54 protein-coding genes and 2 tRNA genes (1 of these 56 running past the window's edge) are annotated in these 57,671 nt (G+C 40.0%); 16 read left to right on the top strand and 40 right to left on the bottom strand.

Annotation, left to right across the window (positions count from 1 at the left end):
• A partial coding sequence (locus OQ5_RS20110; RefSeq protein WP_044107416.1) for a hypothetical protein occupies nt 1-1,478 on the top strand: 1,478 nt, incomplete at its 5' end.
• Nucleotides 1,447-3,624, top strand: coding sequence for an ATP-binding protein (locus OQ5_RS0103235; RefSeq protein WP_016776122.1), 2,178 nt, complete (start codon nt 1,447-1,449; stop codon nt 3,622-3,624). The genes OQ5_RS20110 and OQ5_RS0103235, both read left to right, overlap by 32 nt.
• A 206-nt stretch (nt 3,625-3,830) precedes the next feature.
• Here OQ5_RS0103235 and OQ5_RS20115 read toward each other — a convergent pair whose 3' ends face one another.
• From OQ5_RS20115 to OQ5_RS0103270, 6 genes are all read right to left on the bottom strand, one after another.
• Nucleotides 3,831-4,130 (bottom strand): type II toxin-antitoxin system RelE/ParE family toxin, encoded by a 300-nt coding sequence (locus tag OQ5_RS20115; RefSeq protein WP_016776123.1) that lies wholly within the window; start codon nt 4,128-4,130, stop codon nt 3,831-3,833.
• Complete coding sequence (locus OQ5_RS0103245) at nt 4,121-4,354, bottom strand: hypothetical protein (RefSeq protein WP_016776124.1); 234 nt, start codon at nt 4,352-4,354, stop codon at nt 4,121-4,123. Before OQ5_RS0103245 ends, OQ5_RS20115 begins: the two co-directional genes overlap by 10 nt.
• A gap of 140 nt (nt 4,355-4,494) precedes the next feature.
• A complete protein-coding gene (locus OQ5_RS24165) occupies nt 4,495-4,620 on the bottom strand; it encodes a hypothetical protein (protein ID WP_016776125.1) in 126 nt (41 codons plus the stop codon).
• Entirely contained in the window at nt 4,611-4,835 is a 225-nt protein-coding gene (locus tag OQ5_RS0103255) for a hypothetical protein (RefSeq protein ID WP_016776126.1), read from the bottom strand. Before OQ5_RS0103255 ends, OQ5_RS24165 begins: the two co-directional genes overlap by 10 nt.
• 389 nt (nt 4,836-5,224) lie before the next feature.
• A complete protein-coding gene (locus OQ5_RS0103265; RefSeq protein WP_016776127.1) occupies nt 5,225-5,671 on the bottom strand; it encodes a hypothetical protein in 447 nt (148 codons plus the stop codon).
• Nucleotides 5,668-6,540 (bottom strand): RHS repeat-associated core domain-containing protein, encoded by an 873-nt coding sequence (locus OQ5_RS0103270; protein WP_255297359.1) that lies wholly within the window; start codon nt 6,538-6,540, stop codon nt 5,668-5,670. The genes OQ5_RS0103265 and OQ5_RS0103270 overlap by 4 nt, the downstream gene beginning before the upstream one ends.
• Before the next feature lie 210 nt (nt 6,541-6,750).
• Between OQ5_RS0103270 and OQ5_RS20120 the strand changes: the two genes are divergently transcribed.
• The 5 genes from OQ5_RS20120 (at nt 6,751) to OQ5_RS0103295 (ending at nt 9,897) form a co-directional block, all read left to right on the top strand.
• Nucleotides 6,751-7,947 (top strand): Mu transposase domain-containing protein, encoded by a 1,197-nt coding sequence (locus tag OQ5_RS20120; RefSeq protein WP_082179468.1) that lies wholly within the window; start codon nt 6,751-6,753, stop codon nt 7,945-7,947.
• Nucleotides 7,934-8,653, top strand: a complete 720-nt coding sequence (gene istB / locus OQ5_RS0103280) for an IS21-like element helper ATPase IstB (RefSeq protein ID WP_016776130.1) — start codon at nt 7,934-7,936, stop codon at nt 8,651-8,653. Before OQ5_RS20120 ends, istB begins: the two co-directional genes overlap by 14 nt.
• 329 nt (nt 8,654-8,982) lie before the next feature.
• A complete protein-coding gene (locus OQ5_RS0103285; protein WP_016776131.1) occupies nt 8,983-9,330 on the top strand; it encodes a helix-turn-helix domain-containing protein in 348 nt (115 codons plus the stop codon).
• 6 nt (nt 9,331-9,336) lie between these two features.
• Nucleotides 9,337-9,555, top strand: a complete 219-nt coding sequence (locus tag OQ5_RS0103290) for a hypothetical protein (protein WP_016776132.1) — start codon at nt 9,337-9,339, stop codon at nt 9,553-9,555.
• Between the two features lie 3 nt (nt 9,556-9,558).
• Complete coding sequence (locus OQ5_RS0103295; RefSeq protein WP_016776133.1) at nt 9,559-9,897, top strand: type II toxin-antitoxin system PemK/MazF family toxin; 339 nt, start codon at nt 9,559-9,561, stop codon at nt 9,895-9,897.
• 346 nt (nt 9,898-10,243) lie between these two features.
• Here the strand turns inward: OQ5_RS0103295 and OQ5_RS0103300 are convergent, their stop codons facing one another.
• The 16 genes from OQ5_RS0103300 to OQ5_RS0103365 all read right to left on the bottom strand — a co-directional run bounded on the left by OQ5_RS0103300 (nt 10,244) and on the right by OQ5_RS0103365 (nt 27,184).
• The gene (locus tag OQ5_RS0103300; protein WP_016776134.1) at nt 10,244-10,762 is read right to left on the bottom strand and encodes a hypothetical protein; all 519 of its coding nucleotides are present in this window, start codon (nt 10,760-10,762) and stop codon (nt 10,244-10,246) included.
• Between the two features lie 486 nt (nt 10,763-11,248).
• Complete coding sequence (locus OQ5_RS0103310; protein WP_016776136.1) at nt 11,249-11,638, bottom strand: hypothetical protein; 390 nt, start codon at nt 11,636-11,638, stop codon at nt 11,249-11,251.
• The gene (locus OQ5_RS0103315; RefSeq protein WP_016776137.1) at nt 11,622-12,155 is read right to left on the bottom strand and encodes an RHS repeat domain-containing protein; all 534 of its coding nucleotides are present in this window, start codon (nt 12,153-12,155) and stop codon (nt 11,622-11,624) included. The genes OQ5_RS0103310 and OQ5_RS0103315 overlap by 17 nt, the downstream gene beginning before the upstream one ends.
• 353 nt (nt 12,156-12,508) lie before the next feature.
• On the bottom strand, nt 12,509-12,733 hold the full coding sequence (locus tag OQ5_RS0103320) for a hypothetical protein (RefSeq protein ID WP_016776138.1): 225 nt from the start codon (nt 12,731-12,733) through the stop codon (nt 12,509-12,511).
• A 342-nt stretch (nt 12,734-13,075) separates the two neighbouring features.
• Nucleotides 13,076-14,305 carry an isocitrate dehydrogenase (NADP(+)) gene (locus OQ5_RS0103325; protein ID WP_016776139.1) on the bottom strand — a complete coding sequence of 410 codons (1,230 nt, stop codon included), beginning with the start codon at nt 14,303-14,305 and terminating at the stop codon, nt 13,076-13,078.
• A 236-nt stretch (nt 14,306-14,541) separates the two neighbouring features.
• Nucleotides 14,542-14,823, bottom strand: coding sequence for a hypothetical protein (locus OQ5_RS0103330; RefSeq protein ID WP_016776140.1), 282 nt, complete (start codon nt 14,821-14,823; stop codon nt 14,542-14,544).
• Nucleotides 14,824-15,156: 333 nt separating this feature from the next.
• Nucleotides 15,157-16,260, bottom strand: coding sequence for a DNA polymerase III subunit gamma/tau (locus OQ5_RS0103335; protein WP_016776141.1), 1,104 nt, complete (start codon nt 16,258-16,260; stop codon nt 15,157-15,159).
• A 207-nt stretch (nt 16,261-16,467) separates the two neighbouring features.
• Complete coding sequence (gene rlmB, locus OQ5_RS0103340; protein ID WP_016776142.1) at nt 16,468-17,199, bottom strand: 23S rRNA (guanosine(2251)-2'-O)-methyltransferase RlmB; 732 nt, start codon at nt 17,197-17,199, stop codon at nt 16,468-16,470.
• Between the two features lie 166 nt (nt 17,200-17,365).
• Complete coding sequence (locus OQ5_RS0103345) at nt 17,366-19,339, bottom strand: ABC-F family ATP-binding cassette domain-containing protein (protein WP_016776143.1); 1,974 nt, start codon at nt 19,337-19,339, stop codon at nt 17,366-17,368.
• A 288-nt stretch (nt 19,340-19,627) separates the two neighbouring features.
• On the bottom strand, nt 19,628-20,851 hold the full coding sequence (locus OQ5_RS24170; protein WP_255297360.1) for an ABC transporter substrate-binding protein: 1,224 nt from the start codon (nt 20,849-20,851) through the stop codon (nt 19,628-19,630).
• Nucleotides 20,841-22,073 carry a muramidase family protein gene (locus OQ5_RS24175; RefSeq protein ID WP_016776145.1) on the bottom strand — a complete coding sequence of 411 codons (1,233 nt, stop codon included), beginning with the start codon at nt 22,071-22,073 and terminating at the stop codon, nt 20,841-20,843. Before OQ5_RS24175 ends, OQ5_RS24170 begins: the two co-directional genes overlap by 11 nt.
• A 579-nt stretch (nt 22,074-22,652) precedes the next feature.
• Nucleotides 22,653-23,060, bottom strand: coding sequence for a helix-turn-helix domain-containing protein (locus OQ5_RS24180; protein ID WP_255297361.1), 408 nt, complete (start codon nt 23,058-23,060; stop codon nt 22,653-22,655).
• A gap of 61 nt (nt 23,061-23,121) precedes the next feature.
• Nucleotides 23,122-24,105, bottom strand: a complete 984-nt coding sequence (locus OQ5_RS20130) for a chromosomal replication initiator protein DnaA (RefSeq protein ID WP_255297362.1) — start codon at nt 24,103-24,105, stop codon at nt 23,122-23,124.
• Nucleotides 24,106-24,409: 304 nt separating this feature from the next.
• A complete protein-coding gene (locus OQ5_RS20135) occupies nt 24,410-25,501 on the bottom strand; it encodes an MlaD family protein (RefSeq protein ID WP_255297363.1) in 1,092 nt (363 codons plus the stop codon).
• A complete protein-coding gene (locus OQ5_RS24185) occupies nt 25,419-25,676 on the bottom strand; it encodes an MlaD family protein (RefSeq protein WP_255297364.1) in 258 nt (85 codons plus the stop codon). The genes OQ5_RS20135 and OQ5_RS24185 overlap by 83 nt, the downstream gene beginning before the upstream one ends.
• A 395-nt stretch (nt 25,677-26,071) precedes the next feature.
• Nucleotides 26,072-27,184 (bottom strand): N-acetylmuramoyl-L-alanine amidase family protein, encoded by a 1,113-nt coding sequence (locus OQ5_RS0103365; RefSeq protein WP_016776146.1) that lies wholly within the window; start codon nt 27,182-27,184, stop codon nt 26,072-26,074.
• Between the two features lie 322 nt (nt 27,185-27,506).
• Between OQ5_RS0103365 and OQ5_RS0103375 the strand changes: the two genes are divergently transcribed.
• Nucleotides 27,507-30,179, top strand: a complete 2,673-nt coding sequence (locus OQ5_RS0103375; RefSeq protein WP_016776148.1) for a putative LPS assembly protein LptD — start codon at nt 27,507-27,509, stop codon at nt 30,177-30,179.
• A 92-nt stretch (nt 30,180-30,271) separates the two neighbouring features.
• Here OQ5_RS0103375 and OQ5_RS0103380 read toward each other — a convergent pair.
• Together OQ5_RS0103380 and OQ5_RS0103385 are read right to left on the bottom strand one after the other, a co-directional pair.
• A tRNA-Ser gene (locus tag OQ5_RS0103380) sits at nt 30,272-30,359 on the bottom strand.
• Between the two features lie 14 nt (nt 30,360-30,373).
• Nucleotides 30,374-30,446, bottom strand: a tRNA-Trp gene (locus tag OQ5_RS0103385).
• A 377-nt stretch (nt 30,447-30,823) separates the two neighbouring features.
• Between OQ5_RS0103385 and OQ5_RS0103390 the strand changes: the two genes are divergently transcribed.
• A complete protein-coding gene (locus OQ5_RS0103390) occupies nt 30,824-31,714 on the top strand; it encodes a tetratricopeptide repeat protein (RefSeq protein WP_016776149.1) in 891 nt (296 codons plus the stop codon).
• Nucleotides 31,715-32,312: 598 nt separating this feature from the next.
• On the opposite strand, the gene OQ5_RS0103400 is transcribed toward OQ5_RS0103390, so the two are convergent.
• The 7 genes from OQ5_RS0103400 to nikR form a co-directional block, all read right to left on the bottom strand.
• On the bottom strand, nt 32,313-33,779 hold the full coding sequence (locus OQ5_RS0103400) for a sensor histidine kinase (RefSeq protein WP_016776150.1): 1,467 nt from the start codon (nt 33,777-33,779) through the stop codon (nt 32,313-32,315).
• A gap of 77 nt (nt 33,780-33,856) precedes the next feature.
• On the bottom strand, nt 33,857-34,945 hold the full coding sequence (locus OQ5_RS0103405) for a TrmO family methyltransferase domain-containing protein (protein ID WP_016776151.1): 1,089 nt from the start codon (nt 34,943-34,945) through the stop codon (nt 33,857-33,859).
• A gap of 6 nt (nt 34,946-34,951) precedes the next feature.
• Nucleotides 34,952-35,710 (bottom strand): ABC transporter ATP-binding protein, encoded by a 759-nt coding sequence (locus tag OQ5_RS0103410; RefSeq protein WP_016776152.1) that lies wholly within the window; start codon nt 35,708-35,710, stop codon nt 34,952-34,954.
• A gap of 4 nt (nt 35,711-35,714) precedes the next feature.
• Nucleotides 35,715-36,374: a FecCD family ABC transporter permease gene (locus OQ5_RS21875; protein WP_082179470.1), complete on the bottom strand. Its 660-nt coding sequence runs from the start codon at nt 36,372-36,374 to the stop codon at nt 35,715-35,717.
• Nucleotides 36,277-36,789, bottom strand: coding sequence for an iron chelate uptake ABC transporter family permease subunit (locus OQ5_RS21880; RefSeq protein WP_052308285.1), 513 nt, complete (start codon nt 36,787-36,789; stop codon nt 36,277-36,279). The genes OQ5_RS21875 and OQ5_RS21880 overlap by 98 nt, the downstream gene beginning before the upstream one ends.
• Nucleotides 36,770-37,849 (bottom strand): ABC transporter substrate-binding protein, encoded by a 1,080-nt coding sequence (locus tag OQ5_RS0103420; protein WP_016776154.1) that lies wholly within the window; start codon nt 37,847-37,849, stop codon nt 36,770-36,772. Before OQ5_RS0103420 ends, OQ5_RS21880 begins: the two co-directional genes overlap by 20 nt.
• A gap of 56 nt (nt 37,850-37,905) precedes the next feature.
• Nucleotides 37,906-38,310: a nickel-responsive transcriptional regulator NikR gene (gene nikR / locus OQ5_RS0103425; protein WP_016776155.1), complete on the bottom strand. Its 405-nt coding sequence runs from the start codon at nt 38,308-38,310 to the stop codon at nt 37,906-37,908.
• Between the two features lie 234 nt (nt 38,311-38,544).
• Between nikR and OQ5_RS0103435 the strand changes: the two genes are divergently transcribed.
• The 4 genes from OQ5_RS0103435 (at nt 38,545) to OQ5_RS0103450 (ending at nt 44,790) form a co-directional block, all read left to right on the top strand.
• Nucleotides 38,545-39,594 (top strand): hypothetical protein, encoded by a 1,050-nt coding sequence (locus OQ5_RS0103435; protein WP_016776157.1) that lies wholly within the window; start codon nt 38,545-38,547, stop codon nt 39,592-39,594.
• A 13-nt stretch (nt 39,595-39,607) separates the two neighbouring features.
• Nucleotides 39,608-41,389 carry an aminopeptidase P family protein gene (locus OQ5_RS0103440; RefSeq protein ID WP_016776158.1) on the top strand — a complete coding sequence of 594 codons (1,782 nt, stop codon included), beginning with the start codon at nt 39,608-39,610 and terminating at the stop codon, nt 41,387-41,389.
• A gap of 549 nt (nt 41,390-41,938) precedes the next feature.
• The gene (locus OQ5_RS0103445; RefSeq protein WP_016776159.1) at nt 41,939-43,381 is read left to right on the top strand and encodes a thioredoxin-like domain-containing protein; all 1,443 of its coding nucleotides are present in this window, start codon (nt 41,939-41,941) and stop codon (nt 43,379-43,381) included.
• A gap of 209 nt (nt 43,382-43,590) precedes the next feature.
• Nucleotides 43,591-44,790: a DUF4465 domain-containing protein gene (locus OQ5_RS0103450; RefSeq protein WP_016776160.1), complete on the top strand. Its 1,200-nt coding sequence runs from the start codon at nt 43,591-43,593 to the stop codon at nt 44,788-44,790.
• A gap of 22 nt (nt 44,791-44,812) precedes the next feature.
• Here OQ5_RS0103450 and OQ5_RS24190 read toward each other — a convergent pair whose 3' ends face one another.
• The 7 genes from OQ5_RS24190 to pta all read right to left on the bottom strand — a co-directional run bounded on the left by OQ5_RS24190 (nt 44,813) and on the right by pta (nt 53,419).
• Nucleotides 44,813-45,235 (bottom strand): T9SS type A sorting domain-containing protein, encoded by a 423-nt coding sequence (locus OQ5_RS24190; RefSeq protein WP_255297365.1) that lies wholly within the window; start codon nt 45,233-45,235, stop codon nt 44,813-44,815.
• Nucleotides 45,236-45,249: 14 nt separating this feature from the next.
• Nucleotides 45,250-46,995, bottom strand: a complete 1,746-nt coding sequence (locus OQ5_RS20145) for a trypsin-like serine peptidase (RefSeq protein WP_016776162.1) — start codon at nt 46,993-46,995, stop codon at nt 45,250-45,252.
• 462 nt (nt 46,996-47,457) lie between these two features.
• Entirely contained in the window at nt 47,458-48,534 is a 1,077-nt protein-coding gene (gene buk / locus OQ5_RS0103460) for a butyrate kinase (protein WP_016776163.1), read from the bottom strand.
• Nucleotides 48,535-48,640: 106 nt separating this feature from the next.
• Complete coding sequence (locus OQ5_RS0103465; RefSeq protein ID WP_016776164.1) at nt 48,641-49,537, bottom strand: bifunctional enoyl-CoA hydratase/phosphate acetyltransferase; 897 nt, start codon at nt 49,535-49,537, stop codon at nt 48,641-48,643.
• Between the two features lie 151 nt (nt 49,538-49,688).
• Entirely contained in the window at nt 49,689-50,906 is a 1,218-nt protein-coding gene (locus OQ5_RS0103470) for an acetate/propionate family kinase (protein ID WP_016776165.1), read from the bottom strand.
• An 11-nt stretch (nt 50,907-50,917) separates the two neighbouring features.
• The gene (locus tag OQ5_RS0103475; protein ID WP_016776166.1) at nt 50,918-51,877 is read right to left on the bottom strand and encodes a 3-hydroxyacyl-CoA dehydrogenase family protein; all 960 of its coding nucleotides are present in this window, start codon (nt 51,875-51,877) and stop codon (nt 50,918-50,920) included.
• A gap of 540 nt (nt 51,878-52,417) precedes the next feature.
• Nucleotides 52,418-53,419, bottom strand: coding sequence for a phosphate acetyltransferase (gene pta / locus OQ5_RS0103480; RefSeq protein WP_016776167.1), 1,002 nt, complete (start codon nt 53,417-53,419; stop codon nt 52,418-52,420).
• Nucleotides 53,420-53,663: 244 nt separating this feature from the next.
• Between pta and OQ5_RS0103485 the strand changes: the two genes are divergently transcribed.
• The 3 genes from OQ5_RS0103485 to kdsA all read left to right on the top strand — a co-directional run bounded on the left by OQ5_RS0103485 (nt 53,664) and on the right by kdsA (nt 56,495).
• Nucleotides 53,664-54,941: a replication-associated recombination protein A gene (locus OQ5_RS0103485; RefSeq protein WP_016776168.1), complete on the top strand. Its 1,278-nt coding sequence runs from the start codon at nt 53,664-53,666 to the stop codon at nt 54,939-54,941.
• 35 nt (nt 54,942-54,976) lie between these two features.
• Nucleotides 54,977-55,183, top strand: coding sequence for a hypothetical protein (locus OQ5_RS23370; protein WP_016776169.1), 207 nt, complete (start codon nt 54,977-54,979; stop codon nt 55,181-55,183).
• A 532-nt stretch (nt 55,184-55,715) separates the two neighbouring features.
• Complete coding sequence (gene kdsA / locus OQ5_RS20155) at nt 55,716-56,495, top strand: 3-deoxy-8-phosphooctulonate synthase (RefSeq protein WP_255297366.1); 780 nt, start codon at nt 55,716-55,718, stop codon at nt 56,493-56,495.
• Here the strand turns inward: kdsA and OQ5_RS0103500 are convergent.
• Nucleotides 56,452-57,258, bottom strand: coding sequence for a M48 family metallopeptidase (locus OQ5_RS0103500; RefSeq protein ID WP_016776171.1), 807 nt, complete (start codon nt 57,256-57,258; stop codon nt 56,452-56,454). The two genes, kdsA and OQ5_RS0103500, sit on opposite strands and share 44 nt — an antisense overlap.
• A gap of 339 nt (nt 57,259-57,597) precedes the next feature.
• Nucleotides 57,598-57,671, bottom strand: the end of a protein-coding gene (locus tag OQ5_RS0103515) for a YihY/virulence factor BrkB family protein (protein WP_082179475.1). It continues 1,234 nt past the right edge of the window; only the last 74 of its 1,308 coding nucleotides appear in the window; its start codon lies off the right edge, out of view; the stop codon is at nt 57,598-57,600.

A 57,671-nucleotide genomic window follows, 5' to 3' on the forward strand; every position in this document is an offset into this window, starting at 1 on the left:
TAATTCACCCCGTCTATCAAAATTTAAGATGGGACGACCGAACAATAAATGTTGATGACCAAAACCGGGAAAAAGGAAATACTGAATCAGTGCAAACGACTGCTGGGCGAACTATTAAACCAAAAAGCCTGAAAATGAATAAACTCCCATATATAATTAAAAGACTCAATATTCGAAAAATGCCGGGATTTCCCGGTGGATTACGACAATTTGATGACCTGGCACCTAACATAAATATTGTATCGGGCCCCAATGCTTCGGGCAAGAGTTCCACCGCCCGGCTCATACAACAACTCATCTGGCATAAGCAAACAATGGGACTGGATGCCAATGCTTCCATACTTCTCGATAATCAGGAATGGGACATAAAAATAGATTACGGCAAAATACAGGTACTGCACGACGGCCGCGAAGAATCGATAACAGGACTCCCGCCAGCAGAAGGAAGTCACCGCTATTTTCTGGCTCTGCAGGACATGGTGGCCGAAGAAGACAAAAATGCCGCCGAAACCATCGCCCGCGAATCCATCGGGGGCTACAATCTTGACCTGGCAAAAGAAAAACTTGGTTATTCCGATGCCATATCTACCAAAAACATAGGCGAATTTAAGGCACTCGACAAAGCCATTCAGAAATATCATGCAACACTGAGCAACCAGGAAAAGATAAAACGCGAAGAGAGCAGCCTGGATAAACTATACAGGGAAAAAGAAGAAGCTGAGCTTGACAGACAAAGAAGCAGCTTTTTTAAAACCTTAGCCGAATTTCTGAATGCCCGCAATGCTTACAACCAAATTAACGCCGAACTGGAACAATTTCATCCTTCGATGGACAAGCTGATCGGTAACGAGCCGGAACAGATTGAAAAGTTGGAGCATCAAATTCACCACTCGAAAAACATCATTGAACAGTCCAATTCAGATATAGAAGAAACTAAAACAGAACTCGGACAACTCACCATCCCCAAAAACGGAATCGCGCCTGCAGTTATTGAAGAATTGGAAAATCGCGCAGAGAATATCAAAGAACTGTCGCGAACAATAAACCATAACGAAGAAAAAATTAAAACTCTGAAAATCCGGTCGCAGGAAGCTTTAAAAAATATTGACGCAAATATTGATCCCGAAGAATGGAACGGGCTTGACCTGAACGATGTTGGCCAACTCGACCGTTTCCTGCAAAAAGCCCACAATGTGTTGGGAAGGAAGACATTTCTGAACAATCAGATGGAGCTTCTGTCGCAAGAATTCGCCAATTTAGGAGATTCAGAATACGATGGTGAAAAAATCAGCTCGGGCATTAACATTCTCAACAACTGGCTCACCGAACAACAAGTCAGCAAAGAAACACCCAAGTGGTTTGTGCCGCTGCTTATTGTGCTGGGGGCAGTTACCGGCATTGCTACGTTCTTTTTTTGGCTGGCCGGGCCTTTCAGGCATTATACTGATGGCAGTGGCATGGATTCTTTCCAACCTTAAAACATCGAAACAGGACACTTTGCAGATCAGGGAACAGGATTATCGTAAAACAGGACTGAAACAGCCTGGTCAATGGCATCCCGACGATGTTGTTAATCTCCTGAATGAGCTTGTAAAAGACCTTCAAAAAGCTCATCAACAAGATGACATCATCAGAAAACAAAAAGATATTGAAAAGCAACTCAGCAATGCCAATAACGAATTAAAACAGTTGGAAGAAATAAGAAACCAACTGATAGAAAAAATAAAAACAGCTCCGCACATCCCTGATATCTCTGAAAACGATTACACCAGTCTGGTCTGGTTTATCGAAAACCTAAAAAATTGGCAGAATTCCCATCTGGAATTATTAACAATTCAATCAAAAACACAACATCTAAAGTCGGAACTTCAAGCAGAACTGGGAAAGTGCAATGAAATATTTTCAGAGACCGGTTTTTCTGCAGCTGATGATATTCCACAAATCAAAGCCACTTTATCGGAACTAAAAAAGCAGGAAAACGAGCGACGCGAACTTCTGCGGCAAATACAACAGTCCGAAAAAGAGATTGAGAATCAGAATAAACGATTAAAAGATGCCGAAAAAGAGCTGTCAGAAATATATTCACGTCTTAATATTACCGAAGGCGACAAGACCACCATACGCCAAATGACAGAACAGCTGGAGAATTACAAAGATCTGAAAAACAAGTTTATAGCCACAAAAGCAACCTATCAGGGAAAAGAGCATCTTTTAAATGATCACCCGTTATACCCTGATTATAAACAGGAAACAGAACATTTAACCGCTGAAGAAGCCATCACCAAATCTGAAGAATTTGCCCGCAATGCAGAAAACTGGGAAACCATCATTGAGCAGATTAAGGAAATAGAAAATGCCGTCAGACAAATAAAAAACGGACATGAACTGGAAGATGTTCTGGCCCAAAAAGAAAATGCATTAAACGACCTTGAAGATGTTTACCACAACAACATTTCCGGCTTCACAGGACATCTCATCGTTGAAGAGCTGAAAACACAAACCCGCGATCAGAACCGCCCGCAGGTTTTCAAAGCTGCCGGCGAACTATTTAACCGGATTACTGCAGGTCGTTATGAACTGCGTCTCGACAATAAAGAACAGGCCGTATTTACAGCTTACGATACAGTATTGAAGCTGGAACAACCGCTATCGGAGCTATCAACAGGAACCAGAGTACAGCTCTTGCTGGCAGTACGTCTGGCATTTATTGAAAAGCAGGAAGACACAATAAAACTTCCCTTGCTGGCAGATGAGCTTCTGGCTAATAGCGACGATGAGAGAGCAACCGCAATTATTCAGGCCCTGATTGAAATCAGTCGTGAAGGCCGGCAAATTTTCTATTTCACCGCTCAGGACGACGAAGTGAAAAAATGGTATTCGTTCCTGAAATCAGAAAGCGATATACATTTCACCCACATAGCCCTGACTGGAAATTCAGGTGGATCTTCATCAAACAATATCAGCGAAATATCGTCGGATGACATTAAATTTTCGTATTCTGCTCCCCAACCCGAAGGGAAAAGTCACGCAAAATACGGCGAAGCGTTGGCCGTCCCCTCTTTTTCCCTCCTCACCGACGACATCACTTCACTTCATCTGTGGTACCTGATCGACGATGTTAACCTGCTTTACAAGTGTCTGCAAAAAGGCATCCGCCAATGGGGGCAGTTGCAGAGTTTTGTTCAAAACAACGGTCGTATTTCCGGTTTGGATGATGACACCTGGCAAATCATCTGCAGCAAAGCAGAACTGTTGACGCGATTTAAAGAACTCTATTCCATTGGCCGTCCAAAACCAGTTGGCCGTGATGTTTTGAAACAATCCGGACTTATCTCCGATACATTTATCGATGCCGTGGCAGAAAAAGCAGCCGAACTCAACGGCAATCCCGAACAATTACTACTGGCGCTAAGAAATGGTGAAGTCTCAAGATTCTATAGAACCAAAACCGAAGAGCTGGCAGACTTTTTCATCGCCAACAATTTCATCGACGAAAATGAGCCGATGTCCATGGATGATATCCTGATAAAACTGCAGGCTTTTATCTCAGAAACGGTTATAGATGCTAAAGATGCAGAGGAATTTTTGCACACGGTTATTGGTAATAGATCGGAAGATGGTTAGATTATTAGAAACCTGCCTGACGATAGGCAAGCCTGCCGTCAGGCAGGTTTCTGAAAATCTAACCATCTATTGAGTTAAATGTGGTAGTTAAAAAAAACTATTTCTGTGCGACATTGTCGAGCGGCCGCTTTGTTTGCCAGGAATGGCAGTTACAAACTGCCGGTTAAGATTCGAAGAAATTACAAATTACGGCGAGCGGGGGCTGATTAATGTTTGAGTTTCTTAGGGTTTTGCCGGTTGTCCCAAAATGTATAGAGTTCTATAATTTTATCAGCTTCATTCACAAAATAGAACAAACTGCTATGCTTTGTAATTAAAGCCTTACGTATTTCCCGGAACCGGGAAGCTTTGAACTGGTAAGGGTTCTTTTCAATTTGCCCTATGACCTTGTGAGCCTTTCGAACAAAGTTTTGTATTTCTCTTTCCGTCCAGTTGTCTTCTAAATATTCTATTATCTCATCAAAAGTATCTTCGGCCTCTTTAGACCACCTTGCTACTAAAGCCATCTATCATATTTTTTCATTACCTCAGGATGGAATCTCGACTCGCCCTTTTTGGCTTGTTCCATGCCTCGTTTTACAGACTCCTGAACACTTAATGGCAATTCGTCCCAAAAATCTTCTTCTCTTACTTCCTTGCTTAAAATAGCTCGAATGGCATTTAAAATAGTAGTATCCTCTACCTTGTCGATTAGGCTGTGCAAATCCGATTTTAATTCAACAGTATTCATAGCTTCCTTTGTTTTTATCCTATATAAAGTTAACGACAAAATGGGTCACATAGTTTTCCTTTTAACAAGATAAAGATAATATTTTCCCCGCGCTTTTTGAAATATTTCCATGTTTATCTACTGATCCTATTCTTTAGTTCTCATCTATTTGTATCCTGGCTTCCGTTATTGTATTTTTTTACCAGTTTTTGCCCGTTGCCCAGATACCGTATTATTTTATCGTATCCGTTTTCTGCTCGTTTGGACCAGACTATTTTTACAGCCATTTCCTGTACTTTGATAAGACTTCTTCAGTTGTCTTTGTCTCGCCTTTATCTGCCTGAGATATCCCCTCTTTTATTTCAGCCTTTTCCTCTTCACTAATCAAATCCCACCAATCTTGCTTTTGAGATTGAAGTTGCTCAATTCTGGAGAGTACAGCTTCATCCTGAAGATGAGACACCCAGTTAATAATATTCAATTTTCTGGTTTCAATATTCATAATTATCAAGTTTTCCTACAAATTAAAAGATAAATACCCATTTTTGTCACCATGAAGTGAGAAATATTTGTACGATGGCAGTTGCAAACTGCCTGTTAAAATTCGACGTAATTACAAATTACGCCGAGCGGGGTAGAAATTGCCCGTAAAATGGCAAAGACTCTTGGTGTGTCACTGGATTACCTGGTAGGCAATACCGAGTTTCTGCTTGATACCGATGTAATCAAAAAAATTTAGGAGATTCAAAAACTACCGCAGGAAGATAGGAACCACCTTTTCTATGTGGTAGACAATATTTTGCAATATGTGAAGGCGAAACAGGCTTTTGCGGGGTAAGAAAAAACCCGGACTATGTCGGGTTTTTGCTGGGGACATTTTTGGCAACTAAACTATTTAAATCGAACCATTAAAGTTATTTGACTTATATCCTTAACTGACGATTCCTTACGCCTCTTTATGCTAACAGTTTTAACAAAATCTTCAAAAAAAGGCAAGTATTCACTCACTTTAGGCGGGTAACACCACTTCAAAGATAAACTATCCATTCCATAATAGTAATCAATAACAGTGTCCTGCTTGGAAGTAAACAATTGCAACTTCATTATTTTTACGTTCTCAATTTTCAAATTATCATTAATTATCCCTTTAATAGCGGCTAATCCATTATATTTTCCACCACCCAAACTATCTGGCAATACTACATGCGGATCATATTCAACTTCATACGGGGAAGGCACGATAGGATCAACAACAACTTCTTTACTTCCCTGTGAATGGCTTTTACAGCCAATAATCAGTAAAAATACGCTGAATAATACAAAAAATAGAGGTTTCATCGTAATAAAGGGAATAGTTTTTTAATCAATGGGTTTTTTAGTGCTGTATCGATTTTATAGTTTCTATAAGGTCCTTGCCCTGCCACGCCGTTCTTACCCACATTCACAGAGCTACCTAGTTTAAAATTGCTTACAGCTGTATTATATTGATTACTATTAAAAGTCGGAGCATAAATGAGAGATTCCATGGCTTGTTCGTAAGCATATCCTGCATTTGTATTGTTACCCCAACCTAACATTCCATTTCCTGAAGATAACGTCACAGCTCTGCCAAAGAGATATGCTCCAACCTCATTATTTATTGTTTTCATGCTTCCATTTAGTGTTTGTCCATTATCGTATTGGTAACCATGAAATAGTTCATGAGCTGTAGATTCAAGCTTTTGTCCATCGGGTATACTTTCCATTAATGCTCCAGCATGTATTTCTCCTCCCCCTTTTTTATCTTTGGCAAAAGCAAGTGCATCTTTTACATCATTCCCTTTTTTATCTTTGGCAAAAGTATTGGTAAAATTAAACTGACTTTTTGAATCTACTAAATCACTTAAAACAGCACCTCCAATCTGAACATTGTCCATTTGATTCAAAGAACCTACAGTAGTTGCAACAAAATCATTATTCCCTTTATATTTCATCCCTTGTTTATATTGCAACTTCTGTTCATTTCCATCATCATCAGTGTAATATATCCATATTTCTTCTCCATTTGGATCTATAAATAAAAGAGGATTATTAGCTCCATAAACAAACGGTGAGAATGAATAGTATTTTTCAGCTTTCGGGTCCACCACATGCCACCTCCCCAAACTTGGGTCGTACATTCTCGCCCCGTAATCATACCAACTTACGCGGTTTTTTTGCGTTTCCACTGGTTCCCTACCTGCTCCAAAATAGGTGTTCAAAGAACGTCTACTACCCTCAAAAATAGCATCTTTTTTCTTTTAATTGAACCTTTTAGCTGAAAAATTCATTTCTGATGGCTTCAGTTATTCTCAGTTAAAAGAAAAAATAACAACATTATTTTTTTAAAAGAAAACCGAAAAAAAGAAAGCCACTGCGTCAAGGAAGGACTTAAAGGGATGTCAAGGCTTTGGGCAAAAATACTACCCGAGTGTGCGAGGGTGGAGATTTTTGCCCAAACCCGAAGTGAACGGGGCAAGATTAAACCGTCCATTGAAACCGGAGAGGTTGTTACATGTCAGGTTTTCGTGGCTTGCCTTCCTTTCTCCGATTATGCTTTTGTTATAGCCGTAAGAAGTCAATGCGTGGAAGACTTTATTTACGCTCTTAGATGCTGTTTAGAGGCCTTTGGCGGCGTTACTGAAATGTTGGTACCCGATAATCTTAAATCGGCCATAGTAAAGGCTAATCTGTATGAGCCTGGCGTAAACCAGGTCTTAGAAGATTTTGCCAACCATTACCAAACAGCTGTTGTGCCTACGCGTGTATGCAGCCCTCAGGACAAAGCATTGGTGGAAAATCAGGTAAAGATGATTTACACACGCGTTTTTGCCCGCTTGCGAAAGGTGCAATTCTTTGACATTCACTCATTGAATGCAGCCATCAGGGATAAGACCAGGGATCACAATCAAACACGGATGCAACAAAAGAAGTATTGCCGTGAGGAACAATTTTTATCTAAGGAGAAGCCTTTATTACGTGCCTTACCGGATGAGCCTTTTGAGATTAAATATTACCGAAAGTTGACAGTTGCCAAGAATAACCATGTTCTTCTTCAGCAGGACAAGCATCATTATAGCGTTCCATATCAACATATTGGTTCAAAGGTTAAAGTCATCTATACGCGTTCAATGGTCTATTTTTATATCAAAGGAGAACTAGTTGCAGTTCATCCCAGGGTATATCATCCAGGCTACTCAACTACCCCCGATCACTTGTGCTCCACACACAGGCATTACCTGGATCGCAGTCCTGAATATTATCTACAAAAGGCCTTGAACATCAGTCCTGAATTGCATGAGCTCTTTCGTTTGATGTTTGCACAAAAAAGGCATCCTGAGCAGGTATATCGTTCTTGCCAGGGGGTGTTGAGTTTGCAAAGAAAAACCCCCGAAGCAACTTTTAAAAAAGCCTGTGCTATGGCCATGGAAGTTGAGCAATACAGTTATGGATTTATCCAGAATATCATTAAAAATAAGATGACGGAAATCCCTGAAGTCTCTAAAAAAGAAACTTTACCGGAACACGAAAATATCCGCGGAAAAGCCTATTACAAACAATCAACATTAAATTTTGATAACAATGAAACAACTTGAACAACAAATGACCAGCTTGCGTTTACACGGCATGGAGCGCAGCTGGAAAGCACTGGTGGAAACCAGAAGACAGCATGAGCTAACCTTAAATGAGGGACTTGAAGTGTTGCTACAAGCCGAACTGCAGGATCGTGAAAACAAGCGATTTGAACGGCTTCGTAAATCGGCACGTTTTCGTTATCAGGCCTCTATTGAAGAGTTACACATTGATTCATCCAGAGGGCTCGATAAAGGGCTTATATCCAATCTTGCTACCGGTGATTTCCTTACAAAAGGAGAATCAATACTCATAACGGGAGCATCGGGTTGTGGCAAAAGTTATTTAGCTTCAGCTCTGGGGCATCAGGCTTGTGTTCACGGATATAAGGTGGCATATTTTAATGCCCAAAAGCTCTTTCTCAAAACAAAATTATCCAGGGTTGAAGGAACCATAATCAATTTTTTAGAGAAATTGGCAAAAACAAACCTTCTGATACTTGATGATTTTGGTCTTGCCCATTTAGAGCACCAACAACGAATGGATTTTCTGGAAATAATTGAAGATCGTCATGGGAAAGCTTCAACCATTATAGCCAGTCAATTACCCGTTGAAAATTGGTACGATATCATTGGAGAAGAGACGGTTGCGGATGCTATTTTAGATAGATTAGTCCACACTTCTCATAGAATCGAATTGAGAGGTGAAAGTTTAAGAAAAAAACGGTAATATTGTCAGTCCATCTCGTTCTTTGAACCAATACTGAGCAGGGGGTCAATATCACCGGAATGGGGGGTCAACATCACCGGAATATCCATTTTAACATTCCATTCCGGTCGGGATGTAAACCGTAGTGTTTCAAAACAGTGTTAATGGATAGCCTGGATTTTATTTCTAAAATTTCCATAAAAAATAATTTTTAACCTTTTTCGGTCAAATTTAATCCAATCAATCAAATTGACAAAATCTTTTCATATTTTATTTTCTCGTATAAGGTTTGTATATTTGTGTGTTCCTTGAAAAATAGGGGTAAAACAAATCTTTTTAGGTTTAAAATTATGTTGACATTTGGTAAGAAAATATCAATGCTCTGTAAAGAAAAGGGATGGTCACAGACCGAACTGGCAAAAAAACTCAACACCTCTGTATCGGTCATAAGCCGATATGAAAGGGATGAGATGACACCATCTATTGAAGCAGCCAAAAAATTGGCTGATTTGCTTAATTCTACTGTGGGATATTTGTTAGGAGAAACAGAAGAAAGCAATATCTTTAAAGACCCTGACATGCTCCGCAGGTTCAACGATATTAAAAGCTTTGCCGAAAATGAAAAAGAACAGATTCTTTTTACTTTGGATGCAATGATACACGAGATAAAAAACAGGAGAACTTACGCTGTAAAATAATCGATCATGAAACAAGTCGTTCTAAACATACCGGATAATAAATACCTTGCTTTTATAAGCCATATTAAGAGCAAGTTTGCTGATATTCAGATAAAAGAAAAAAAATCAAAAACTAAAGAAGTAATCGAAGAAGATAGTACCTACGAGACAATGCTTTTATCGGAAAAAAGCCTGGCCGAAGATTGGCTATCGGATGAAGATAACAGGTGGGACGAAGTTCTATAAAGCATGAAGTATAAAAAAGGCGACATTGTAATTATCGGGTTCCCGTTTTCTGATTTGTCCAGGACAAAGAAAAGGCCGGCACTTATTATTTCCAACGACAGCGTAAACAATACCGGTGATTATTTGATGGTTCAGGTTACCTCTAAAATTCGTAACGACAGCCTTTCGCTCCTGATAAACAAAAGTGATTTTGTTAATGGCAAAGAACTTCCTTTACAAAGCTGTATCCGGTTACATAAAATATTCCTATTAAACGAAAGCCTGATTATTTCTAAAAATACGGCTGTAGATACCGGTTTTCTTAATTCGGTTATCGATAAAATTACCGGGCTGTTAAAATAAAAGTTTCTTATTATATTATTCTACTACCATTTTATTTTAAGAACATTGCAAATGTCATCGCATTCATAATATACTGTATCACTAATATTTGCAGATTTATCAATAGTTATTACTTTTTCAATACAGCCATTAGCATCATATAATTCCTTAGTTGTGTGATTAAGTTTATTTAAAACGTGTTTCTTGCTTTTTATCTTACCATTATAATATTCGACAAGAAGGAATTGAACTGTATCATTATTAATGTCTAAAGTGTAGCTTTTTTCTAAATTGCCGCTTTGATTATAACTTAAAAATTCTGTTTCTCTCAGTTGTTTCTTTGCACCTTTTAACTGATAATAACTTACTACCTTTTTAAGGTGTCTTCAAATTCTTCTTTAATTAAGTAATATGCTGTGTCATAGACTGTTTTTGGTAAGAAAGATTTTTTGATGGTGATTCTTTTTATGTTTTTAACATTGCCTTCATTTAAATAGCTGTTCTCCTCTATTTCTAATGTATCACCATTGTAATCAATATGAATTTTTCTTGTCAATTCATCATTTTGATTGTAATCGTAAAATATTACCGATGAATCGGGATTTGAGGAATTCTCTTCAACTAGTTTTATTCTTACCTCTTTCTTTAATCTTTCTTTGTCATCATAGAAGTAATTAGTTTGTGCTCTTCTTTCAAGTAATACCCCATGAGGTTTCTCAGTGTTTACCGTTGTTTGCTTTACTAACAGATTTTGGTCATTATAGTAATTTGTGACAATATTATTATAATCTCTTTCGCTGCTTACAATATCCTCATTTTTAGTGTTATTAATACAGCTTACACTAAACAATATTGTTAAACACAGAAATATTTTTACTTGTTTCATGATTTTTTAGCTATTCATATTCTCTCGAATAATTTGTATTTCATTAGGATCTCCTTTAACCTTATTGTTTTTAATGTAAAATTTTAAAAATAGCCTGCTCCCAAAAGCATACTTAGTATTAAAGTACAATACATATTGTATTTGACAACCTTCCTTTTATATCAATGAAATAATTTAATCCTGAATAAATATCACTTATTTCTTTTATGGGAATTTTTATAAGCCCACTTCTATGATATATTTTTATTTCATCATTATTCAGTTCTGCCCTTTTAATATCATGCTTTCTCACTGAATAAAAACCAATTAGCACATCAAAACCCAATAAAGTAAGGCCAGTATAAACTATGGCTAAATTGGAAGTCTTAAAATATAGAATAAGGCACAATACAATTATTAAAAACAATATGATTAATGTATATGCTATTGCTCGATTTCTATTGTCAACAGAAAGTTCCATAAATCAAATCCCAATAAAAACTCTTGTTATTTTTGATAATTTGGATTCTGATATATTAATATTGTTACCCTTTCTATTTCATGATTGATAACTCTTTGATTATCTTGCAACTGGAAAAGCCGGTCTCGTCTTATATTCCACTTTTGTTCAAGCATTCTATAAGTAACAGTATTTCTACTATCCTCTGATTTATAGTAGGACATCTTATTACTTAAATCTATCATCTCACCTAAAGTGTTGTCAATCCTCTTATTCAAATCCTTTCCTATACTTTCCAAAGTAGACTTATATCTGGCTAATTTACCTGGAGAAAGTTTATCAGTAATAACATCATTCACTTCGCTACCTAATCCTATAGTACATACAATTTGATATCTATCCCCTCCAGGCATAAACCAGTTAACCGCAGCAACCATAAGCTGTATTTTTTTCTTGGTATTCTGAAGATGTTACTTGAGTTATAGAGCTTTCCTCTCCATATTCAGCCAGAACGTCATTCACCTTCTCGATAGTAGCAACAGCATCTTTTACACCTTCAATACTATTAACATTATAACCAATATTCTGATAATACTTTATTAATTTTTGTTCATCAGATTCCTGTCTCTTTTTTTTATCATCATCAGAGTCAGGATCCATCCCATCAGGGTCAAATAAATTTACTGGATTATTAAAGCAATAATTGTATGGATTAATACTTGGATATTTTTCAGCCATTGGGTCTATGCAATGCCACCTCCCAATTGCCGGGTCATAAAACCGTGCCCCGTAATCATACCAATCCAACTGTCCATTCCCTATTGCATCGTCCTGCAGTTCTTTGCCGTTGTAGCGGTACTTATTATTGGCACCACCAACTTGAGCATTTTCAGCCAACATGCCAAAGGGGTAATAGTTACTAACCTGCTGTAAATTACCACTTAAATCAGTCATGGCACGTACGTTGCCCAGGTGGTCTTTCAGATTAAACTGGTAAACGTTCTATGCGGTGGATATTGATTATTTTTTTAGTGGCTTTTGCCTGGAGCTTCGCACGTTTAAAAGTTCTATTTGCTTTTTCCGGGGTTTTACCCGATAAGTAACTATTGTAAGACGATTCATGGGGCCTCTGTATATGTTCTTTCGGACTTGGGATGGTTCCAACAAATGAGGATTTCTCTCAAGAAGAGATAAAAACTGCCGTGTTTCTTTAATAAAATTTCGGATTTCACGGTCTGTCTATTCTTCTTCCAGATACTGTATTATTTTATCGTACCCATTTTCTGCTCGTTTGGACCAAACTATTTTTAAAGCCATTTCTTGTACTTTGACAGGACCTCTTCTGTTGTTTTTGTTTCGCCATTATCGGCCTGAGATATTCCTTCTTTAATTTCTGCCTTTTCCTCTTCACTAATCAAATCCCACCAATCTTGCTTTTGAGATTGAAGTTGCTCAATTCTGGAGAGTACAGCTTCATCCTGAAGATGAGACACCCAGTTAATAATATTCAACTTTCTGGTTTCTATATTCATAATCATCATATTTTACTACAAATTTAAAGATTAATACCCATTTATGTCACCATGAAGTGAAAAATATTTGTACGATGGCAGTTGCAAACTGCCTGTTAAAATTCGACGTAATTACAAATTACGCCGAGCGGGAGACTGATTGTCTTTTACATCAAAAAAAGCCCGCACAAAAAAGTGCGGGCTCATGTTATTAACAGCTCGTTAAATCTCGCAAGCAATTGACAACCATTTATTTAACGAATATCCATATCTCTCACACAATAAAAACTTTGCGTCTTTGTGTCTCTGCGCTTAGGCTATTTTTAATGAACTATTATTAAACAAGCTGAAAGAATATTACTATTAACCTTCCATTTTTCTTTTAAGGTTTGCAGCCAGTGTTTCCATAAAAGCTTCAGTGTTGAGATAATGTTCTTCTTTCATATCTTTGCCGTGAATGGTAAGAGCAAGGTCTTTAGTCATTTTCCCGCTTTCCACTGTATCGATACAAACCTGCTCGAGGGTAAGGGCAAATTTGATGAGTTCTTCGTTACTGTCGAGTTTTCCACGGAATTCAAGTCCGCGAGTCCAGGCAAAAATGGAAGCAATGGGATTGGTTGATGTGGGTTTGCTTTGCTGATGCATACGAAAGTGACGTGTAACGGTTCCGTGGGCAGCTTCGGCTTCCATGGTTTTACCATCAGGTGTAACCAACGTTGAAGTCATCAGACCGAGAGAGCCAAATCCCTGTGCAAGGGTATCTGACTGGACATCGCCATCATAATTTTTGCAAGCCCAGACAAACCGGCCGTTCCATTTCAGGGCAGCTGCCACCATATCGTCAATCAGGCGGTGTTCATAAGTAATGCCGAGTTCTTCAAATTTTTCTTTGTAATCCCTCTCATAAATCTCCTGGAAGATGTCTTTGAAGCGACCATCGTATTTCTTGAGAATTGTATTCTTGGTAGAAAGATAGAGCGGCCATTTTTTCATAATTGCCTGATTGAAGCAACTATGCGCAAAACCACGAATACTTTCGTCAGTATTGTACATGGCCATAGCAACGCCGTCGCCTTCAAAGTCGTAAACGTTATATTCCTGTGGTTCTGAACCATCTTCAGGGGTAAAAGTAATGGTCAGTTTACCTTTTCCTTTGGTTACAAAGTCGGTGGCACGATATTGATCGCCAAAAGCATGACGTCCTATACAAATCGGATGTTCCCAGCCCGGAACAAGGCGTGGTACATTTTTTATCAGAATGGGTTCACGGAAAACGGTTCCGCCAATAATATTACGGATAGTACCATTGGGTGACTTCCACATCTTTTTGAGTCCAAACTCCTCTACCCTTTTTTCGTCTGGCGTAATTGTAGCACATTTAATTCCCACGTGATACTTTTGAATAGCTTTTGCAGCCTCTACAGTAATCTGGTCATCGGTAGCATCCCTGTTCTGAATGCTCAGATCATAATACTTAATGTCCAGATCGAGGTAAGGTAAAATAAGCTGTTCCTTAATCATTTTCCAGATGACTCTGGTCATCTCATCTCCATCCAGTTCCACAACCGGATTCTGTACTTTAATTTTCGTCATAGGTCAATTTTGTTTGTATGTCAATTAAGTCAAATAAACAACACATCAAAAAGCGACAAGGTTCAGCTTTACTACAACATTTGAATGCTTCATCAGTAAAACCAGGTTACGATTTTTATACAACACTGCGGCAGATTTCTTTGTAAACAAAGCGGCTGAGCCGAGGGAGAAATTAAAGTTCCATGCTTGTTTCTTTCTACTGTTTCTGCCTTCTGCATGTACTTACCTTCCTCCACCTATTCCAGATCAAGATTCAGAGCATCTTTAAGTTTGTTAAGAACAGGATTTTTCTCTGCCAGTAGCTTATATTTATCAGCAGCAGTAAAAGCCTTCTGTTGTCCTGTTCCCTCCCGAACATATTCTATCTCCAACTGGAGCCCTGCATTTTTCAGTTCCCTCCTCAAATAGTTGAACAAAGGAGTTTTCTCCTTCAATAATTCCACTTCCTGGGTTTCATTCTGAAGCGGGAAAACCACCACCTGCTTTCCTTTAAGACGAGGAGAACGCGCCGTCAGCATACTAAAAAGCCTTGGATTCTTTGATTCTATAGAGCGTGCATAGGCACTCCACACTTTCTGCAACTCCTCAGGAGTAAATTCGTTGTTCCATGAAGAATCTATTTCCTGTCCTTGAGAAGGTTCTCTGGCAGCATTTTCTTGTTGGCTTTGTGTTCGGGAAGTCCCTTTTGCACTGGTGAACTCCTTAATAGAAAAGCGCTTTAAAGTTTTGCCACCCGGCTTAGTTGTACCACTCTTACTTCCTTGTGCATGAAAAGAAGTTCCGGGTTTGGAGACGGGTGCCTTTTCCTCAACTTCGTTTGAAAGAGAAGCACTTTCCTCAACTTGGGTTTCTTACTTTTTTTTTTCGGTAAGAAGGCGTGACAATTTAATAAGAGCAAATTCGGTATGCAATCTTTTATTTCTGGCTGACCGAAACTGAAGGTCACATTGAGTTGCAATCTCTAAGGCTTTAACCAGAAAATCTACCTGACACTTACGCGATTGTTCAAGATATTTTTCGCGAATAGAAGCACCTGCCTCCAGCAATGCCAGTGTTGCCTCGTCTTTACACATCAGCAGATCGCGAAGATGACTGCATAGACCGGCCACAAAATGTCCCTCATCGAATCCGTTGTCCAATATTTCATCAAGTATGAGTAATGAAGATTTCGTATCTTCATTCAGGAATGCATCTACCAGTTTAAAATAATAATCATAATCCAGAACATTAAGATTATCAATCACCTGCTGATAAGAGACATTTTTCCCCGAAAAAGCCACAATCTGATCAAAAATGGATAATGCATCACGCATCGCCCCGTCGGCTTTCTGAGCAATAACATTGAGACCTTCTTCTTCAACCACTACACCTTCCTGTTGTGCCACTTTTTTAAGGTGTTCTACAGCATCTTCGACCTTGATACGGTTAAAATCAAAAGTCTGACAACGCGAAAGAATAGTGGGCAATATTTTGTGTTTTTCGGTGGTTGCGAGAATAAAAACAGCATGCCTGGGAGGCTCTTCAAGGGTTTTCAGGAAAGCATTAAACGCCTGTTGCGAAAGCATGTGTACCTCATCAATAATATACACACTGTAATTCCCCATTTGGGGTGGTATCCGTACCTTGTCTATCAGAGAACGGATGTCTTCAACCGAATTATTACTCGCAGCATCAAGTTCGTGGATATTGTAAGATCGGTTCTCGTTAAAGGCACGGCAGGAATCACATTCGTTGCACGCCTCAAAATCAGAAGTTATATTTTTGCAGTTGATTGTTTTTGCAAAAATTCTGGCACAGGTCGTTTTACCTACCCCGCGAGGGCCACAAAACAGGTAAGCATGCGCCAGTTGCTGATTTTTTATGGCATTTTTCAGCGTAGTAGTAATGTTCTTCTGTCCTACTACCGAATCAAATGTATCAGGTCTGTATTTTCGTGCGGAAACGATGTATTCCATAATATTTATCTAAAACAATAGATCGTTAGATTTTTAGATATCAGATTTAACCCGGATTATTCATAAAATATTGATATAATAAACTTTAACACCTAACATCCATTAACTTCAAACAACTGATTTGCATCCAATTGCAAATGTTTAACAGAGTTTTGCTAAAAGCGCAACAAATATAATCAAAAGCACCGGGTCATCCAACTCTTCGTTTTACCCCCGATGGCGGAGTACTTCATAAATGAGGATTCCGGCTGCCACAGAAACATTAAGTGATCCTATTTCTCCTTTGACGGGAATCGACACATGCGCATCAGCCATTTTTAGCAGTTGCGATGATACTCCTTTATCTTCGGCCCCCAGGATAAGCGCTACCGCTCCCTGGTATTCAACTTTCCGGTAGTCTGTATCGCCTTTCTCGGAAGCTGCTGCAATGGTAAAGCCACGATTTTTCAAATGTCTTAAAACAAAATAAAGATTCTTTTCACGGCATACCGGAATACGAAATAACGCACCTGCCGATGTTTTTATGGCATCAGGCGTTACCGACACGCTTCCTTTTTCGGGTAAAACGATGGCGTCTACTCCGGCACATTCAGCCGTGCGGGCAATCGCTCCGAAATTCCTCACATCGGTAATCCCGTCAAGAAGAAGAACAAACGGAGACCTGCCTTCGTCGAGAGATTTTCCGACAATCTGCTCTATATCATGATATTCAACAGGTGGAAGATACGCGACAACACCCTGATGATTTTTTTTGGTAACCCGGTCGATTCGCTCGGGCTTCACCTGTTTAAAATTAATTCCTTTTTCCTGAATAAGCTCTGTCAGTTCTCTGGCCAGTTGCCCTTTAAGATTCTGACTGATCAGTATCCTGTCAATATCACGCCCGCCCTGGATGGCCTCCATGACAGGTCGAATACCGAATATGATGTTCTTTTCCATTTTTAAATCAATAAATGTTCTTGTTTAGATACTATATTAGAGGTTAGATATTTAGAGGTTGAACAGGGATTGAAATATGGTTGAAAAATATTGACATATTGATCATTGATAATTGATAATTGATCATTGGTAATTCCCTTCTGCCTTCAAACCACAAAACACTATCTCAGGCATCCATTTCGGATCTTTTTTTCTCCAGTTGTTCCAGTTCTGCATGTGCTGATTCCCACTGGTTCATCTTTTTCTCCATTTTGTCCTGCAATTCCACAAATTCTTCAAAAAGAGAAGTATCTATAGCATTCTCCGAATCTCTATTCATTTTTGCCAATACCCGATCCATTTCCGCTTCAATCTGCGTAATGGCCTTTTCCAGGGCATTCACTTCATTTTCGGCCTTTTTTATGCTTTTATTGAGTTCTTTTCGCTCGGCAAAGGCAGCTTTTCCGCTTTTATTTTCCCGTGTCATAGCGCTTCCGGAAAGGTTCTTATTCGCCTTTATCCTGGACGGCTGTTTTTCCAGTTCCTGAAGGTTATCCATCCGTTTTTTCTCAAGAAACTCATAAATGCCACCGATATGTTCTTTAATTTTTCTGTCTGAAAACTCAAAGATTCTGGTCACCAATCCATCCAGGAATTCACGATCGTGTGATACAACCAGTACAGTGCCTTCGAAGTCGTTCAGTGCCTGTTTCAAAATATCCTTCGATCGCATATCCAGATGGTTGGTGGGCTCGTCCAGTATCAGGAAATTAACTGGTTCCAGTAGTAAAAGCACCATTGCCAATCGCGTGCGCTCGCCTCCCGATAATACAGAAACCTTCTTGTCAACTTCTTCGCCGCTAAACATGAACGCACCAAGCAAATCCCTGACCCTGGTGCGCACATCCCCGGTTGCAACATTATCGACTGTTTCAAGTACAGTAAGGTTTTCTTTTAATCGTTCGGCCTGATTCTGGGCATAATATCCTATTTTTACCTGATGTCCAATACGAATAGCACCCTGATATTCAATCTCCTGCATAATAATCCGTGCAAGGGTTGTTTTCCCTTCACCGTTTCGTCCCACAAAAGCGACCTTTTCACCTCTTCCGATGATGAAATCTATATCTTCAAGTACTTTAAGGGTACCATACGATTTACCAATGTGTTTTCCTTCAACGACAATTTTACCCGAGTGGGGAGCCGGCGGAAATTTAATATTCAACTTACTTTCATCAATCTCGTCAACCTCAATTCGGTCGAGTTTTTCCAGTTGTTTAATACGCGACTGAACCTGCACAGCCTTTGTTGCTTTGTACCGAAACCGTTCAATAAATTGTTCGGTATCTTCTATCATTTTTTGCTGATTACGGTAAGCTGCCAGTTGCTGCTCACGACGCTCTTTCCTCAACTCTACAAAACGTGAATAAGGTGCTTTATAATCGTAAATCTTTCCAAGAGAAATTTCTATGGTACGCGTAGTAACATTGTCAAGAAAAGCTTTATCGTGAGAAATAAGCACCAATGCACCACTGTAACTTCGGAGAAACTCTTCGAGCCAGGTTATGGACTCAATATCAAGATGGTTGGTAGGCTCATCAAGCAGAAGGAGATCGGGTTTACGAAGTAATATCTTGGCAAGTTCGATTCGCATACGCCAGCCACCACTGAACTCTGATGTCGACCGTGAAAAATCGCCCGGGCGAAATCCCAACCCTTTCAGCGTCACCTCAATACGCGACTTATAATCCTGACCTCCAAACATATTGAATCGTTCTGTTGCTTCGGTAAGCCTTTCGATCAGCCCCATGTATTCATCGGAATGATAATCATCGCGTTGATGAATAGCCTGATTCAGGCGGTCAATTTCCCTTTCAAGTTCCTTCAATTCCCAAAAGGCCTGTTCGGTTTCTTCTACAACAGAATAACGGTCATTGTGTTTCATCACCTGGGGAAGGTATCCAATAGTAAAATCTTTGGGTTTGGTTATTTCTCCCGATGTAGGCTCCTGTAATCCGTAAATCACTTTCAGAAGAGTGGTTTTACCGGCACCGTTTTTCCCGACCAGCCCAATACGATCACGGGGATTAATTAAGAACGAGACATCCTCGAAAAGAACAAACGTACCAAAATCAAGTGTCAAATGATTGACCGAAATCATATAGTTTCAGATAATTTATTAGTGCCTGTCCTGAAAGTGCCGGTTCCAGTGCCTGCCCCGATATCATCGGGGCTTGCGAAGCCGCAAAAACAGAGTCCCGGGCATCCTGGGATGAGTATTTTGACGGCAAGCGTACCCTGACAAATGGTACTTTTCGGACAGACGTGAATTAATGAATCGTATTTTACTTTTCAAAACGGTTGAAACAGCATGGCAAGGTTTGTCACAAAATAACATGTATAAATCTTGCATGCGAGTTCCATTAGGCCTTGAAAATCAAATTTTATACTAATGAAATGACTCTTCTGCTGTAACCGGCAAAACAGACGGGAAGGTTAACAACGGAACCCTTTTAACCTTATAGCCCTGTAAAAATTTCAGCAGAAAAATGCCTTCATTATAAAAACCGCCCCAATTAGATATCCGTTTGAATGAAAAATTAAATTGAACGGGCTGAATATTAATTGGATCCGGGCAATACTCAAAATGCAATCCTCTTCGTGCCAGAGCCGAAATAAAATAATAAGTTACGTCATAGCCCCAGGCTCCATAACGGGAATAACCCGGTGATGATGAAGAATTCTGAAAGTACGGGGATACTGCATGAGGTTCGGTATAATACCAATCGCGATATTTCTCAATAAAACGTTTTGTTTGATTGTTATCGTAATCGAACGCGAAAAAAGTAAAAATACTGGCATTCAGGCGAAACATATCTTCAGGCTCAATAGATTGAGCACGCAGCCATTCGGTCATTCCAAACAGATGAATTGGCACGCCGTGCGTTTCTGCAATTCCGGCCAGAGTGGGAACAATTTTAGAGATTGTGGCCTCCTGGTTGGTTGGTACCACCACATAGTTTCTTTTCAGGGGATCCAGCAATGCTTCCAGATTAGTCTGATCCTCATTACCTACTATCCTGTACTCCAGATAATTAATGTTTTTATTAAGGGCAAATTCGTTAAAAAACACCTTCTTTCTCAACTGTTCAATAAACCGTGAAGCATACTCATCTTCCTCCTCGGGAAGTATGGCCAGGAGATTGTAGTTTTCGGACTGACGAACAATCTCTGCGGCCATTTTATCAAAAATCAGAGTATCAGGTGTATTTATTTGAAAAAGCCAGGGGTTTCGCTCCAATTCGGGGTTGACGTTCGAGAGTGGATATACCAACTTAATCTGATGATTCAATGCAAAGTCGGACACCGGTTTAAGATTTTCCGAACGTGCAGGCCCTATAATCATATCAACCTTGCTGAGTTCCCTTTCATTCGCATCCAAAAAGTCTTTAACCGATAAGTTTTCAGATGCTATATCAAAGACAGACAATTCCACGTTTACATTTTCCTGCTTCAACTTATCCAGAGCCAGAAGTGCTCCTTCATAAAACTCGGCAAAAACAACAGAACGACGTGCCAGTACAGGATTTTGTCGCACAGTTTTTATGGTATCGCCATTCTGTACTTTTTCAACAATGTTTGCTTTTTCTGTTGCATCCAGATCAAAGGGCAAAAAGCAATGCAACTCTGACCGGTCGTAAAACACTACCTACATTATTCTTGTTAATGCAAAGACTGTCTGACGGAACCAGTCCTGAATATTTCACTGAGTCGATACCCGATTCGGCCGTTTCCCTCCCTTCTTCAGGCGTTCCCGGATAATTCAAAACAAACCACTGATCGGTAGGAATCTTCAACTCGGTACCTCTTCTAAGGTTGGAAAAGTCGACCCCTGCGTTTACCTTCCGTATGATCTCCATGTCTACGTCGTATCGTCTCGATATGGAAAAAAGTGTTTCACGGCGTCTCACTTTGTGGGTTTCAAACATATCTCTGTCCTTCACCTCCTGTTGCTCTGCATATCGATTTTCAACCGAACGTGGTATCCGAAGCATATACCCGGGTTTTAAGTCGTCCGGGTTTATATCCGGATTGACTCTTCTAAGCTCATCAACTTCCACCTGGTAAAGACGGCTTATTGAATAAAGTGTTTGTCCGGGCTTTATTTCATGATAATTATACCTCTCACCTTCTATGTAACCAGGCTCATCTTTGGTTGCTAAATCTTTTCTCTCACCAGGTTCTTGTCCGGAAGGGATCCTGATAACCGACCCAACAACCAGAACACCACTACGCAGACCGGGATTAAGCTGAAGAATATCGTTCACAGAAGTACCAACTCTTCTGGAAAGCGAGTAAAGTGTATCTCCGGCTTTTATTTCATATAACTTAAAATTATCATCATCAAATTGTTGAGTCTTCTCTTGTTCCCCACTAACAGGAACTTTTATGATACTGCCAACCGTCAATTTTTGTCTGGAACCGGGATTATGCTTGTAAATATCTTCAATATCAACATCGTACTTCCGCGAAATAAACCAAACAGTTTGTCCTTTCTCAACAGTATGTAATGTAAAGTTACCGGAGCTTTCAACTTCTTTGGAGTTCGCATTACGACCTTCAATAACAGGAATCCGAAGAATCTGTCCCTTAAGGAGTCCACCCTCCAATTGGGGGTTGGCATCAAGTATCTCCTGTTGCGAAACATTGTACTGACGAGCAATGGAATAAAAACCTTCACCGACCTGAACGACATGAAGAAAAAATTCTTCACCGTCGATAATAATTCGTTTACGGGTAGATTCTTCCTGGGCATGAACGAAAAACACGGAGAAGAAAAACACTCCTACGGTCAACAAAAAAGCTAAAGCCGGTTTTGAAAAGTTTTTTATCATGGTAAAAAATTCAAAATCTACATTTACAGAGAAATCGTCGTGGATTATATCTGTTTGTTCTTCAATTATCTGTATCCTAATAATTTACAAGGTCGGCTGAGTCCACATAAAAGAACTTAAACATACCCTGATTATGACTAAACTTGCCAGGTTCGTTTCATCCTGTTCCTGTAAAAATACAAGACACTATTTAGTGTCTGTCCATAAAGTACCATTTACTGTGTTACGCTCGTCCGAAAATTAATCATTTACGATGAGTAAACTCCGTATTTTCCGGCTTCGCAAGCCTTGTCAATGACACTTTCAGAACAGACACGCATATTGTAAAAACTTTTCGCGTAGACACGCCCCATTTATTCAAAGAAAGTACCAAAGATATGTTTTTTAAAAAAAATATCCCTGCGTTAAGATAAAAAACTAAAATCCCCGGAAATTCAAAAAATTACCGGGGATTTTTTGTATTTACAAACTGAAACAGATAACCATAGAGTGTTCGACGGCGATTTTCTGCAAGTAATTCTCTGAAGAATCCGAACCTTGCAGAGAAAGATAAATAAACTTCCCAACGATCTGTTTGTGTTATTGTCTGATAAGTCCTTCAATCTCTTTCAATTGATGCTTGAATTCGGTATTGGTCTCTTTCAGGTTCTTTACAGTTTTACAAGCATGCAAAACAGTTGCATGATCACGTCGTCCAATAACTGCGCCGATAGCAGAAAGAGAAGAATTGGTCAAATTCTTGGAAAAATACATTGCTACCTGCCGCGCCTGGACAATTTCACGTTTTCGGGTTTTAGACTGGAGTGCATCGGGTTTCAGACCATAGAAATCACAAACCTTCTGTTGTATCTGGTCTACCGTAATTTCTTTATGCGGTTTGCTTACCAGCCTGTCAACTACACTGCGCGCAATATCGAAAGTAATCTCAGCCTTATTAAGCGTGGACATTGCCAATAACGAAATAAGAGCACCTTCCAGTTCGCGCACATTATCAGTTATATGCGAGGCTATGTAGTAAATGATCTCATCGGAAACGTTGATTCCGTCCTTATAGATTTTTATTTTTTAGTATTTCAACCCTTGTTTCGTAATCGGGCGACTGCAAATCGGCCGGTAAACCCCACTTAAAGCGCGTCAGCAAACGCTCTTTCATCCCTTTTAAGTCAACCGGTGCCTTATCTGATGTAAGCACCAACTGTTTTCCAGATTGATGCAGGTGGTTAAAAATATGAAAAAAGGTATTTTGAGTACCTTCTTTACCGGCAAGTTCATGTATATCGTCAATGATCAACACATCTATCATCTGATAGAAATGCATAAAATCATTGGCTGAATTTCGGGCAACAGAGTCGGTATATTGTGTCGTAAACTTATTGGCACTGACATAGAGAACCGTTTTTTCCGGATATAGTCTTTTAACCTCAATGCCAATAGCCTGACCAAGATGTGTTTTACCCAATCCGCTGTTGCCATAGAGAAAAAGCGGATTAAAGGCTGTTTTGCCGGGATTTTTAGCAACAGCTTCACTGGCCGAACGTGCCAAACGGTTGCAATCCCCTTCCACAAAATTTTCAAAGCTATACTCTGGGTTAAGCTGCGGATCGATATTTAATTTCTTAACGCCCGGTATTATAAAAGGATTTCGTATGTTTGGCTGATCCTGGCGACCATATTTTTTGTCGACTGCCCTGTTGCGCAGATCGTGTTTTCCGGATGCAGGATAATTTACTGTATACGTAGGTGAGGCAGAAGGCGCTGATGACCGCTCCATTACCACACTATATTCCAGTTTGGCACCGGAACCAATCACTTCGCGAAGCGCCGTACTCACCAGTTTGATATATTGCTCTTCGATAAATTCATAAAAGTAGTAGGTTGGCACCTGAATAGTAAGCACTTTGTTCTCCAGTTTCAATGGTACAATGGGCTCAAACCATGTACGGAAATCATTTCCCGGTATAGAAGCCTGAATGTAACTCAGACACTCAGACCAGACTTGCTTATGATCCAGTTTTGTTTCTATGCCTTCCATTTTTTACAATATGTTAAAGATGTGTGTTTTCAATCAGGACAAAATTTGCTAAAAAAAACTGGAAAAAAAAATGCCTGAAGGGTTGAATTTTTAGGAATTACTTTATACAGTTAGTATTCAAACCATTGAAACTAACACCGTTCAAATGACTGAAAATCAGACATTAAAACAAAAAAATTAACTTTCAGTTAACAGTTACAAAACATTGAAGGAAAGGGAATTGAATAAAAATTCAAAAAAATTTTTGACATTCGTCAAATAATTTTTCAGGGTGTTTTTGCGACAATTCTATTAAACAAAATATTTAATCCTTCGTACCGGAAAGTTTAAGTGCTTTAAAGAGTTTCACTGGTTTACCTTCTTTGAATGCGATAATTTCTGCTTCGGGATACTCATGGATAATTTCATCACGAATGCTTTTAACATCGGCATACGAAGAAGAGGCACCAACTGTGTAAGTGTATTTTTTACCATCAGTATCTTCAAAAATTCGGTATTTATCTCTTATCATATTATTCCTGATATCCAAAGGTTTATCTGATACGGAAATTCTTACTTTATACACAATCCCTTGTTCTTCGGCTTTTTTGTCGTCAACTTTAATTTCAACCGTTTTTCCAAAATCGAAGGCTGAAATGCTGAAATAACGTTTCGGATTGTGGCGTACATCGGCCAATAATCTGTCAAGATTGGCCGAGGCATCCATCAGATTGTAATAAAGCCCTTCATCCGAGAGTAACAGTCCAAGACTTCCCTCCCCTTCACTGGCCTGCTTAAGCAGTGAATTCAGAATAAAAAGGCTCGAATCAAGTTTTTCGGCCAATGTATCAAGTTCAAGTCTTCCAAGTTGTTCACTAAAGTCTTCCACATTTTTTATTGTTGCTGAAACAGAATGACGTTGACGGCTAAGTTCCCCTGAGATAGTATCTATATTGGCCAAAGAATTACGCAACGCACCGCCTTTTGACATAACGGTATTAAATTCGGCAGTAGTTTTCTCCAGGTTTTGCATCATTTGCCGGAAGCTTTTCATGCCTTCTTCAAAGCTCTGATTATTGGTATCGGACAAAACACCCGACAACCCGGATAAGGTAGAATCAATTCTCACAATTAGTGCTTCTACCTTATCTTTAATGGGCATAACTTCGGTGGTCACCTGGTCCATAATTGCCCGTTTTATGCTTGTTTGCAATGTATCACCAGGCTCAAGGAGCTCATCCGGTTGACCGTCCAGGAATTGTACCGCCATGGTTCCCATCAGGTCGAAGCTATAAATTTGAGCTACCGTGGTTCTATATACCGGTAACTCCCTTTCAAGCGAGAATGTTACAATAAATTTTTTCTTCTCTTTCCGGATGGAATTCAATATCTCTGACAGAACCCACCTTATATCCATTATAATAAACCGGACTGGCTTCAGTAAGTCCCTCCAGCCGCGGATAAGTTCCGTAGTAAACAGTGCCTGTATCAAAGATATCCTTCCCTTTCAGAAAATTAACGCCCCACAATAAAACAATCAGGGCGGCAATGACGGTTAAAGCAATTTTATACTCCTTTTTCAAATTTATCATGAATACATATTTAGTGCGTGTCCCAAGTCAGCTTTTAAAAGCCTAAATAAACGTAAAGACGCAATGACGCAAAGTTTTTATAATGAAAGAGTTGTGACTTGTACCATTGATTGTGCAAATAATTAATTATCAAATATCTGTAAAAGTTCAACAGAGTATTGATACAAAAGACCTTTAGATTTTTAAATATAAGATACAAGATGATTCGCATAACTTTGGTTTACTGCATTTTAGCAGATATAGTTCATTGATTACAAATAGCTGATTTGCTATTTAGTGTCTGTCCATAAAGTACCGGTTGCAATGCCTACCTATATCATCCGGGGCTTGTGAAGCCGCTAAAAACAGCCCTCGCATACGGGTTACTAAAAAAATAACCAAATTATTTTATCCTTTCAGGGGATAATCCTTTCTCCGTCGCGAAATCCTACAATGAAACAATCCGGAACTTTTTCCCTTACCTCAGGAAGAATTTTTTCTATTTCCTCATGGCTGTAAGCAAGTCCAGTCGTATATTTGTAATAATCTCCTTCTTTGTACTCCCACACATTGTCAAAATATTTGTAGGGTCCTTCATCTTCTTTTATGGGCTTTTGCGAGCTGGCCACCTGAATTCGGTACTGAATGCCGGCCGTATCGTCAGAAGAAGGGCCTTTGTCTAATTCAGTAACCACATTTTCACTTGTCTTTGGTTTTTGTTTAACCAAATTAGAGTTCCTGGCATCATACCTTTCTTTATAGTCTCTTATTGCCCTGAAAATAGCTGAAGCAAGATAAACCTTTCCATTTTCCGATGCCATAAACCGTTCTTCATAGCGATTACTGAGAAAACCGACCTCAACCAGGACACCGGGCATCGAAGTTTCTCTTAACACCAGAAATCCTGCCTGTTTTACGCCTCTGTCATGTCGTCCTACCCTGTTTCTGAACTGATTCTGAACAGCAGAAGCAAACCCGATGCTTTGGTCAAGATACACATTTTGCATCAACTCAAAGATAATATAAGACTCGGTAGAATTGGGGTCAAAACCTTCGTATTTCCTTTCGTAATTGTCCTCCAGCACAATCACTGAATTTTCTTTTTTGGCTACTTCAAGGTTCTCTTCAGAGCGGTGAAGCCCCAAAACGAAAGTCTCTGAGCCGTAAATGCGAGGATTTGTGATTGAATTGGCATGAATCGATACAAAAAGATCCGCATCATTTTCATTAGCGATGCGAGCGCGCTCATCAAGAGGAACAAATTTATCGTCTTCGCGCGTCATAACAACATTTAGTTCCGGTAAATACTTCCTTAAATAATCTCTCACTTTCAGAGCTATATCCAGAACAATATCTTTTTCCTTATTATGCCTGCCAACAGCCCCTGAATCTTTTCCCCCGTGACCAGGGTCAATGACTACCGTCTTCAAAACAATGCTTTCTTCACCCTTCGATTGACCGGCAACAGTAGCCATGAAAAAGCAAAAGAAAAGAAACAACAGCCCTCTAAATACAATATGTAGCTTCATATCTGCTCGTCAAAACTATGCTTATCAAATCCAACGAAACAAAATCAATTCGTCACGATCCGATTTAATAAATTTATTTCTTTATTGATCTTCAAAATTTTGTACAAATTTGAGAGTTTTTGAAACAAATTCCATCCCAAAATTAAAAAATCTTATTCTTTGTTTTTGTTAAAATGGCCTCAATTTTGCTACAAAATGCTCTTTAAAGACCTTTTTTTAGCTTATTTTTGTGCTTGATTTTGGAGAAAAAGAATGAAAAATCACCAAGCTTAGAAGCATACATATCTTGATACCAATACTTTGCAAACATACTTCGCTACGATTGACTGTCGGTTTTATATTGACAGTTATTGCCGGTTCTTTTGTATCCACATTGGCACAAGATTCTCCTCTAACTATTAACCGGAGTGACACCCTTCAAATAAACGGCGACACAACATCACAGGAAGCGGATACCATCCAGGCAGAAACCAGACCTCCTATTATAGAAGCAGAAGTTGAATACTCGGCTACCGATTCGGTTAAATTTACCGGAGGAAAAGTATTTCTATACGGAGATGCCAGTGTCAGTTATCAGGATGTTTTACTTACTGCATACAAAATTGAATTGGACCTCGACAGCAGTCTGGCTTATGCAACAGGACGGATCGATTCCACCGGGAATGAAGTCGGATTGCCCGTTTTTAAAGATCCCAGCGGTGAATATACCATGCGGTCTATCAAATACAATTTTGAAACGGAAAAAGCCATAATTGAGCATGTTGTAACAGAACAGGGCGAAGGTTATGTTGTCAGCAACAAGGCAAAGAAATTACAGGATAATATATATTGCCTGCGAAACGGAAAATACACTACCTGCACCAATCATGATCACCCCCATTTCTATCTAAATTTGACAAAAGCCAAAGTCATTCCGGGGAAAAAAATCATCACCGGACCGGCCTACCTGGTTATTGAAGATGTGATAATGCCCGTAGCTGTTCCTTTTGCGTTTGTACCCAGCTCATCCACATACAGTTCGGGATTCATACTTCCTTCGTACGGCGAAGAAAGCAGCCGTGGTTTTTTCCTTAGAAACGGGGGTTATTACTGGGCAGCCAACGACTATTTCGATTTGTCTGTGACCGGTGATATTTATTCCAACATGTCGTGGGGTACAAGAGTAGCTTCGCGGTACAAACTAAGGTACAAGTTTTCCGGTAATTTTAATTTTCAATACATCACCAATGTTACAAGCGAAAAAGAATTGCCGGACTATAGTAAAAGTAAGGATTTGTCCATAAGCTGGTCGCACAGTCAGGATGCCAAAGCCAATCCTTACAGTCGTTTTTCAGCCAGTGTAAATTTTTCTACAAGCTCATTCGACCGTAATAATGTAGGCAGCATCATTAACCCGAGACAACTTGCAACCAACACCAAGCGTTCCAGCATTTCATATTCCAAACAATGGCCCGATAGTCCTTTTAGTCTGTCAGCCAACCTTCAGCATTCACAAAACAGCAGGGATACTACTATTGATCTGACTTTACCGAACCTGACACTGACCATGAACCGCATTTATCCTTTTAAGAAAAAAGACAAAATAGGTTCTCAGGAGAAATGGTACGAAAAAATTAGTATGAGTTATACCGGAAATGCCAGTAACAGAATATCTACCAAAGAAAGTGAACTGTTTGATTCCAGTCTGGCCCAGGATTGGAAAAACGGTATTCAGCATACTATCCCCGTAAGTATGAATTTCAAACTCCTCCGGTATTTCACGCTTTCTCCCAGCTTCAACTACAAAGAGCGCTGGTACTTTAAATCAATAGAAAAATCATACGACCAGGAAAGACAGCAGGTGGTGGTATCAGATACCACCCAGGGATTTAACAGGGTTTATGATTACAGTTTCTCGGTTGGAACACAAACCAAGATTTATACTTTTTTCCGTCCCAGCCGTTGGTTATTTGGCGGTGGTATTCAGGCCATCAGACACATGATGACACCTTCTGTGAGTATGTCTTATCGTCCCGATTTCAGTGATCCCAAATATGGATATTACGACTGGTTTGAATACTACGACCCAAGTCGTGATGAAATAGTAAGGCACGATTATTCAATATATGAAGGAGCCATGTACGGAGTACCCGGACGCGGTGAATCCGGGTCCATGAGCATTGGGTTGAATAATAATATTGAAATGAAAGTAAAAAGCCGGGAAGACAGTACCGGATTTAAAAAAATACCGCTACTGGAATCGCTTAATTTTAGCACTTCCTATAATTTTTTGGCCGATTCGATGAAATGGTCCAGAATTAACATGAGTGGACGAACAAAAGTCTTTGGTACTTCCATCAATTTTAATGCAGTTTTTGACCCATATTCCATTCAGTTGAACGAACAGGGAAATCCGGTAAGAGTTGACCGTCTGTTGTGGAAAGACAAACGAAAAATTGCCCGGCTGGAAAATGCCAGCTTAAGTTTCGGCCTTAATTTCGGCTCTGAAACTTTTAAGAAAAAAGACAACAAGGAACAAAATCAAGACTCCGACAGCCAGTTCCCGGATCAGGATGATAACCGTGAAACCGGAGTTGAAGGGCCTCCCGGGCCTCAAACTTCAGGGGAAATACCCCGGTACGCCGAATTTTCTATGCCCTGGAATATGTCACTCAACTATAATATGCGCATCGTTCAGGATAAATTTAACAAGGAAAGGATGGCATACGATAAAAGATTTACTGCCGATATTAGCCTGAACGGGAATCTTGAATTGACAAAAAAATGGTCTGTTAATTTTTCTACCGGTTACAATGTTGACAGAAAAGAAATATCTCATACCAACATCCGTATCAATCGCGACCTGCATTGCTGGAACATGAGTTTTAATCTCGTCCCTGTCGGATCCTACAAATCCTATTTCTTCACCATAGCAGTTAACAGCAGTATGCTTCGCGATCTAAAATACGAAAAACGCAGCCATCCAAGAGATAATCCGGGTTTTGGAGGTTTTTAATTACCAGGTAATTCGAACTCAGGCCATCCCTTCGTTCGAATCCGCTCACCCTCTAACGCAAAAAGCCATCCTGAAAAAGGATGGCTTTTTTGCGGAGAGTGAGGGATTCGAACCCTCGATACGCTTTTGGCGTATACACACTTTCCAGGCGTGCGCCTTCGACCACTCGGCCAACTCTCCAGAAATTGAGCACGCACGGGAGGAGAGACTCGAACTCCCGACACCTGGTTTTGGAGACCAGTGCTCTACCAACTGAGCTACACCCGTGTGTCGTCCTGTTTACGCGTTGCAAAAATATAATTTTTAAGGCATTTTTTGCAATCTTTTCAGGGTTTTTATTTTCAAAAACCTGTTTTAGGCACTTGTTTTGCAGTAATGACAATATTATTTTTGTAGCCTTATCCAATATTCCGTTAAAATAAGCCTAAACGCAAAGACGAAATGAGGCAAAGTTTTCATTATGAGAGGTAGTAAAGACACCCAAACTGGGCGTTTTCACCTTACCAGACATCTGTAAAAGTTTAACGGAGTATTGTTTAAAAGAGACTGTCAAATAAGCCAAAGAATGAAACGACCCCCGATTACTTCCCGATAAATCGGGGCAGGCAGGGATGAGTTCCATCAGGCCTTAAAAATCAGCAAACATGAAGATAACAAAATTAACGATTTCAATTCTGCTCCTCACTTTTTTTGCCGGATGTAATCCACTCAAACAATTGCAATCTCATCAGGCATCCATTAAGAATGCGTTTGAAGCAGAAAACCACTCAGAAGTCCTGGTTAATTATGAGAAATTAAAAGATTATCATTCTTCGAAGGGCAGTGAAATCAAAACCGAATATCTCAAAATGGCTGCCGAATCTGCAGTTGAGGTAGAAAGATATTTGATGGCAGAAGAACTTCTTCAGGAGTGGATTGACAGAGAAGAAGATTTCGAAGCTGTTAAAATGCTCGCAAATGTTTACGAACAAACCGGGAAGACCGATAAAGAATATAAATTATGGAATCGGTACTGGGAAAAAATCGAATCTCCCGAACTGAAAAAAGAGGTAGGTCAGAAACTTTTTGCCATCGAAATGGAGCAAAAAGAGTATGATAAAGCGCTTGACAGAGCAAAAGAAATGCCGCCAATGAATGATCCGAGGATAGTATTTCTCCGTGTCAAAGCACTCGAAGCGACCGACAAAAAAGAAGAAGCCCGGAGTTTGTGTAATACCCTGCTTGAAAAAAACTCTGATTTTAAGCCCGCCCTTGAATGGAAAGCCAAAGATTTATATGAACAGGCCGAAAACTGGTATAAAGCAGAAATGCGGGAATACAATAAAGACCCCAATTATACAGCTTATGTATACTTGAAGCGGGAATTAAAAAAGATATCTGCCATGTACCGGCAAAGCCGGGATATTTTTGAAAAACTTCATCAGGAGGATCCTGACAATCAATTGTATATCAAATATTTGAAAAATATTTACCTGCGACTTGAAATGAATGAAGAAGCAGCAAAAATGGATATGCTTTTGGAAAATCAGAGATAAGGATGAGGCTCAATAAATTCGATCATAGAAAGAGGGATTAAATTAAGGTTGAGGCTGAGGTTGAGGTTGAGGTTGAGGTTGAGGTTGAGGTTGAGAATTCACCACAGATTACACAGATTTATCAATTATCAATTATCAATGATCAATTATCAATTATCAATTGAAGGAACACAGAACTTAAAACTCAAAAAATACACCATATAAGACATATAAGAACACAAAAGATAAAGTTGCATCATAGATAACAGAGATTTAAGTCCCCCTAGGGGGATTTAGGGGGCCTCAATTTTTTTTACTCTGTGAGACTCCGTGTAAACTCCGTTCTACTCTGTAAAACAATAAATTAAATACCCCTTACTTAACAGTAAATTAAGATGCCACAAATTTATCACACAATACCATCCAGTTCATAAAAACCTAAAATTGAGTTTATCAACTTGGTTGAATAGGGAAAAAATGGCAACTGCATTTGCATAACTTCCAAATTTTTTGGCAAAATTAGGTCAATTTGTTTTACGATAAGAATCTTATAAATTATTGATTACCAACTATAGGTCAGGAGCTCTGAATCTAACGATCTATTGTGAAAAAAACTCTATTAAAAAGTTGCTTCCGGTAGTACTACTGTAAAACAAGAGCCTTTGCCGGGTTCGCTCTCAACCTCTATTCGGCCATTATTCATTTCCACCATTTCGCGCGAAAGCATAAGTCCCAGTCCTGTACCGGCTTCTTCACTGGTTCCTTTTGTTGATAAATTGCCTGACAAAGAAAATATGCTCTTTTGTTTGGCCGGTTGAATCCCTATTCCGGTATCTTTTACCCGAATCCTGATGTAGCCGTCTTCCCTTTCTGTATAACACCTCACCTCACCTCCCGAGGTGGTGAATTTAACACCGTTATGAACCAAATTACGAACGATAAACTCGATCATATCTTTGTCGGCTTTAGCTATATCCGCTTCAGAAATATCATTTATTAAACGGATATTCTTCTTATCTGCCTGTTGACGTAAATGGTAGAAAACTTTCTCCACAATTTCTTTCAGATTCACTTTAACCGGAACGGGCGACAATTGTCCCAGCTGCGACTTCGACCACGTTAACAGGTCGTCTAGCAACTTGTAGGTTTGTTCGGAAACATCCGATATCTGTGCAGCCATCTTTTTCAACTCTGTTGATGAACAACTGTCCATTCCGTCGCTTAACATGGAAGCAAAGCCTATAATTGCCTGGAATGGACTTCTCAAGTCATGGGCAATAATACTAAATATCTTGTCTTTTGTCTCATTCAGTTCACGAAGATGGGCTTCACTCTCTTTTAGCCGTGATTCCATCTTTACTTTGGTACTAATGTCTGTTACCAGCAGGCATTTCTTATTCCTGCCCAGCCCGAAAAGTTTAAATTCCAAAACCTTACCTTTACACAAATCTTCCCACTCGTAAACCTCTTCACCATGTTGTACTGTTTTGCGTTCCTTCATCAATCCGGCAATATTTTTATTACACATCACCGATGATAACCTTTGATCGATAAAAGAGAGCCGGTTGAAAATAACGGAAGATTTAAGATTTGCGCGTTCAACAGCAAAGTCAATAATTTCACCTTCAGACTTTATGGCATCAAGAATAAGAATGCCTACCGGAGAATTTTCGAAAAGCTTTTCGAACAACTGCTCTCTCATCTCGAGTTGTTCTTTCAGCTTTTTTCTTTCGGTAACGTTAAATTTAACGGCAATATATCCGGTAATGGTAGAATCATCGTCTGAAAAAATAGGTGATATAGAAGCTTTTTCGGAGACTATTTCGCCGTTTTTAGTCCGGTTTACCATGTCACCACTCCAGCTTTTTCCAGCTGAAATGGTTTGCCACAATTCATCGTAAAACTGCCTGGAATGAAAGCCACTCTTAAGAATAGAAGGCTTCTTTCCCGTCACTTCATTCCTGGTATATCCATAAACCTTTTCAAACGTTTTATTTACAAAAACGATGGTCCCGTCTGCCTCTGTTATCAAAACAATCCCTTCGGAATTATCAAGCGCATTGACCAATTGCTGTCCTTTGATCATAAATCATTTTTTTGGTGTTCACTGGACTATACGGCAAGATGCAAAATAAGATTGCTCGATGTTAGTCTATTTTGACGTTAGGTACAATGAATTCCATAACCGTCAAGAAAAGGATGATGTACGTTCAAACATTTATTACAAATATTCCGGTTTTCCCTGTTCTTTCCTCGCGATGCCATAAAAATCTCTCCACACTCATCGCATTGCAAGCTTTCTTCTATAGGTGCATAGGGAGGAACTTTTACATTTTCTTCTTCTGTAACAAACAGCCTGGAAAAATCAAGTTCTAACATCCCAAACGAAGCCTTCCGCGATTCTTCGTTAAACAATTTCTGTTTTTCGGGATTGTCATTTCTTTTCACTATCACCTCATCGAAAAGTGTTTCAAATTCGGGGAATAATCGGCCTATGGTTTGTCTGAGATCGTTTCGGCCTCTTATCCTGAAGCCCTTTCCGTTTCTGGTAGCAAATGTTACCGCGTTTTTCCCCTGATCTTTAAATATAAGCCCGTTATTGCCAAAAGTGCAACCCGAAACATACTGTATTCCGTCGGCAAAACAATTATTGGTTTCAACGATAGCAAGAATCTTCTCCATGCCGTCCGAGATTTGCTTAAACCGCTGCATACCATTGACAGCGGCAATTACTCCCATTGCCAGACCCGGACAAAAATGACCGTGTATTTGTCCGGCCATCTTTAACAGTTGTTTCGTTTCACCCCGCGAAATGTGCTTCTCAATATTAAACCGGGGATTGTGCAGAGGAAGATCGTCATCTTCATTGTTCTGTCTGAAAAAGGAAAAGTCGGCAGGCTTCAGGTCAATCACCGGAGTACCGTCAATGGCATCCAGTCCTGAAACTATCAGAATATTCTCTTCCTGTTTCAGCAAACGTACCGTTGAAACACCAAGTCCGTTCGGACGACGCGGACTCCGGGATGCAAATACTCCTCGTGTTTCCCCTGTAAAAATGGGGCCCACAAGATCGAAATCTCCCGACTGGTGAAAATGAAAAATAACATCAATAAATTTCTGATATTCGATCTTATACAATCCACTTTCGAATTTTTTATCAATTACAATTTTGCTGATGATTTCACCTGCATTTTTGACATGTTCCGGTTTCTTTAATTCATTTTTAACGTAGCCGATTGGTTGTATTTCCATAGTAAATCAGATTTGCGGCAGAACATACTTCCGTCCGTTATTTTCAATAATATTAATTTTCACATCATATAACCGGGAAAGATTTTCTTCGGATATCACCTTTTCCCCACCAAAAGAAATAAGGTTTCCCTCTTTCAAAAGAAGAAAACAGCCTGCATATCTCATAGCAAGATTCAGATCATGAATAGCAATAATAACAGTTATATCCCTCTTCGATATAGTTTTAAGGAGTTTCATTACCTCGATCTGGTGTTTCAGATCGAGACTCGATGTAGGTTCATCTAAAATCAAAATTTCCGGTTCCTGCACGAGTGCGCGTGCAATGTTTACTCGCTGAAGCTCTCCGCCACTCAATTCATTGGTATATCTTAGCGCTAAATGGTCCAGTGAGAATTCTTTTATAATTTGCGCTGTTTTTTCGCGATCATTTCTACCCGGGGCCCAGTTAACATGTGGACGTCGTCCAAGTAGAATAGTGTCATAAACAGTTGACAAACCTTTATATCCGCCCGATTGAGGTACATATCCTACATGTCTGGCCAACTCACGCCGGTGATATTTCTTTAATGCTTTAGTATCCAGAAGGATTTCTCCTGCAGTTGGCTGCAACAATCCGTTAAGAAGCTTGATAAAGGTACTTTTTCCACTTCCATTGGGGCCAATTATGGCATAAAAATTTCCCGATAAAAACCGGCATGACAAGCTATTTATTACATTTCTGTCTTGAGAATACGCAAATTCAATTCTTTTTACTTCAATATCCATTATGCTATCTTTTTCTGACCCTGGTGATCAACAAAAAAAGAAAAAAAGGTGCACCGACAAAGGAAGTAACAATTCCCACAGGTATAACAACCGGAGCCACAACCGTACGCGAAAGTATATCGGCCATCAAAAGGAATACCCCTCCCAGAATGGCTGATGTGATTAAAACTATTCTGTCGTTATATCCTACCAGCCATCTTGTAACATGTGGTATAATGAGCCCTACAAAGGCTATAATCCCGAAAAAAGCCGTTGCCACAGCTGCACAAAGAGAGGCCACCATGACAGCGATCAGACGAAGTCTGTTCACATTGACACCAAGACTTCCGGCAACATCATCCCCGGCACTCAGAGCATTAAAATTGAAGGAATTATACACAAAAAAGGCCATCGCCGGAATCAGCACTAAAAACTGAACTCCGACTTTTGGCCAGGAGGCTTTGGCCATATCGCCAAACATCCAGCTAATGACAGAGGCCAGTTCCACATCGGTAGAAACATATTGTAAAAGTGAAGTGCCGGACTGAAACAATGAAGTAAGTATTATACCTGCCATAACCAGTATTTCAGGCGTTGCTCCCCTCCATCTGGCAAAACCTGTTATTAAAACAGCGCCAAGCAATCCAAAACAAAAAAGCAGAGAGAGTAACCAGCCAGGGTACATCAAACATAACACCCGAATCTTCCAGGCCGGCATTTGCCCCAATAGCTCCAAAAACAACAATGGCCAATGCTGCTCCAAATGCCGATGCTGCACTTAACCCCAAAGTAAACGGTGACCCTAATGGATTTCTGATAACTGTCTGGATTACAGCACCCGATATGGACAAACCCGCTCCTGTAGCAATTGCTGCCATAACTCTGGGCATCCGTATATAAAAAACCACCTGATTGGAAATCGCATCTCCCTTTCCTGTCAATACTTTAAATAACTTCTCTGCAGAGAGTTGAGCACTTCCCTCCCAGATACCCCATATCGAAATAATTAACAATAACAGTATAGTCAGAGTCACAAGCAAAAATTGACGAACCCTGTAATTTTTAAGTTGTTGCCCAAGTTCAGAGTTTTTCCCATCCATTGTATGTGGATTTCATTTTATCGAATACGTCACGCCCAAGCATAAACCGGTATATCTCCCTGGCCTTTTGTTCAAAACAAAACCCTGAAAATGTTCCCGGATAGATGGTTTTCCCTACGAACCACGAATTGATCAATACATTCTCAAAATTCGTGGAATACCAGTTATGCGGCATCAAAGTATAAACATTTCCCTTTTCAAAAGCTCTCAGTGTCTCTGCAAGCGGAGAACCAGATGTTATGTCGCGTTGAACCAGGTCCAGACCGGCACCATCTATAAACATGAAATCAGGATTCCACAATATAATTTGTTCTATATCGACATAAGTTCCGGTTGGGTTGACCGATTCCTTTACATTTAAATCTCCTGCTACATTTCTGACATTTGTAAAAACAAAGGGTGTATAATGAGCTTCAGTCGAAGCTATGCCCCGGGCTCCACGAAAAGAAACACCTCCGACATAAGCTGTCAATTTCGTTTTATCCGCTTTGAAGGAGGTAAGCGAATCCAGCAATTGTATCTGCGACATAACAAAATGTTTTAACGAATCCGCGCGTTCTTCATTCCCTGTAATTCTTCCTATCAGCCTCAATGATTCAAAAAACAGGTTACGGGCATTCCGTAAATTCCCGCTGTTTAATGCCACAACCGGAATACCTGTATTCTTTTGCAATTGGTCTGCATCCGAAGCCGACGAAAAAGCCATAAATATTACATCAGGTGCGTTAACAGTAATCAGCTCGGCATCGCCGCCCATGTAAGGTCCGATTATTGGTTTTTCCAGCAATTCGGGCCACGCAAATGCATAAGGACGACCTGGCCTTAATTCCACATCTTCAATGCCCGAAATCCGGTTTGCTAACCCCATGTAAACGAGCAGTCTCAATGCACCAGGACCGACACCGGCAATTTTATCAACTTCTTCGGGTATTACAACTTGTCTCCCATACATATCGGTAATCCCGACCTGCCCTGAGCTATTTTTATTGCCCGATGAATGACAACCCGACAAAAGCAGAATGGGGAAAAAGAGCCCAAAAAATATTATTATAATCTTCATTAGAGAATTTGTTGGTGGTTTTTGTAATTGAGAACTCAGTTGCAACCGGATTATCATTACCAGCCGGTAGTTGTCATGGCCAGTTTCCCGTGGCTAATGCCTTTTAAACTTCTTAATTTATCAGCGAGCTCAGTAAGAATTCGTGCCTTGCCCCGTACAGCAAGAATCTCAAAACTTAAGTCTTTTTCAATACAGAAATGCTGTGAGGACAAAATCACTTCATGATATTCATGTTCAATATCTTTTATCTTTCTAAGCAAACCAGGTCGATGATGGTAAAATATCAAGGAAATAGAGCCGGCTACCAAATTGTTGCATTGCCATTTCTTTTCAACCAGGTAATTGCTTATCAGTCGCCTGATTCCTTGCGACCTGTTGGAAAGAGAATTGTCTTCAACAAAATAATCAAGCTCTTCAAGAAGCTCTTTTTCAAGGGATACACCAAAACGAACTACCGACATAGTGTTACTTTTAAAATAATACGTGTTATCACAAAAATAATCATTACCCCGGAATTTCCTATCAAATTAATTCTTTTGCAGGTTAACCTGTACGTGTCTATAAGCTCGCAAAAATTTTCACAATATGTTTCATTTCGGGCCATGTAAAATTTCCCGTCTTCTTCCTTTTTCATTACTTTAGCCCTAAATTTATTTTGAAGCATTGCGTTCAAGAAATTAATTTAATATCCGGCAATGAGAAAAATTGTTATAGCTGTTGTTCTGGCTTTAGGAGCACTAATCAACCAAAATACAACAGGCCAGGAAAATAATTTAAATCAGTATTCGGATGAAAAAGAATGGATATTTTCGTCCGATGAATATGATGGTGTGGAAATACACAACCGTCACGGGGATATTATCATCTCACCAGGCCAGGGAGACACTCTTGCCGTGAATGTCATTATAGGGGTTGAATCGGACAGCAGGAAGTCAGCCGATGAAGTTCTTGAAAAAATTGACATTAAAAATTCTCAAAATGAAGGAAGGGCTTATTTCAGGACTTCTTTTAGCGAGGATTTCTATTCAAATTATGCTTTTGAAATAACCTATGAGGTATTGGTTCCTGTCAAAAATACATTAAAACTGGACAATCAGTTTGGAGATATAAGAATTGCCTCGCCTACAAATTCTCTGGATATTGCATTGAAATACGGAAACCTGAGTCATGAAAGTGCCGTAACCATTGATACTGTGCGGGGGAGTCTCTCCTTTGCTAAAGCCAGTTTAAACAATACGAAAGTATGTGAACTTGACCTCAACAATACAGATATTGAGATACAGGAGGTTGACAAAGGCATATTTTCCGGGAAGTATTACCAGCTATATATTGCCAATGCAGGTATAGCAGAAATTAAAGGCTCCACCGCAAGAGTAAATATCTCAAATACCAAAAAAATTAATATTGATGGCGACTTTTGTTTCGCCTCGGTCGAAAAAATTCAGGAAACCGGACAAATTGAAATAACGAACGGGCTGCTGATTATTGGTGGTGTTGGCAACCGCTTGAAAGAACTGTCGATTGCCAATTCCAATGCTCCAGTGAACCTTACCCTGCCGGAATCCCTTACTTATAATCTTCATGGCGAAGTATCCAACGGACAGTTCATACATTACAACCGGAAAATGTTCCGTATCGTCAGCGACCATGAAAAAACATCATTTTCGGGCAGTAATTCGGATGACAAAGAAGGCGCATCAATTGTGCTTTTCAATGAAAATGCCGGCATAAACATAAAAAAGTAAAAAATCATCTTATATGTCAGACTATTCAGACAGAATTCAGGAGCTGCGATCAAAGATGGCAGCCAAAGGTGTTGATGTATGCATTATACCGGGCAGTGATGCCCACATCAGCGAATATTTATCAGATCACTGGAAGGTAAGGGATTATTTATGCGGTTTTACCGGTTCAGCAGGCACCCTTGTGGTTGGAAATGATTGTGCCTGCCTGTGGACCGACTCCCGTTACTATCTTCAGGCCGAAGAACAACTGGCCGGAACAGGTGTAAAACTTGTAAAAGAAGGACTTCCCGATGTACCCGGATACATCGACTGGGTAGCTGACAACTTGTCGGCAGGCAGCAAGGTAGCAGTGAACGGCACCTGCTTTTCGGTTGAGAAAGTAAGGGAAATGAGCCGGGTTTTTCATAAAAAGCAAATACAACTTGAAACCCGCTACACCCTCGCCGAAGATGTGTGGACCACCCGGCCTGCCATTCCCGATAATCCTGTAACCGAACACCCCGAAAAACTGGCCGGCCTTTCACGAACCCAAAAAATTGAAATGGTTCGCCGTGAGTTAAAAGAAAAAGGTACCACCCATTATGTTACCGGCTCACTGGATGAAATTGCATGGGTCATGAATCTCAGAGGCTCTGATGTCTCCTTCAATCCCGTTTTCCATGCTTTCCTGATCATTTGTCAGGACTATGTTTCACTTTATATCAATCCTAACAAACTAACCTCGGCAATAGGTAAGAGACTCTCCAACGATAAAATACGCATTAGTTTATATGGAGATATCTATTCCCATCTCAAAGAATTACCTGATCATGCCATTGTTTTCATTGATCCTCAACGAAATAATTCCACTCTGTTCTCCTCAATTCCCGCTTCCATACCCAAAATTGAAGGAACAGGTATTATTACTGATCTGAAATCTGTGAAAAACGATGTGGAGATAGAGAACATCAGAAAAACCATGATTGAGGATGGAATCGCCATGGTCAGATTTCTGAAATGGCTCGAAGAAACCGTGCCATCGGGTTCTGTCAGTGAACTCTCCGCTGCCAGGCAGTTACTTGAATTCAGAAAACAATCCCCGGATTTTCAGGGAGAGTCGTTTAATACAATTTCAGGATACGGACCTCATGGTGCCATCGTGCATTATGATGTTTCTCCCGAGTCGGATGCAAAGCTCGAAAACAAAGGAGTTTACCTGCTCGATTCAGGAGGGCAATATCCTACCGGCACTACCGACCTTACACGTACTATTGGTCTCGGCCCTGTTGATGATCAAGTAAAAAGAGACTATACCCTTGTACTGAAAGGACACATTGCTTTGGCATGTGCGGTCTTCCCCACGGGAACCAGGGGAGTGCATCTTGATATTCTGGCCAGGCAGCCCCTATGGAAAAACAAATTGAATTACGGACACGGTACCGGGCATGGAGTAGGCTATTTCCTCAACGTTCATGAAGGCCCTCAGAGCATAAGACTGCAAGATAATGGCATCGAATTAAAGCCAGGAATGGTAACATCCAACGAACCAGGCATCTACCGACCAATGGAATATGGAATTCGTATAGAAAACATTGTGCTTTCGCGCAAAGCAGGTGACTCTGATTTCGGCACATTTTTTGAATTTGAAACGCTGACTCTGTGCCCGATAGATAAATCTTTAATTCTTAAAGACATGTTGACCGTTGAGGAAAAAAACTGGCTCAACAACTATCACAAACAGGTTTTTGAACAACTTTCACCAAAACTAAATGAAAATGAAAAAGAGTGGTTGAAAGAAAAAACAAAAGCCATTTGATAGCGCCGAATGCGTACAAGGACTTAGGCCGAATTTAATGTTTACACGCGATTACTAACGAAACGAGCGTGGCAAAGATTGCCACAATAGATCATTAGATTTTTAGGAATTTCTTTGCGCGACGGCATTTTTTAGCATAGCTGAATTTTGCTGCGTTCGGCATTGACACAAACAAGTTTGGTCACTGCTCTCACTTAACGCAAAATTTGTTTACTTTTTTTGCTGTAGAGACGAGCATGGTAACGATTGCAACAATAAGAATATGTATAAATCTTACATGCGAGTTCCATTAGGCCAATAACGTAAGTATATTATATACTAATGAATTGGAGCGAAGCGTAAATCGTGAACGCCTTATAATTTTTATTTCGTGAACAAAAAAAGTAAAAGCCCGCGTGGCTTGAGCGCTAAAATTTAATTTTTTTTTGTCGAATAGCAGTACCTTAAAATATAATTTTTCAAAGCATAGGCATTATCTTAAATCTTACATGCATTAATATATTGATTTACATTCCGTTAAAAGATACCACAAAAATTAACAATCTAACTATGAAACTATTAAAAGACTGTTTGTTTTTCTTTTTGGTTGCATTCATTCCCGTTATTGGTAATGCTCAGAATTCGGAAGAACCTGGCCATGAAATAGAGGTCACCATCAACGGATTTCGTGATACAACGCTAATTCTGGGACATTATTTCAACCAGCGCATGTATGTTGATGATACCACACGCATCGATTCGAATGGTAAAGCTGTTTTTGCCGGACAAAAGCCATTGCCGGGAGGAATTTATGTTGTTTATCTTCCAAATCAAAGATATTTTGATCTCCTGATCGATGAAGACCAGCATTTTGAAGTGAAAGTAGATACTGCAGATATGGTTTCTTCCATGCAGGTAAAAGGTTCGGAACAAACAGCTGAATTCAACAGATACCAGCGATTTATAATAGAAAGACAGAATATTGCAAAGGCATTACAGCAAAAGTTGCAGGAAACAGATACTGACAGTGATGATGGCAAAAAAATCAAAGAACAACTGGAAAATCTTAACAAGGAAGTTAAACGCAAATGGAAGCAACTAACCGAGGAAAATCCGGGAACGCTTTTGGCTCTTTTCCTAAAAGGAATTCAGGAGATTGAAATCCCTGACTTCGATGTTCCCGATGGAACAACCAATCCGGATTCCCTTCTTCGAATAAAGCGATATCAATATTACAAAAATCACTATTTTGACAATATAGACCTTACTGATGAAAGGATATTGAGAACCCCCTTCTTTGGCCGGAAAATTGAAAATTATTTCTCATCCGTTTTACCACAAATACCCGATACCCTTTTAAAAGAGGCCATCAGAATCATTGAGATATCAAGACCCGCTCCACAGGTTTTTCGTTTCCTGGTTAGCGATCTGTTTAATTATGCCAACGACAGTCAGGTTATGGGAATGGACAAAATGCTCGTTGGCCTGGCAGAAAAGTATTATCTCTCAGGCGAAGCCACATGGGCTGATGAAGAATTTCTAGACAAATTGGAAACAAGGGTAAAAGAGATGAAACCAACCCTGATAGGCAACAAAGCCCACGACCTCAAAATGCAGTCGTACAATGGCCAGTATTTCAGGTTACATGAGCTTACTTCGCCGGTTACCTTACTGGTTTTCTGGGAGACCGATTGCGGCCATTGTAAAAAAGTCATACCCCGACTTAATGAACTTTACCAGGAAGAACTAATTGACAAAGGGGTCGAGGTATTTGCCGTCTATACCCAAGGCGATCAACCCGAATGGACCAAATTCATTGAAGAACACGGACTGTATGATTTCATCAATGTTTGGGATCCATACCGTCATACCGGATTCAGGGAACACTATGATATAAAAAGTACACCTACCATTTATGTTTTAGGTAAAGATAAAAAGATCATTGGCAAAAGAATTGCTGTAGAAGATTTGCCCGGATTTATCGATCACTACCTTAGTACATCAGGTCGTTAAATTCATAGATGTATGTAGCCTTAAGGCAAATGAAGTTAGAAGTTAGAAGCCGGAAGCTGGAAGTTTGATGGTAGACGGTAGATTTTCATCTCGTGGCTCAACTTATCCCTGCTCATCCCCATAATTTGGGGAATATTCGGGAACAAGAATATATATAAACTTATGCAGGGTGCCGTCATAGCAAATAAATATTTATAGTCATTGGTTTTATGAAACTATCAATTTCATCAAACATACCTGTTGTCCGAAGAAGACACGAAGCATCCCCAAAGAATCCCGGAGAAATCGTGAAAAGCAGGAGGAAACAAGGGAAGGCACGGACAAGTTGTGGCCAATTTGAGGAATCAAAGTTCCATGCTCGTTTCATTCGTATAAAATTTATTTTTAAAGTCGGATGGAACTCATCCCGATTACCCGGGACTCGTTTCATTCTCCTTTCATTATTATCCTTCTCGTGGCTGTTTTTTGCATGCACAGAAGAGGAGAAGACCATTCCTCCCCCCGAAATATTTTTGGCCAACAGCGGGCAGGAAATAGAAGTAAATCTTGGAGATACCATATCCTTACAACCCAGGATTACTTACAACTTTGACGCCAGCTATGAATGGAGGAAAAACAATATCGCACTGGATCACACCGGACAGTTCTTACTTGATACCGCTAACAACCTTGGTAGCATTGAATATTTTTTCAAAGTTACAACCCCCTATGGCAGTGATTCGATGGTAATACCCGTGGATGTAATTATTCTGGCAGATTTTAATAGCCTGGCTCTCTCAACTGAGGTGGATACTTTCTGGGTCGGGTCTGACTCCAAAGAAGGTTTCACTCATAAAGAACTGTTTTTCCCCAACCAGTACACCAATGACACTATCTGGGAAGGTTTTGGCTACAGCAATATGGGTAGTAAATCTACAGTGATAGAAAATATTGAACCCTTTAGTGTTTACGATACCCAGGATAAAAAAGATTATTTCGCACTGGTGCGTGTACCAAATAAATCGGAGCCGCCTGCTCCAACCGTTTATTTTAATGATGACCGGGATCATCAACTGAAATCAATCGATGTAAATAATACAACACTTGGTCACTATATGATGGATTTCGGTACCGATGAGTTTGAACGAATGGGGGGACAGGGAAGTGAAAAGCCCGACTGGTTTAAATTAATCATTACCGGGATCAATGCAGAGGGAGAAATAACTTCGTCGATAGATTTCTTTCTCGCCGACTATCGTTTCGATAACAACAAAAGAGATTATATTGTCGAGGAATGGACAACAATAGATCTTAGCGAACTTGGTCCTGTCAACAAAATCCAATTCTCAGTTTCGAGCAGCAAAACCAACGGCAATGGTGATATGATAACGCCTGAGATGTTTTGCATCGACAACCTTAAAATATACTGACCGGATTGAACAATATATCTGATTATCGAACAATCAATTTAGAAACAGAAGCTTTTCCGTTGATACTGAGCTGTAGCAAATAAACTCCAGGCCTCAAACGCTTTGAAAAAATAAACTGATAACGATTTCGGTAAATGACTGCGTTTTGGGTCAGTACCAATTTTCCGTTCAGATCAAAAACAGAGATTTCTCCTGTCCCGTCTTCAGGGCAATAAATATAGGTATAACCGGTGGCAGGATTAGGAGCAATGGTAATGTTTTCGGGCACCAACACATCGCTGGAGTCGGTAAAAACCGCATTACCGACAAGTGCATCGATCCATACCATCGAAGCAAGGTCCCCACTCAAATCCGGATAGGGTTGCCATCCCGAATCCGGAGATTTCAGATATAAAGAATTGTTGGTTTCTCCAAGAGCCGCCTGATAAACAGCAAAATGTATCAACCGGCGCATTGTAATCATTGGAATAACCGACAAAGAAAGGCCCCGAAAAAGAAAACCGGCTGATCAAACAGCACCAATAACTCCTTGTCGGCTCCACCATCTATTTCCACATTATTTTTGCCCCCTAAAAGCAATTCCGGTTTGTCCAATCCCGACCAGATTTTTATATCAACTTCTCCGTCGCCTGCCACATAATTTTTCCCTGGCACCAAAAAAACACCGTAAATCTCACCCGATATAAATTCACCAAATTTTTCGGCCACATCTGTAATATTTAGACTGTTTGGCCCTGTCCATAACCCGTCTTCCCCTGTAATTTCCTGAACTTCGGGCGTTCCGTTATCAGGAAAATGAGACACCCTCATCATGTCGGTTCCTGCCGGATCATAGCCGGAAAGGCTGGTCAATCCTTCACCGGAAGGGTTAAGCCAGACATCAACACGTGCCGTATCTTCGGGTAAATGATCCCATATCTTATTTAAACGAATAAAATAATCGTTCACCGGATTACTGCACGTAGCAGCTCCACCCGAAAGAGACCCGATAAATGCACCGTTATTGAGAAATAAACCTGCTCCCGATGAACCGGGTTCGGTAGTTCCATCAGCCCATTCGGCCACTTTCCAGTGAGAATCATCCAGGAAAGTATTTCCAAATCGCGATGTCGCTGTATATGATGCCTCTATCGGAGCTTCTGATGAAACAGCTACTTTTTTCACATCCCCGTAGGGATGATGAACCGAATGCACCACTCCCGAAGGTGAAGAAGTTAAATCCCAACCTGAATAGTACGTTCGAAAATAGTCAGGGGGATATTCCGAAATTTCGAGCAGGGCAAAATCCAGCTGATCGGCAAAGGCACGCAAGTCGGAACCGGAAATGCTTTGTATTTTACTTCCCTCGACAAATGTCTGACATTGGGGAACTTCATAATTAAAGATGAAAACCACCGATTCCGGAGAAATATTTGAGCCAAGACAGTGACCGGCAGTCAAAACATAAGGAGTACCGTCATTATTCGTATTATTGAGTAAAGTACCACTGCAATATTCCGTGCCATTGACAATTACCTGGCAAACAGACCTCCCGTTCTGTAAATAGGCATCATTATCAAAACAGGTAAGGTCGGTATGACAAGGACCACTGTCACCAAAATCTCCTACCTTCGATGAAAACACATTAAAAACATTAAGAAAATCATGGTTTACTGCACCGATTTTCAATTTTGCAGCATCCTTCCCTATCTTATTTCCCATCCATTCGATGATTATTTCATCGCCCGGAATTGGTGCGGTGGCCAATCCACCCCATTTTTTGTTATTCTCTGTAGTCAGCGCCCCTAAAACATAACTACCGGAAGGATTGTAAATAAATAAAGAATCGCCTGGCTGTAGTTGAAACCTGTCAAAAACAACATTGAGAGAATAAGCACCGGACGATTTTATCCTTAATTGCCAATAGAGGCGGCCGTCTTCCAAAACAGTCGTTATCCCTGAATTATCAGGCGTCAGCTCCACAAAATTCGGATAAGCAAAACGTAAGGGACGACCTTTCCTGTTATTCATCAGTTCATTTTGAACATACTCCTTCGAAGGCGGTTGAAAGCTGACTACAGACTTCCGGTCACTATATGCATAGCTATCGACTCCTTTTAGCGTCTTGCCGGCATCCATCATCAACGGTCTTCCGCCATGACTGATTTGTCCGGAAATTAACGATGTAAGAATAAAAAATACGGTAAAAACAAAAATGCGTAACATCCCCTGTTTTTTTGTTTGAAACGTGTCAAAACCAAAAAAAGTTTACTGAAACAGGTAAAAAACAAAAGTTTCAGAAACTCTTGCAGAATTTATTTAGTGCGTGTCTATAACAATAGATTGTTAAATTTTTAGATATAAGTAATTTAGTCAGTAGTTTTTAGTCAATAGTTTTTAGTCAATAGTCAATAGTAATTTTTTTCAAATACTGACATATTCAAAAAACTAACAAATTAGCATAAATAACATGTTTTTAGAGGTTTGTGTATTTTGTCAGACACATAATGTAGGATGATTTTTACAACCTTGATATACTGCATTTTAACAAACAAACCCTTCTATATGCTAACAATTGGCTTACAGCGTATTGCAAAAATTTAACGGAGTATTTTACAATAGTCAGTTAAAAAAAGCCTAAACGTTGAGACGCAATGACGCAAGGTTTTCATTATGGGAGAGTTGTTGTCAATACTCTTTGCATTCCATTTCCCCCTTCAGAACCTCAAGCGCATTCATGGCCAGTGCAGACATCTCATCTTCACCGGGATAAATTTTTATATTGCCTATCCAGTCGATATACTTACGGATATAGCCCACCACAGTATTGTTCTGTGCCATACCACCGGTAATTAAAACTGCATCTACTTCACCCTGCAATACAGAAACACATGCTCCGATATTTTTGGCCACCTGATACGACATAGCATGGAGCAGTAATTCGGCCTTTTTATCTCCGTTCAGGGCTCTTTCTTCAGCTTCATGAGCCTGATTGGTTCCCAGATGAGCCATCAATCCGCCTTTACCGGTCACTTTTTTTCGCATTTCATCGTGGCTGTACTTTCCACTGAAGCACATGTCAACAAGACCTCCTGATGGCAATGTGCCGGCTCTTTCAGGCGAAAACGGCCCGTATCCGTCAAGTGCATTATTTACATCAATAACACGACCTTTAAAATGAGCGCCAATTGATATTCCACCACCCAGGTGAGCAACGATCAGATTCAGTTCTTCGTACTTCTTTTCTACCGAACGTGCATAGTTCCTTGCAACCGCTTTCTGATTAAGTGCATGAAATATGGATTGTCGCGGTAACTCCGGAAGTCCGGTGATCCGTGCAACGTCATGCAGCTCGTCAACAACCACAGGGTCGGCAATAAAAGCTCTTGCTTTTGGAAGACTTCCGGCAATGTCGTCGGCAATTAATCCACCAAGATTACTGGCATGTTGCTGTTTTCCGCTACGACTTTTCAGGTCGTTTTTCATCTTTTCATTCACCTCATATACACCAGAGGGAATAGGGCGAAGCAATCCGCCACGCCCCACCACTGCATTTATACTTTCTACCTCAATACCTGCATGATTCAATTCGTTAAGAACAGCCTCTTTGCGAAACTCATACTGACTGGGAATATCGTCATACTTTGCCAGCTCTTCGGGCGGATGCCGTAATGTTTTTAGCAATATTGACTTGATGTTTTCGTAAACAGCAATCTTTGTAGATGTAGACCCCGGATTAATAACAAGAATTTTAAATTTTTCCATAATGATGTTTACCAATTGATTTAATGGCTTATATAGCCTGATTAAAAACAGATGTAGAAAATTGGCGGATTGCCTGAAAATCATCGAGGCTACTCAGCAAGAGATATCAAGCCAAAGCAGCAAGCAGGATACTGTAAAATTTACTCTCCTCCGTATCACTTCTTGATGTCAGAACTATAGGTGCAGAAGCACCTAAAATAACAGATGCAACTTTAGCATTGGCAAAAAAGACCAGGCTTTTGTATAAAACATTGCCAACCTCAATATCGGGCATTAAAAGGAGGTCTGTATCACCAGCCACTTCGCTTTTTATGTTTTTATGATGCGCGCTCTCAAAACTAACGGCATTATCGAAAGCGAGAGGGCCGTCGATGATACAATTTTTTATCTGGTCGCGCTGATTCATTTTACTCAACAAAGCAGCATCGGTAGTAGCCTGCATACTTTCATTCACCATTTCTATTGCACCCAGAACAGCCACTTTCGGTCTTTTAATGCCAAGAGTATTCAGATATTGCACCGAATTCTCCACGATGCATATCTTATCGCGTAGTGTGGGTGCTATATTCATGGCAACATCGGTAACTGCAATAAGCTTATGGTAGGTGGCCACCTCAAAAAAAGCCAGATGGGATAATAATCTTCCGGTACGAAGTCCCCAATCTTTGTTAAGAACACCCCGCAAAAGCACCGGTGTAGGGACTTTACCTTTCATCAGCACATCTGCTTCTCCGTCATGTACCATTCGAACGGCAATTTCTACACACTTTTCAGGATCAGATTCCTCGATAAAAGTGGAATTACCAAAGTCATATCCCTTCTCTTCAATAATGTGGTATGTCTCCTCCCTGTCGCCAATCAAAACAGGAGAAATAAAGCCAGCTTTATAGGCTTTGAAAAGGGCATTCAATGAAAAATTATCCTGCGAAACAGCCAGAGCAAGTTTCTTTGCCGGCTTTGAAGGATCAATCTGATTTTGTAAATCCGACAGATGTTTATACATACTCAATCCTTAATGTGAATAGAACATACTTCTTCTCTCACCCTGAGCTGATGAGCTGATGAGCTGATGAGCTATCAACCTGTTAACCCATTAACCCATTAACCCATTAACCCATTAACCTATTGACCTATTGACCTATCAACCTGTCCACCTATCTGTTAGCAAGTCCCTCAACAATATTTTTGGTATCCTGGGCAATCACCAACTCTTCATTGGTAGGTACAACCATGACTCTGACCTGACTTCCTGAACTGCTGATGTCCATTTCCTTGCCACGGAGCCCTTTGTTTTTTGACTCATTAACCTTGACACCCAAAAACGACAATCCTTCGCAGGCTTTACTTCTGACTATGTCTCCATTTTCGCCGATTCCACCCGTAAACACAAGAATATCAACACCTCCCATAGCAGCAGCGTAGGCACCTATATATTTTTTAATACGATATCCGTACATTTCCATTCCCAACCTGGCATTTTCGTCACCCTTCCCGGCAGAATCTTCAATTTCTCTCATATCTGACGATATACCAGTAACACCAAGCATGCCGCTATGCTTGTTAAACAAAGTAGAAGCAGAACGGGTACCTATATTTTCTTTGTCCATGATGAAGGTTACAGCACCTACATCAAGATCGCCGCAGCGGGTCCCCATCATCAGTCCCTCAATTGGCGTAAATCCCATGGAAGTATCTACAGATTCTCCTTTTTTTATAGCTGCAACAGAAGCTCCGTTTCCAAGATGGCAGGAAATTATTTTCTGAGTACTGAAATCTCTGTCAAGCAATTCACAGGCACGCTGGCTGACATAGCGATGACTGGTACCGTGAAATCCATACCGCCGGATACCATACTTCTTATAAAGGGCCTGAGGAATTGCATACATATAAGCATATTTGGGCATAGTTTGATGAAAAGCCGTATCAAAAACCCCAACCTGCGGAACATCGGGAAGAAGAGATGATATGGCATTAATACCTTTAAGATTCGGAGGATTGTGCAAAGGAGCAAGCTCGATACACTCTTCCATCTTTTTTATTACATCGTCTGTAATAAAAACACTGGAGTTAAACATTTCTCCACCATGAACAACCCTGTGGCCTACTGCATCAATTTCATTCAGATCATTAATACAGCCGTGTCTTTCACTTATTAAGACACCAAGAATGTAATCGATTCCTGTCTGATGGTCAAGAATTTCACCCTCAAGCAGCACTTTCTCTCCCGAAGATTTTTCGTGTTTAAGAAAAGACCCCTTAAGTCCTACTTTTTCAACCCCTCCTTTTGCCATAACATCCCAGGTGGAATCGACCATGTTAAACAACTGATATTTAATTGATGAACTTCCGCAATTAAGAACTAATACCTTCATTTCTAATATCTTTACTCTTCAATTTTATTTCCGTTGGCATCATATTTAAAAAACCCGTGTCCCGTTTGCACTCCAAGACGCTTGGCTCTGACAAGCCGCTTAATTAAAGGTGAAGCCTTATACTTTGGTCCTCCGAACTCTTCGTAAAGATTCTCCATCCATTTTTCCACCTTATTAAGCCCAATGATATCAGCCATTCTGAACGGGCCATATCGCATCCCCATACCTATTATCATTGTTTTATCGATATTATCAGCGGTAGCCACACCTTCCATCAATGCTTCACAAGCCTCGTTCAGTAGAGTTACAAACAGACGGATACTAATCAGTCCGGCCGATTCTTCCACCGGAATAACTTCCCTGTTGATAAGTTTTACAAAGGTGCAAACCTTTTTATATACCTCGTCGGTAGTATAAAGTCCCTTCACCACCTCGATAATACGAGCCTCGGGAGAAGTAACAAAGAAATGAAGACTAACACAGCGATCGGGATGTTCCAGTTCGCTGGCCAGTTCGGTAATTATGATTGTGGTTGAATTGGTTGCAATAATGGCATCGCGGTCAACCACCTGCTCTATTTTGTGAAAAACATCTTTCCGAACATCGATGCTGCGAAGACCGGTTTTCTCATCAGCCCGGATGGCTTCAATCACAAAGTCGGAACCGGCAAGATCCTGAAAATCAAGAGAACCCTTAATACGGCCCATAATGGCGCGTTTTTCTCCTGAAGTCAATCCCCAGCTCTCTATTCGGCTGTCAAGTTCCTTGCTGATGCTGTCCAGTGAATTCTGAATTTTTTCTTCGCTCAATTCAATAAAAACCACTTCAATACCATGCCATGCTGCAATACGAACTATATTCTGACCTTCCTTCCCGCAGCCTACAACACCAATTTTAGAAAACAGGGTTTTGACACGCCGCCTGGCACTTAAAGCATATCTTTCAATAGGTTCAACAACAATTTCTGCCATCTCTACATTCTTCTTTTTTGTTTTTCGGAATAAGACTATATAATAGATTATTAGATTATTAGATTATCAGATTATCAGATTATCAGATTATTCAATAGTCCGTCAAGCTTTTTTAAATACCTTATATTCAACTGGTTATATCAAAGGAGTTTATTTTAATAAAATGCATATTTTCAACGAGATACGAATCATCTTATATCTTAAATCTAATAATATAACGATCTATTGATTATTGAGTGAGGTCTAAAAAGCATCTTTGTTGCCAAACTCTGTGTTGTTTTAAATTTTTGCATCCTTATTAACAACAGGTTAACTCCGGTACAAAAATTTAAAACGCCTTGATTTTGACAAAAATATGCTTTTTATACCGCACTCATTATTAGATATAAAATAAATCTTACAGGCCTGATAACATGCATTTTGGTTACAAAAAAATTATTGTCATAAACATCTTATCATCAAATGCTTGTAAGGGGTTAACGAAATATGCTGTAATAGCAAATAAAAAGGCCGGGAAATCTCCGGCCGGGAACAATATAATTATTTACCTATTGCCTGATTAGCAGTAATTGCAACCAAACTCACAATATCGCTAACCGAACAACCTCTTGACAAATCATTAATAGGTGCTGCCATACCCTGCAAAACCGGCCCGATGGCTTCTGCATGAGCAAGCCTCTGAACAAGTTTGTAAGCAATGTTACCCGATTCAAGCGAGGGAAAAATAAAGACATTGGCTTTTCCGGCAATTTCACTGTCCGGGGCCTTTTTGTGTCCAATTTCAGGAATCACTGCAGCATCTACCTGCAACTCTCCGTCAATTTTAAGAGAGGGATCTTTTTGTTTGGCCAGTTCGGTAGCCTTCACTACTTTATCAACCATTTCATGTTTGGCACTTCCCTTTGTGGAAAAGCTCAACATGGCGATCCGGGGTTCAAAGCCAAGAAGATTTCTGGCGGTTTGCCCCGTAGAAACTGCAATTTCAGCGAGTTCATCAGTTGTTGGATCCGGATGAACGGCACCATCAGCAAAAATAATAATGCCATCTTCCCCGAATTCTTTATCTTTGAGAATCATTATAAATGCCCCCGAAACAACGCTAATGCCCGGTTGAGTTTTAACAATCTGAAAAGCAGGACGCAACACATCGCCTGTAGCATTATCAGCACCGGCAACTTCACCATCGGCGTCACCATTCCTGATCATCAGAACCGAAAGATAAAGGGGATTCTCCACAAGCTTCGATGCTTCCTCATGTGTCATTCCTTTCTTCTTTCTTAACTCAACAAGCAAATCAATGTATTCACGTTTTTTGGGATGATCAGAAGGATCAACAATTTTAGCCCTGGTAATATTCTTCAGAACCAGGCGACGGCTTTCCTTTTCAATGTCATTAGGGTTGCCGATAAGAATAATATCGGCAAAACCTTCCTCAAGAACTTCATCGGCAGCTCTTAAAGTTCTTTCTTCTGTTCCTTCGGGAAGAACTATTCTTTTCTTGTTTTCAGCAGCACGTACTTTTATTTTGTTTAGAATATCCATAATTTGAAATGTATTTTATTTTTTTCGCAAAATTAGCAGAATTGCTATGATTTTACCTGTTTTTTATCATCATTTAATATGTTCCTCAGCAGGCTTAAAAAACATTAAAACAAATATTGGTTTTTGTCACATTATTTGGAATTTACGGCACTTTTTTCAATTTTCCAAACATTTTGTTTATAAGAAATTCAGGGCTAAATATTTTCTTAACTTTGTCAGCAAATAATAAAAAGACTCCCTTTGTATGAATGGATATCCCCCTCTGGCAGAACGAATGCGACCACGAACACTTGATCAATACATTGGCCAGAAACATCTGGTTGGTAAGGGATCAATATTGTATCAGATGGTTACATCAGGGAGGGTTTCTTCTATTATTTTATGGGGACCTCCAGGGGTTGGAAAAACAACCCTTGCCAGGATAATTGCTAATCAGCTTGAACGACCTTTCTTTGTTCTCTCCGCCGTGAGCTCAGGAGTAAAAGATGTGCGTGAAGCGATTGAAAAAGCCAAAAAGTCAAGATTTTTTAACTCGGCATCTCCCATCCTATTTATTGACGAGATACACCGGTTCAGCAAATCACAACAAGACAGCCTGTTAGGCGCTGTAGAAGAAGGCACTGTTACGCTGATCGGTGCCACTACGGAGAACCCTTCGTTCGAAGTTATTTCTCCCCTTCTTTCTCGTTGTCAGGTTTATGTACTGAAACCCCTCGAAAAGGAAGACTTGATGGTACTGTTCGGTCGTATATGCACAGAAGACCCGGTATTAAAAAACAGGAAAATAGAATTGAAAGAAGATGATGCTCTTTTCAGATTTGCAGGAGGAGATGCAAGAAAATTCCTTAACATCATTGAGCTTATCAGTAATTCATTCACCGACGAAGAAACCATTGAGATAACCAATGAGAACGTAACCAGACACCTTCAGGAAAACCCGGCTCAGTACGACAAAAACGGAGAAATTCATTACGACATCATTTCAGCATTTATAAAATCCATCCGCGGCAGTGATCCAGATGCGGCTGTTTACTGGCTGGCCAGAATGGTTGAAGGTGGTGAAGACCCAAAGTTTATAGCCCGGCGATTAATCATTTCGGCCTCTGAAGATATCGGACTGGCAAACCCGAATGCATTATTACTGGCCACTAATGCATTTGAAGCCATTAACATGGTAGGATGGCCCGAGTCACGAATCATTTTGAGTGAGGTAACCATTTATCTTGCTACAAGTCCTAAAAGCAACTCTGCCTATAAAGCCATCAACAATGCTCAGGAAATTGTACAAAAAACCGGAAATCTTCCTGTACCTTTGCATCTGCGAAATGCTCCGACTAAATTGATGAAGCAACTCAACTATGGAAAAGAATACAAATATGCCCATGACTTTAAAGATAATTTTGTAATTCAGGATTATTTACCTGAACAAATTAAAAACACGAAACTATTCTTTCCTCAGAATAACCAGCAGGAAGCAAAAATTGCAGAACGGATGAATAAACTTTGGAAAGGAAGAAAATAAATGATCAATTATCAATTATCAATTATCAATGATCAATGACCAATTTATATATTTCAAATTATCAATTTATCAATTTATTAAACACGAAACACGAAACCCTGATTGAGGTTGAGATTGAGGTTAAGGTTAAGGTTGAGGTTGAGGTTGAGGTTGAGGCTGAGGCTGAGGTTGAGGCTGAGGTTGAGGCTGAGGTTGAGGCTGAGGTTGAGGCTGAGAATTCACCACAGAGAACACAGAGATAGAAGGCAGAAGTTAGAAACTCAAAACACGAAACTCGAAACACGAAACCCGCATTGAGATTGAGGTAAAGGTTGCACCACAGATAACACAGATTCTTTGCAAGCAAAGCGGCAGAGCCGAGCGTACACAGATTTTTAAAGGACAAAGATCAATTAAAATTTTGAAGATGAAATGTAAGATGAAACCAGTCCCGGGAAATCCCCAATAAATAGGGACAGACAGGAAAGGAGTTTCATTAGGCCTTGAAAAATAAATTTTATACTAATGAAACGAGCATGGCAAGGATTTTCACAAGAGAACATGTATAAATCCCCATCACACGAGTTTCATCAGACCAATAACTTAGACTAATTTTATGCAAATGAAACGAGCATGACAAGGGTTGTGACTAATGAATATGTATAAACTTTAATCATGTGAGTAACATTCGGCCAATGACTTAAATAAATTTTATACGAATGAATATCAACAGCATTCCGAAAAATTAAAAACGCCGGGAGCAATCAGTTTTTTCTTCTGGCCGGACCATGTGCCATTGAGGGAGAAGAGATGGCTCTAAGAATTGCAGAAAAAGCGGCAGAGGTAACCAATGATCTGAAAATTCCTTATGTATTTAAAGGCTCGTATCGTAAAGCCAATCGTTCGCGCATTGATTCGTTTACGGGAATAGGTGATGAAAAAGCGCTTAAAATTCTCAGAAAAGTATCCGAAACATTTGATATCCCAACCATAACCGACATTCATTCTGCCTCCGAAGCAGCAATGGCAGCCGAGTACGTTGATATATTGCAAATTCCGGCTTTCCTGTGTCGCCAAACTGATATTCTGGTGGCGGCAGCAAAAACAGGAAAAGTTGTCAATATTAAGAAAGGCCAGTTTCTGGCACCCGAAGCAATGATATTTGCCATTAATAAAGTGCGCGACAGCGGTAACGATCAGGTAATGGTAACAGAAAGGGGGACTACTTTTGGTTATCAGGATCTGATTGTAGATTACCGCGGTATTCCCGTCATGCAAAAGATGAATGTACCGGTAGTACTTGACATCACACACTCATTGCAGCAACCCAATCAGGCAACAGGCGTAACCGGTGGCAAACCGGAACTAATTGAGACCATAGCAAAAGCAGGGATTTCGGTAGGTTGCGACGGTATCTTTCTGGAGACTCATTTCGATCCTGCCAATGCTAAAAGTGATGGTGCTAATATGCTACATCTCGATCATCTGAAAAGTCTGCTCACAAAGCTGTCCATGCTGCGCAGAACTGTCCTCAATCTCCATTCGGATTATAATATTTCATCGCCTCGGGCATAAACTCTTTTAAATTGTTTACCCTTGTTTCGTCGGCCGGGTGCGTACTCAAAAATTCAGGTGGTTTTTGTCCCCCGAGCTCGGACATACGCTGCCAGAAGTCGACTGCTTCTTGTGGATTGTAACCGGCCATTGCCATGAAAATCAGCCCCATTTGGTCGGCCTCTGTTTCATGAGTGCGTGAATAAGGTAATACATAAGCCAATTGACTACCAAGGCCATAAGCAGCCATAAATATATTTTTCGTTTGCTCGGGTTTTTCATCAATGGCAATGGCCAGAGCAGTTCCAAATCCCTGAACAGTCAATTGCTGGCTCATTCTTTCGTTGCCGTGTCGGGCGACAGCATGAGCAATTTCGTGTCCCATTACTACAGCAAGCCCCGTTTCGTCCTCGGTTATTGGCAAAATACCGGTATAAACAACCACTCTACCCCCGGGCATACACCAGGCATTAGGAGTATCATCTTCTACCAGGTTGAATTCCCATTCAAAATTCTTCAAACGGTCACTCATCCCGTGCTCTCTGAAATATTGTTCTACCGCAGAGGCAATCCTGTTCCCTACCCGGCGAACCATTTCAACATTTTTCTTATCTTCCGATAATTTGTTCTGACTTAAAAATTCGTTGTATTGACTTAAACTCATTGCCATTATTTCCGATTCAGGCAAAAGATTCATCTGCTTTCGTCCGGTTATCGGAACTGTTGAACAAGAAATCAGAAATATACTGAAGGCCAGAAAACCACCTAAGAAAAGTTTATTCATCTTTCTCATAATTACGCAAAATAACATTGGTTAACACCAAAATAGTATCAATCTTTTGTGAAACCAATATAAGCATTTCCGTAAATATTTTCTATCTCTGAATTGAAATTTAATAAGTTTTCACCATGCTGAAGCTTGCTTCTAATCCCATTTTACGGCATTGTTGTACAAAGCCTTCATCTAACTCAAACTATAAAAAGCTCTATACCGATCATTTATCATACGCAGTTAGATGTTTGCTTATCAGGCAAATCTTCGGAACAATCTGAAAAATTCTTTTCTGCACAAGATTTATCACATATGCCTTCTGCCTGTTAAACTTCTGCCTGTCTGTTACTTTTAAATATCTTTCAGTAGAATGTTTTCCTGCGATTCATAGACAACCCGGTCAAAACTGTCAAATTTTGTTCGAA

It is taken from the genome of Anaerophaga thermohalophila str. Valhall, from assembly GCF_000250735.1.
In the GTDB taxonomy this organism is placed as follows: Bacteria; Bacteroidota; Bacteroidia; order Bacteroidales; family Marinilabiliaceae; genus Anaerophaga; species Anaerophaga thermohalophila_A.

Coding starts and splice junctions, on each gene's coding strand:
- OQ5_RS0103235 (WP_016776122.1), top strand. CDS start 1,447: ATGGCAGTGGCATGGATTCTTTCCAACCTTAAAACATCGAAACAGGAC.
- OQ5_RS20115 (WP_016776123.1), bottom strand. CDS start 4,130: ATGGCTTTAGTAGCAAGGTGGTCTAAAGAGGCCGAAGATACTTTTGAT.
- OQ5_RS0103245 (WP_016776124.1), bottom strand. CDS start 4,354: ATGAATACTGTTGAATTAAAATCGGATTTGCACAGCCTAATCGACAAG.
- OQ5_RS24165 (WP_016776125.1), bottom strand. CDS start 4,620: ATGGCTGTAAAAATAGTCTGGTCCAAACGAGCAGAAAACGGATACGAT.
- OQ5_RS0103255 (WP_016776126.1), bottom strand. CDS start 4,835: ATGAATATTGAAACCAGAAAATTGAATATTATTAACTGGGTGTCTCAT.
- OQ5_RS0103265 (WP_016776127.1), bottom strand. CDS start 5,671: ATGAAACCTCTATTTTTTGTATTATTCAGCGTATTTTTACTGATTATT.
- OQ5_RS20120 (WP_082179468.1), top strand. CDS start 6,751: ATGTCAAGGCTTTGGGCAAAAATACTACCCGAGTGTGCGAGGGTGGAG.
- istB (WP_016776130.1), top strand. CDS start 7,934: ATGAAACAACTTGAACAACAAATGACCAGCTTGCGTTTACACGGCATG.
- OQ5_RS0103285 (WP_016776131.1), top strand. CDS start 8,983: ATGTTGACATTTGGTAAGAAAATATCAATGCTCTGTAAAGAAAAGGGA.
- OQ5_RS0103290 (WP_016776132.1), top strand. CDS start 9,337: ATGAAACAAGTCGTTCTAAACATACCGGATAATAAATACCTTGCTTTT.
- OQ5_RS0103295 (WP_016776133.1), top strand. CDS start 9,559: ATGAAGTATAAAAAAGGCGACATTGTAATTATCGGGTTCCCGTTTTCT.
- OQ5_RS0103300 (WP_016776134.1), bottom strand. CDS start 10,762: ATGAAACAAGTAAAAATATTTCTGTGTTTAACAATATTGTTTAGTGTA.
- OQ5_RS0103310 (WP_016776136.1), bottom strand. CDS start 11,638: ATGGTTGCTGCGGTTAACTGGTTTATGCCTGGAGGGGATAGATATCAA.
- OQ5_RS0103315 (WP_016776137.1), bottom strand. CDS start 12,155: ATGACTGATTTAAGTGGTAATTTACAGCAGGTTAGTAACTATTACCCC.
- OQ5_RS0103320 (WP_016776138.1), bottom strand. CDS start 12,733: ATGAATATAGAAACCAGAAAGTTGAATATTATTAACTGGGTGTCTCAT.
- OQ5_RS0103325 (WP_016776139.1), bottom strand. CDS start 14,305: ATGACGAAAATTAAAGTACAGAATCCGGTTGTGGAACTGGATGGAGAT.
- OQ5_RS0103330 (WP_016776140.1), bottom strand. CDS start 14,823: ATGCTGACGGCGCGTTCTCCTCGTCTTAAAGGAAAGCAGGTGGTGGTT.
- OQ5_RS0103335 (WP_016776141.1), bottom strand. CDS start 16,260: ATGGAATACATCGTTTCCGCACGAAAATACAGACCTGATACATTTGAT.
- rlmB (WP_016776142.1), bottom strand. CDS start 17,199: ATGGAAAAGAACATCATATTCGGTATTCGACCTGTCATGGAGGCCATC.
- OQ5_RS0103345 (WP_016776143.1), bottom strand. CDS start 19,339: ATGATTTCGGTCAATCATTTGACACTTGATTTTGGTACGTTTGTTCTT.
- OQ5_RS24175 (WP_016776145.1), bottom strand. CDS start 22,073: ATGATAAAAAACTTTTCAAAACCGGCTTTAGCTTTTTTGTTGACCGTA.
- OQ5_RS20130 (WP_255297362.1), bottom strand. CDS start 24,105: ATGGAAGGCATAGAAACAAAACTGGATCATAAGCAAGTCTGGTCTGAG.
- OQ5_RS20135 (WP_255297363.1), bottom strand. CDS start 25,501: ATGGATATAAGGTGGGTTCTGTCAGAGATATTGAATTCCATCCGGAAA.
- OQ5_RS24185 (WP_255297364.1), bottom strand. CDS start 25,676: ATGATAAATTTGAAAAAGGAGTATAAAATTGCTTTAACCGTCATTGCC.
- OQ5_RS0103365 (WP_016776146.1), bottom strand. CDS start 27,184: ATGAAGCTACATATTGTATTTAGAGGGCTGTTGTTTCTTTTCTTTTGC.
- OQ5_RS0103390 (WP_016776149.1), top strand. CDS start 30,824: ATGAAGATAACAAAATTAACGATTTCAATTCTGCTCCTCACTTTTTTT.
- OQ5_RS0103400 (WP_016776150.1), bottom strand. CDS start 33,779: ATGATCAAAGGACAGCAATTGGTCAATGCGCTTGATAATTCCGAAGGG.
- OQ5_RS0103405 (WP_016776151.1), bottom strand. CDS start 34,945: ATGGAAATACAACCAATCGGCTACGTTAAAAATGAATTAAAGAAACCG.
- OQ5_RS0103410 (WP_016776152.1), bottom strand. CDS start 35,710: ATGGATATTGAAGTAAAAAGAATTGAATTTGCGTATTCTCAAGACAGA.
- OQ5_RS21875 (WP_082179470.1), bottom strand. CDS start 36,374: ATGTACCCTGGCTGGTTACTCTCTCTGCTTTTTTGTTTTGGATTGCTT.
- OQ5_RS21880 (WP_052308285.1), bottom strand. CDS start 36,789: ATGGATGGGAAAAACTCTGAACTTGGGCAACAACTTAAAAATTACAGG.
- OQ5_RS0103420 (WP_016776154.1), bottom strand. CDS start 37,849: ATGAAGATTATAATAATATTTTTTGGGCTCTTTTTCCCCATTCTGCTT.
- nikR (WP_016776155.1), bottom strand. CDS start 38,310: ATGTCGGTAGTTCGTTTTGGTGTATCCCTTGAAAAAGAGCTTCTTGAA.
- OQ5_RS0103435 (WP_016776157.1), top strand. CDS start 38,545: ATGAGAAAAATTGTTATAGCTGTTGTTCTGGCTTTAGGAGCACTAATC.
- OQ5_RS0103440 (WP_016776158.1), top strand. CDS start 39,608: ATGTCAGACTATTCAGACAGAATTCAGGAGCTGCGATCAAAGATGGCA.
- OQ5_RS0103445 (WP_016776159.1), top strand. CDS start 41,939: ATGAAACTATTAAAAGACTGTTTGTTTTTCTTTTTGGTTGCATTCATT.
- OQ5_RS0103450 (WP_016776160.1), top strand. CDS start 43,591: ATGAAACTATCAATTTCATCAAACATACCTGTTGTCCGAAGAAGACAC.
- OQ5_RS20145 (WP_016776162.1), bottom strand. CDS start 46,995: ATGTTACGCATTTTTGTTTTTACCGTATTTTTTATTCTTACATCGTTA.
- buk (WP_016776163.1), bottom strand. CDS start 48,534: ATGGAAAAATTTAAAATTCTTGTTATTAATCCGGGGTCTACATCTACA.
- OQ5_RS0103465 (WP_016776164.1), bottom strand. CDS start 49,537: ATGTATAAACATCTGTCGGATTTACAAAATCAGATTGATCCTTCAAAG.
- OQ5_RS0103470 (WP_016776165.1), bottom strand. CDS start 50,906: ATGAAGGTATTAGTTCTTAATTGCGGAAGTTCATCAATTAAATATCAG.
- OQ5_RS0103475 (WP_016776166.1), bottom strand. CDS start 51,877: ATGGCAGAAATTGTTGTTGAACCTATTGAAAGATATGCTTTAAGTGCC.
- pta (WP_016776167.1), bottom strand. CDS start 53,419: ATGGATATTCTAAACAAAATAAAAGTACGTGCTGCTGAAAACAAGAAA.
- OQ5_RS0103485 (WP_016776168.1), top strand. CDS start 53,664: ATGAATGGATATCCCCCTCTGGCAGAACGAATGCGACCACGAACACTT.
- OQ5_RS23370 (WP_016776169.1), top strand. CDS start 54,977: ATGACCAATTTATATATTTCAAATTATCAATTTATCAATTTATTAAAC.
- OQ5_RS0103500 (WP_016776171.1), bottom strand. CDS start 57,258: ATGAATAAACTTTTCTTAGGTGGTTTTCTGGCCTTCAGTATATTTCTG.